Below are 55,738 nucleotides of genomic sequence, written 5' to 3'. Positions count from 1 at the left end.
GTGGGTGGGGCTGTGCTGGATGCTTTTGCGCAGGTCACGCACCGTGTGCCCATGCTCAGCATCCGCACCGAAACCGACACCGAAGCCAGCGGGGCAGAGGCCTTTGACACCCGCATCCGTAAGGAGCTGGGCCTGACCGAAGCCGACCCGGCGGTGGCTTATGTGGGCGAGTTGAAGTTTGACGGCCTGGCGATGAGCCTGCGCTATGAGGGCGGTTTGCTGATGCAAGCGGCCACCCGGGGCGATGGCGAAACGGGCGAAGAGGTCACCGCCAACATTCGCACCATTGGTCAAATCCCTTTGCGTTTACCGCCCGATGCGCCCGACGTGCTGGAGGTACGCGGCGAGGTGTACATGCGCCGGGACGATTTTGAAGCACTCAATGAGCGCCAACGCCAACGCATTGCCGCAGGCACCAAGGGCGAAAAAACCTTTGTCAACCCGCGCAACGCCGCAGCCGGTGCCGTGAGACAGCTGGACTCGGGCATTGCTGCCGAGCGGCCCTTGAGCTTTTTTGCCTATGGTCTGGGCGACATCACCCCGGCAAACGAGGGCGGCCCGGCTTGGGCAACGCACCATGACCTGCTCATGCAGCTCAAGGCTTGGGGTTTCCCGGTGGCCGAGCAAACGGCGTGTGTTCAAGGCGCAACGGGCTTGGTGGCATTTCACCAGCGCATGGCCACTGAGCGCGACGCCTTGCCCTACGACATTGACGGTGTGGTTTACAAGGTCAACGACCTGACTCTGCAGCAGCAGTTGGGTTTTGTGACCCGCGAGCCGCGTTGGGCCGTCGCGCACAAATACCCTGCGCAAGAAGAGATGACCACCGTGCAGGCCATTGATGTGCAGGTGGGCCGTACCGGCAAACTCACGCCTGTGGCCAAGCTCTTTCCAGTTTTTGTGGGCGGTGTCACCGTGACCAACGCCACGCTGCACAACGAACTCGAGGCCCGCCGCAAAGACGTGCGGGTGGGCGACACCGTGATCGTGCGCCGAGCAGGCGATGTCATTCCCGAGGTGGTGTCGGTGGTGCTGGACCGCCGTCCGCCCGATGCGCCGCAATTCACCATGATGAGCCACTGCCCCGTGTGCGGTAGCTTGGCCGAACGCGAAGAGGGCGAAGCCGACCACCGCTGCACGGGCGGGCTGTTTTGCAGCGCCCAGCGCAAGCAAGCCGTCTGGCACTTTGCGCACCGCCGCGCCATGGACGTCGATGGTTTGGGCGACAAACTGGTGGACCAGTTGGTGGATTCCGGTCAGGTGAACACCCTGGCAGACCTGTATCACCTGAAGCTCGAGAACCTGGCCAGCATGGACCGCATGGCTGAGAAATCGGCGGTCAATTTGCTGGACGCGCTTGAAAAATCCAAACAAGCCACACTGGCACGCTTTGTGTTTGCGCTAGGCATCCGCCATGTGGGCGAGGCCACCGCCAAAGAACTGGCGCGTCACTTTGGCCAACTCGACGCCATCATGGTCGCCAGCGAAGACGCGCTCTTGCAAGTGGCCGATGTGGGGCCCATCGTTGCGCACAGCATCCGCACGTTTTTTGACCAGGCCCACAACCGCGAGGTGGTGCAAGCCCTGCGCGATGCGGGCGTCACCTGGGCCGAAGGCGACGCCTTGGCCCCCACCGAAATGCCGCTGGCCGGCCTCACGGTTGTGCTGACTGGCACCTTGCAAAGCATGGGCCGCGACGAAGCCAAAGACAAACTCGAAGCCCTGGGCGCCAAGGTGGCCGGCTCGGTCAGCAAAAAAACCAGCTACGTCGTGGCTGGCACCGAGGCGGGCAGCAAACTCGACAAAGCACAATCGCTCGGTGTCCCGGTGTTGGACGATGCCGGCTTGGCTGTGTTGCTCAACGGAGAAAAACCATGACGGTTCGTGAAATTTTGAAAATGGGCGATGCCCGACTGCTGCGCATGGCCGAGCCTGTGCAGGCGTTTGACACGCCCGAGCTGCAGGCGCTGCTGGCCGACCTGCGCGACACCATGGCCGCGGCCAATGGCGCGGGCATCGCCGCGCCACAAATCGGGGTGAACCTGCAGGTGGTGATTTTTGGCAGCACCACAGTCAACCCGCGTTACCCGGACAGAGAACTGGTGCCGCCCACGGTGCTCATCAACCCGGTCATCACGCCTCTCGTCAGCGATGAAGCGCAAGCCTGGGAAGGTTGCCTGTCGGTGCCAGGGCTGCGTGCCTTGGTGCCCCGCTGTTCTCGCGTGCGCTACACGGGCTTTGACGAAAAAGGCCAGGCCATTGACCGCACCGTGGAAGGCTTTCACGCCTTGGTGGTGCAGCACGAATGCGACCACCTGATTGGCAAGCTCTTCCCGATGCGGGTGCGCGACTTCACGCATTTTGGTTTTACCGAAGTGCTGTTTCCGGGGATCAGCGCGGCTGAAGACGATTGAGGTCGCTCTGGCCATAGGTGTTGGACGGGAGTCCATCGCCGCGAGGGCGCGGCTCCCACAAACTCACAGCACCCCAAAAGTCACAGCTTGGCCAGTTTCTGCAGCGCCATGTTCAACGTTTCGTCCTTTTTGGCGAAGCAGAACCGGATGACTTTCTGGTCAAAGCCATTGCCGTAAAAGGCAGAAAGCGGGATCGCCGCGACACCGATGTCGGTGGTGAGCCATTTGCAAAAGTCGGCATCGCTCAGGTTTTTCTCGGGCACTTGCAGCCCCGAAATATCGACACACTGAAAGTAAGTGCCCTCGCCAGGCAAGAGCTTGAAATGGGTTTGCGCCAGACCTTGGCGAAACAGATCCCGCTTGCGTTGGTAAAACGCGGGCAGTTCCAAATACGGCGCCGGGTTCGCCATGAAGCGCGCCAGGGCATGCTGCATAGGGGTGTTCACGGTGAACACGTTGAATTGGTGCACTTTGCGGAACTCGGAGGTGTAGGCGGCAGGTGCGGCCACGGTGCCAATTTTCCAGCCCGTCACATGAAAGCTTTTGCCAAAACTCGAGACAACGAAGGCGCGTGCGGCCAGTCCGTCAAAGTGGGCGGCACTCCAGTGCTGGTTAGGCGCGTAGACCATGTGCTCGTAAACCTCGTCGCTGATGAGCACGATGTTGGTCGGAGCCAAAATCTCTTGCAAGGTCAACATGTCTTGTTGGGACCAAATCATGCCGCTGGGGTTGTGCGGTGAGTTGATCAAGATGGCACGGGTTTTGGGGCTGATGGCTGCGCGAATTTTGTCGAAGTCAGGGCGGAAGGCACCTGGTGTGAGGGGCACACGCACCACAATGCCGCCCGCCAACTCGATGTTGGGCACATAGCTGTCGTAGCAGGGTTCGAGCACGATGACTTCGTCCCCAGGGTGCACGATGGCCAGCACGATGGTCAAAATCGCTTGGGTGGCGCCTGCGGTGACGGTGATCTCGCTCACCGGGTCATAGTGGCGGCCGTACAGGGTTTCAATTTTGCGAGACACCACTTCGCGCAGCGGCGCCACACCGGTCATGGGCGGGTATTGGTTCAGGCCTTCGCGCATGGCGTCGTTGACCAAATCAAGCAGTTGAGTGTCACAAGGAAAGTCGGGGAAACCTTGGCCCAAGTTGACCGCATTTTTTTCGGTAGCCAAGGCCGACATGACGGTGAAAATCGTGGTGCCCATTTGGGGCGCTTTGGAGACGAGGTGGGGCGTGCGAGCGTTCATGGCGTGTAAAGAGAAGTGAAATCAAAGACAGGGCAAAAACAGAGCAAAGTGTGAGGGGTTTACGCTCAAAGTTCGTAATCGTTGACATGGCCTGTCATGGCCTTGGTGATCAGTGGGGTGGTCAGTCGGTCACTCAGCAATTCGGCGAATTGATAAACAAACTGTCGCAAATAGGCACCCCGTTTGAAGGCGACGCGCGCCACATTGTTGCCCAGCAAGTGACCCAAAGGGCGAATCGCGAGGTCCTTGACGGGGTCGTCCTTGACGGCCATCTCGGCCACGATGCCGATGCCCAATCCCAAGCGGACATAGGTTTTGATGACGTCCGAGTCGATGGCTTCCAGCGCAATGCGTGGGTGCAGTTTTTTGGCGGCAAAAGCCTGATCGATGCGACCCCGACCTGTGAAGGAGGGGTGGTAAGTGATGATCGGCTCTTGGGCGATGTCCTCGAGCGACAGGTGCGCCATTTTGGCCAAGGGGTGATCAAGTGGCAGCACCAACACATGTTGCCACTCATAACAGGGCAGGGTGACCAGCTCTTCGTAGGCCGACAGTGATTCGGTGGCGATGCCGATTTCGGCGGTGTCGTCGAGCAGCATCTTGGCCACTTGGTCGGGTGCGCCCTGGTGCAGGCTGATGTTCACCTTGGGGTATTTTTCGCGCAGTTTGGCCACCGGTAGGGGCAGCACATAACGCGCTTGGGTGTGTGTGGTGGCAATCGACAAAGTGCCGTTGTCTTGTGCGCTGTATTGCTCGCCGATTTTGCGCAGATTGCCCACTTCTCGCAGGATCAGCTCAATGCTTTGCAGCACATGCTGGCCTGGCTCGGTGATGCGTTTCAGGCGTTTCCCGTGGCGCGCAAAAATTTCGATGCCCAGTTCTTCTTCCAGCTCAATGATGGCTTTGGATACGCCCGGTTGTGACGTGTGCAGCGCTTTGGCCGTTTCTGTGAGGTTCAGGTTGCGGCGGGCAGCCTCTTGGACAAAACGAAACTGGTGCAGGTTCATACATTAAATGCCATATTGACTTGCGTCATTATGCTTTAAGTGGTCTATGCAGAGGTCACGGCATTGGCGGCAATTTGGGCCATGAGCTGGGTCATGGCCGTGTGTTCGCCGATGGAGGGCACCAGCTCAAATTGCACCTGGGGATAGGCTTTGACCAAGTCGTTCACCAATTGGGGCAAATCTTCGCGAGCATGCCGCCCAACACCCAAAAACATGGGCACGATGCGCAAATGGGTCTTGCCTTGCATCATCAGCGTCTTCACCGTGGTGGGCAGGTCGGGCGTGGTCAGTTCTAAAAAAGCACAGGCTACGGATAAGCCGGGCCATTGCCTGGTCATTTCTTGGGCCACGGCGTCAATGGGCAATCGCCAAAGCGGATCGCGTGAGCCATGTGCGAACAAAATCACGCCCGTCTCGGGGTTCAAACCAGTTGTCATCGTCGTAACACCATCCACCAAAAACCCAATAAAGAAATCGCGCTGTAGATCAAAGACGGGGCTGCTGCGGTCAACCAGGGTTGCCAGTTTTGTAAATTGCCGGCATGCCCAAACAAGTTGTTCAAGAGCGAAAAACTGATGCCCGCCAACACGCCGCCAAAGACGTAGCCGGCAATTTGTCCTGAGCGAAAGTGCAAATAAGCAAAAGGCAAAGCCATGACCAACATCACCAAGCAGCTCAGGGGGTAAAACACTTTGCGCCAAAATTCGATTTCGTAGCGCTGCACGTTTTGGTTGTTGGCGGACAAATGGCGGATGTATTTCAACAGCTCCCAGGTTCGCATGCGGTCAGGACTGAGCACCGCGGCAGCCACCATGTCGGCACTGATGTCTGTGGACCAATCGAGGGTGGCATGTTGCACAGCTTGGTAGCGCATGGCCTGCGTGGGGCCTGCTATTTGGATCGATTTTTCCTCTGCTTGCCGTAGCTGCCACTTGCCTTGTGTCAACTCTGCCTCGGGCGCCGTGGTGATGGCCAACAATTGCCCCGACTCATTGAACTCGTGAATTCGGATGTTTTGCATCTGACTGATGCCATCAAAACTGCGGACGTTGACGGCAAAGTGGCGTTTATCTTGTGTTTCTTTCAACCAAGCGCCCGTCTGGCCGACCGTTAACTGGCCTTGGAATTTCGCTTTCAGTTGCAAACCTTGTCGGTCGGCCCAAGGCGCGGCATAGTCGCCCACCCAAAAAGTCAAAGCCACAAAGACCATGCCCAATTGAAGCAGCGTCCCCAATGCCGTCAGAGGCTCCAACCCGCCCGTTCGCAAGATGGTGAATTCTGAACTTTGCGCCAACCTGGCCATGATGAAAATGCCGCCAATCAACACCGAAATCGGTAGCAACTCATAAATGTGGGCCGGGGTTTTGAGCAGGGCATACAACAAAGCGTGCTGAAGCGAATAGCCCTGACTGGCCAACCGTGACAGATGTTGCAACTCTTCGACAATGTCAAAGAAAAGGAACAAGGCCAAGAAAGCGAGCGTCACAAAAGCAACACCCCGGATGATTTCGCCGTGTAAGAGTTTGCGCACCGTTTTCATGGTGTGCGCACCCGGTTAGAAAATGTGAACAAGCGCAGCATTTGCAAAGAGCCATTGAAATGCCGAACCGCAAGCCATGCACATGCCAACATAAAGAATCCGCCATGCAGAGCCAGCATGAAGGGTGCAAACGCGACACGTCCCGAGCTGATCCAGCTCTGCCCCACGTTCAACAGGTTGAAATAAGCGACAAATACAAAAAGTGCCATCGCCAAGTGGTAGCTTCGACCCGCCCGTGGGTTAACAGCCGACACGGCCAATGCCATCAAGATCAAATTGAAGCAGGCCAAGCCTTGACCTAAGCGCCATGAAAACTCGCCCAAGTTTTCCTTGGAGGGCAGCTGGAGCAACTTCCATGTGGAGGCGTGGCGGGTTGTCAAATCGGCCAAAGACCGTTGGACATCGTCATCGATCAGCAATTCGTAATGCTCGAATTGCGTCAACCGCATTTCGCCAGTGTCACGGTTGGTCAACCATTGCTGACCTTTGTCGAGGATCAAAAATCGGTCATTGCCCAGCAGGTTGATGCGGCCTGTTTGCGCCGTGGTCACACTTTCCATCGAACCTTCGAGGGTCGAGATAAAAACGTGTTTGCCCACCTGGTTGTCGGGGCTGTCTTTGTCAATGAAAAACACACGTTGGCCACCCGCAGACTCCTGGAATTGACCCGGTGCAATGCGTTCAAAGTCATTCCTTTGCTCGAAACGCTGGGTCAGTTCATGAATTTGCTGGTTGCTCCAAGGCCAGGCAAACAAGGCCAGAAAAAAAACGACCAGCAAGAAAGGCCATGCAAAGCCAAACAAGGGCCGCACAAAGTGCCCCAAACCTTGGCCGCTGGAGAACCAAATCACCATTTCGCTGTCGCTGTACATGCGCGAAAGTGTGGCCACCACCGCAATGAACAGGCACAAAGCCATGATGGTCGTCATTTGACTCATCACGCTGAAACCCATGACCTGCAAAACCTCAGAGGGGTTGACCCTGCCTTTGCTGGCTTGGCCCAAAGTCCGAATCAAGGTGATCGTGATCAAAATCGAGATCAAAACCACCAAGCTTGACCAAAAATTGCGGCCCAGATCTTTGCGTAATGAAGAATGGAATAACATGGATACCAAGGAAAAACTGAATTATGAACCTCGAAATCCAAAAGCGCGCTCTGACCACGGTGATTCGTGACGATCTGGATGCTCTGGTCGTCTTGTGGCCTGCCCAAGACGCCGAGCTGACTCAGAGCAAAGAACCCATTGCGGCCCTGGTCAAGTCGGCCACCCTGCACGGTGACTTTGACCACAAGCCGGGTGCTTTGCTGTCTCTGTATGCACAAGCTGGCGTGAAAACCAGACACTTGGTGATCGTCTCTGTGGCCGATGGCATGCCGGCCCAAGTTCGCACCGCGGTGAACGCGGCTTGGGTGGCTTTGAAGTCCGTCAAAATCAAACGATTGGGGGTGCATGCAGCATTTGACGTGTCGGCCAAAATTCTTCAGGTGGCGGCCACGGCTTTGGCCGATGCCAGCTACAGCTACACGCACACTTTTAGCCAACCCAAACCTCGGGCGCTCAAGTGGGTCACTTTCAGTACCCCAACGGTCAACGCTGAGCAGCGCAGAGCGGTGGTTTACGCGCAGGCCCTTGTGTCGGGTGTTGAGGTGGCCAAAGAGTGGGCCAATCGACCCGCCAACCATGCCACCCCATCCATGCTGGCCGATGCAGCCAAGTCGATCGCCAAAGGCGGCTCTTTCAAATGCGAGGTCATGGGCCCCAAAGAAGTCACCAAGTTGGGCATGGGCGCTTTCCTGGCTGTGGCGCGTGGCTCTGTAGAGCCCTTGCGCTTCATCGTCATGCGCTACAACGGCGCACCTTCATCTCAAGCACCTGTGGTGCTGGTGGGCAAGGGCATCACGTTTGATACCGGTGGCATTTCCATGAAGCCAGCGCCCGAAATGGACGAGATGAAGTTCGACATGTGCGGCGCCGCCAGCGTTTTGGGCGTTTTCAAAGCACTGGGTGAGCTCAAGCCTGCCCTCAATGTGGTGGGTTTGATTCCTGCAACCGAAAACATGCCCGATGCTGCGGCCGTGAAACCGGGCGATGTGGTCACCAGCATGAGTGGTCAAACCATTGAAATTTTGAACACCGATGCCGAAGGGCGTTTGGTGCTGTGTGATGCATTGACCTATGCCGAACGCTTCAAGCCCCAGGCCGTGATTGACATCGCCACCTTGACCGGCGCTTGCGTGATTGCCTTGGGTGGCGTTCGTTCCGGACTTTTCTCGAACGACGATGCCCTGGCCCAGACGATCCAATTGGCCGGTGAAGCTTCTGGTGATACGTGCTGGCGGATGCCTTTGGACGAGGACTATGCGGAAGGTCTGAAGTCCCGTTTTGCCGACGTGGCCAACGTGGCGGGTCGTCAAGCGGGTGCCGTCACTGCGGCCAAATTTTTGCAGCGCTTTGCTTCACGTTTCCCTTGGGCACACCTGGACATCGCTGGCACGGCTTGGCGCAGCGGCGCGGCCAAAGGGGCCACGGGCAGACCTGTGGCCTTGCTGTTGCAATATTTGTTGATCCAGGCGGAACAGAAATCCCTCAAGATGCCTGCCAGCCGGCGAGTGTGATGGGCCCTTATGACCCAGATCGAGTTTCACTTCAACACCCCGGAGCGTCTGCAGTACACCTGCAGACTTTTGCGCAAAGCCCATGCGCGCGCGCTTCGTGTCGGCGTGGTGGGTTCTGAGGCCAGTTTGAGACAACTCGATGCAGCCCTTTGGTCGTTTTCGGAGTCTGATTTTTTGCCGCACAGCAATGCTGCCGATGAAGCGCAAGTGCAGGCTGCATCACCCATTCGCCTGCATGTAGACCCCTTTCAGTTGTCCGGCATGGATGTGCTGGTCAATCTGGGTGATGAGGTGCCCCAAGGTTTTGAGTCTTTCGCTCGCCTCATCGAGATCGTGGCCACCGATGACCACGGCCGCATGACGGCACGCCAGCGCTGGCGTCAATACAGTGCCCAGGGCTACGCCTTGAAACAGCATGATTTGTCCAAGGTGGCAGCGGGATGACCGCCAAGGACGCCTCAACATGGGCTGGGCCTTTGCCCTCAGAAATGCCAGCTGGCGCCATTCCTGTTTTGTCAACGGTTTTGACGGACGACGCGGTTTCCCAAGCCCTGCAGCATGCTCTGGATGGGCGTATGCAAGACAAGCTCGATTGGATGGCTTTGGAGACTCAAATCCTCCAAACCTTGCGCCCTGAAGTGGAGCGCTTGACCACCGAACTGGTGCGCAAAACCCTCCGAGAGGTTTGGCTCCAACGTTCTCAATTGAAGAATTGAGATGTGGCCATGCATGGGCGCATGCCTTGGCTCAAATTTTGGTTTTCCCTAGCTGCAAAATGTCTTGTTTTGCAGTATCTTTGCAGCTTGCTTGATTGAAGCAATTTTTTTTTCGGAGTTTCCATGAAATTTTCTGGTTCGCGCAATTTGACCTTGGTGTCTGTGGCTGTTGCTGCAGTGGTTCTGGCAGCCTGCGGCAAAAAAGACGCCGCCTCTGATGCCCAAGTGATCAAAATCGGTCACGTCGGTCCTGTCAGCGGTGCCATCGCCCACTTGGGCAAGGACAACGAAAACGGCGCCCGCATGGCCATTGAGGAACTCAATGCTGCTGGCCTGAAATTTGGCGACAAAGCCGTGAAATTCGAATTGCTGGCTGAAGACGATGCTGCCGACCCCAAGCAAGGCACTGCGGCTGCGCAAAAGCTGGTCGACGCCAAAGTGAACGGCGTGATCGGTCACCTGAACTCCGGCACCACCATTCCTGCTTCGCAGTTGTACAACGCTGCTGGCATTCCTCAAATTTCCCCATCGGCAACAAACCCGAAGTACACCCGCCAGGGTTACGCTGGCGCGTTCCGCGTGGTGGCTGACGACGTTCACTTGGGCGGCACATTGGGCAAATACGCGGTGGAAACCCTCAAGGGCAAAAATATCGCTGTGATCGACGACCGTACCGCTTACGGCCAAGGCGTGGCTGAAGAGTTCAAGAAGGGCGCAACCGCTGCAGGCGGCACCATCGTGGGCCACGAGTTCACCACCGACAAAGCATCTGACTTCAACGCCATCTTGACCACCTTGAAAGCCAAGAAGCCTGACGTTGTGTTCTTCGGCGGCATGGACGCTGTCGCTGGCCCGATGTTGCGTCAAATGAAATCTTTGGGCATTACCGCCAAATTCATGGGTGGCGACGGTATCTGTACTGCCGAGTTGGCCAAGTTGGCTGGTGACGCCATGAAAGACGAGGCCGTGGTGTGTGCTGAAGCCGGTGGCGTCGAAGGCGAACAAAAAGTCGGCATGGACAAGTTCCGCACCGACTTCAAGGCCAAATACAACGCTGACGTGCAGGTGTATGCCCCTTACGTTTACGACGCGGTCAAAGTCATGGCCACTGCCATGGTGACAGCCGGTTCTGCCGACCCAGCCAAGTACCTGCCTGTATTGAAAGCCATCAACTACAAGGGTGTGACAGGCAACATCGCGTTTGATGAAAAAGGCGACATCAAGAATGGCGCTTTGACTTTGTACACCTACAAAGGTGGCGAGCGTGCACAGATCGCTGTGGTTCGCTGATCTGACGGCCCCCGCATGACGGGGGCTGATTTTCAAAGGGTGTTCTGAACACCTTTTGGAATCACCAGACGAAAAAAAGCCTGCACATGTGCAGGCTTTTTTTGGTTTTGGCGGAGCAGGCGGGATTCGAACCCGCGGTGGGCTATTAACCCACACACGCTTTCCAGGCGTGCGACTTAAACCACTCATCCACCGCTCCGAAGTCAACAATTGTAGCAGGGGAAAAACACAGAACTTGGGCTGCAGCGCAATTCTTGTCACAGGGCTGCCGTATGCTGCCCACCATGGTTTTTTGATGAATTCTGATCCTTGCTGCCTCAGCGTGTCTTTTTGTCCTTAAACTTCGCCTCTGTTTGAATTCCTTTGACCCTTATTTGGCGCACTGCCCGACAAGCCCATGAAATTTCGCTTCCCCATCGTCATCATCGACGAAGACTACCGCTCCGAAAATACTTCGGGTCTGGGCATTCGCGCTTTGGCAGATGCCATCGTCAGCGAGGGACTGGAGGTTTTGGGTGTGACCAGTTACGGGGACTTGTCGCAATTTGCGCAACAGCAAAGCCGCGCCAGTGCGTTCATTCTCTCTATCGATGACGAAGAGTTCACGCCCGGTCCCGATCTGGACCCGGCCGTGATCAACTTGCGTGCTTTCATTGACGAAGTTCGCCGTAAAAACGCCGACGTGCCCATCTATATTTATGGCGAGACCAAAACCTCGCGCCATCTGCCCAACGACATCCTTCGCGAGTTGCACGGCTTTATCCACATGTTTGAAGATACGCCCGAGTTTGTGGCGCGTCACATCATTCGCGAAGCCAAGAGTTACTTGGAGGGCGTGCAGCCGCCATTCTTCAAAGCCTTGCTGGATTACGCCGAAGATGGCTCCTATTCATGGCATTGCCCGGGTCACTCGGGTGGCGTGGCCTTTTTGAAGAGTCCTGTGGGCCAGATGTACCACCAGTTTTATGGTGAAAACATGCTGCGCGCCGACGTGTGCAATGCGGTGGAAGAGTTGGGCCAATTGCTGGACCACAACGGCGCCATTGGCGAGAGCGAGCGCAATGCAGCGCGCATTTTTAATGCCGACCATTGTTTCTTTGTGACCAACGGCACCAGCACTTCCAACAAGATCGTTTGGCACCACACCGTGGCGCCGGGCGATGTGGTGGTGGTGGACCGCAATTGCCACAAGTCCATCTTGCACGCGATCATCATGACCGGCGCTGTGCCCGTGTTCATGAAGCCCACGCGCAACCACTTTGGCATCATCGGCCCCATCCCCAAAAGCGAGTTTGAGCCTGCGGCCATCATGGCCAAGATCAAGGCCAACCCCTTGCTCAAGGGTGTTGACCCCAAGAAGGTCAAACCCCGCGTGATGACGCTCACGCAATCCACCTACGACGGCGTGCTGTACAACACCGAAACCATCAAAAGCATGCTCGATGGTTACGTGGAAAACCTGCACTTTGACGAGGCCTGGTTGCCACATGCGGCATTTCACCCGTTTTATGGTCCTTACCATGCCATGGGGAAAAAGCGCGCACGACCCAAAGAGTCGATGGTGTATGCCACCCAATCCATCCACAAGCTGCTGGCCGGTATCAGCCAAGCCAGCCATGTGTTGGTGCAAGATGCGCAAAGCGTCAAACTCGACAGGCCGCTTTTCAACGAGGCGTATTTGATGCACACCTCCACCTCGCCGCAGTACAGCATCATTGCCAGTTGCGACGTGGCGGCTGCGATGATGGAGCCGCCCGGTGGCACCGCCTTGGTGGAAGAGAGCATTGCCGAAGCCCTGGATTTCCGCCGCGCCATGCGCAAGATCGATGCCGAGTACGGCAAAGACTGGTGGTTCAAGGTTTGGGGCCCAGAGAAGTTTGCCGAAGAAGGCATTGGCCGCGCGGATGACTGGATCTTGCGCAACGACCCGCGCAAAAAAGCCAGCAAGTGGCACGGTTTCGGTCAGCAGTTGGCCGATGGCTTCAATATGCTGGACCCGATCAAGTCGACCATCGTCACGCCGGGACTGGACCTGGATGGCAAGTTCGACAAGACCGGTATTCCCGCATCGATTGTCAGCAAGTTTTTGACCGAGCACGGTGTGGTGGTGGAGAAGACGGGCCTGTACAGTTTCTTCATCATGTTCACCATCGGCATCACCAAGGGCCGCTGGAACAGCTTGCTGACGGCTTTGCAGCAATTCAAAGACGAGTACGCCAAGAACCAGCCGATGTGGAAAATCATGCCGGAGTTCTGCCAGAAGCACCCGCGCTACGAACGCATGGGCCTGCGCGATTTGTGCCAGCATGTGCACGAGATGTACGCCAAGTACGACATCGCCATTTTGACGACTGACATGTATTTGTCCGACTTGGCGCCAGCCATGCGTCCATCTGACGCCTACGCCCACATTGCCCAACGCAAAACCGAGCGTGTAGAAATCGACCACTTGGAAGGCCGCATCACCGTGGGCTTGGTCACGCCTTACCCACCGGGCATTCCTTTGTTGATTCCAGGCGAAGTCTTCAACAAGAAGATCGTGGATTACCTCAAGTTCGCCCGCGAGTTCAATGAGAAGTGCCCTGGCTTTGAAACAGACATCCATGGTTTGGTGGAGATCGTGGACGACGAAGGCAAGAAGCGTTATTTTGCGGATTGCGTGAAGGCTTAACGCTTTTTGCGTGAGTCCTTGTGTTTGGCAGGTGAGGCAGGGCCCTGTGCCGGGGCTCAGAGGCGCTTCGCTTTGCCACATCGCCCCTGCACAGGGCCCTGCCTCACCTGCGGGGGCACATGAAAAAAGCGGCCTTGGCCGCTTTTTTCATGTCTAGACTGGATCAACTCAAGCCGCAGCCGCTGGCTCCGCAATACCGCCTACCACTTGGCTGAAACCACCATCCACATACGTGATCTCGGCGGTCACGCCCGCAGCCAAGTCGCTGAGCAAGAAGGCCGCCACATTGCCCACATCTTCAATGGTCACGTTGCGGCGAATGGGCGAGGCTTCGGCCACCACCGACAAAATTTTGCCGAAGCCTTTGATGCCGCTGGCGGCCAAGGTTTTGATGGGGCCAGCCGAGATGCCGTTGGCACGCAGGCCACGGTTTTGGCTGCCCAGTGATTCGGCCAGGTAACGCACAGAGGCTTCCAAGCTGGCTTTGGCAAGACCCATGGTGTTGTAGTTGGGGACCGTGCGGATCGCGCCCAGATAGGTCAATGTCAGCACAGCCGATTTGTCGTTCAGGTAGGGCAGGGCCGCTTTGGCCATGGCCGGGAAGCTGTAGGCGCTGATGTCGTGGGCAATTTTGAAGCCTTCACGCGATAAGCCATCCAAGAAGTCGCCTGCAATGGCTTCGCGCGGTGCGTAGCCGATGGCATGCACAAAGCCGTCGATCTTGGGCCAAGTGGCTGAAAGGTCGGTGAACAATTTTTCAATCTGCTCGTCGCTGCCCACGTCGCAGTCAAAGATCAGTTTGGAGTCAAAGTCGGCCGCAAACTCCGTGATGCGGTCTTTGAAGCGCTCACCTACATAACTGAAAGCCAGCTCGGCCCCTTGTGCGTGACAGGCCTTGGCAATGCCGTAGGCGATCGAGCGGTTGGACAGCACGCCTGTGATCAGCAGCTTTTTCCCCGACAGAAATCCTGTTTTTGTTGTCATGTCCTCAACTCCTCAAAAATGTGTGCAGAATTGTCGCATGCGAAGACCCATGGCCCGAATCTGGACACTCTGCTTGCTGGCCCTTGGGTTTTGCATCACGGGTCATGTGTGGGCTGCACATGCTTATGCGCAGTTTGGCGACATCCGCTATCCCGCTGGCTTTACTCATTTCGCCTATGTCAACCCTGTTGCCCCCAAAGGCGGCGAAATTGTTTTAGTCCCGCCCACGCGGCAGACCAACTTCGACAAGTACAACCCCTTCACGCTCAAAGGCAGCGCACCACCGTCCATGTTGAACATGTTGTTCGACACCTTGCTGGTGGGCAATATGGACGAGCCGACCACGGCCTATGGCTTGCTGGCCTCCGACATTCAGGTGGCCGCCGACCGCATGTCGGTGGTTTTTCAAATTCACCCACAAGCGCGTTTCCACAACGGTGACCCGGTGTTGGCCGCCGATGTTCGCCACAGCTTTGAACGTCTGACCAGCAAACAGGCCGCTCCTCAGTACCGCACTTATTTCGGCGAGGTCAAAACCGCCACGGTATTGGCCGAGCGCAGCATCCGTTTTGATTTTGTGCGGCCCAACACCGAACTGCCCTTGATTGTGGGGGCCATGCCCGTGTTCAGCCGCAAGTGGGGTTTGCAGGGGAACATGCACAAAGCCTTCGACCAAATGGTCATGGAGATCCCGATCGCATCCGGTCCTTACCGCATCGGCCCAGTGCAGTTTGGCAAAGACATCACCTATGTGCGCGATCCGGCGTACTGGGCCCAAGACCTGAATGTGCGCAAAGGCCAGTTCAACTTTGACCGCATCACCTACAAAATTTACAAGGACAGCACCGCCCAGCTCGAAGCCTTCAAAGCGGGCGAGTTCGATTACATGCAGTCCTTTGTGGCGCGTGAATGGGCCAGGGCTTTTACGGGCAGGGCGTTTGACCGCGGAGCCTTGATCAAGGCCGAGTTGCCGCATGGCAATGCCGGTGACTTTCAGGGCTTTCAGTTCAATCTGAGGCGCGAACAGTTCAAAGATGTTCGGGTGCGCCAAGCGATTGCCTTGGCCATGGATTTTGAATGGCTGAACCGCCAATTGTTCTACAACGCTTACAGCCGGGTGCGCGGTTTTTTTGTGGCCAGCGATTTCGAGGCCAAGGCCTTGCCAGGCCCGAATGAGTTGGCACTGTTGGAGCCCTTGCGCGAGCAACTGCCTGCCGCCGTGTTTGACCAAGCCGTGCCTCAGCCGCCGCAAACCGCGCTCGACCCCACATCGGGCCACACGCTGCGCGAGCATTTGCGCCAAGCGCGCGATTTGCTGCAAGCCGCTGGTTGGACCTACCGCGATGGCGCGTTGCGCAATGCGAAGGGGCAGCCCTTGACCATCGAGTTTTTGGACAGTTCTGGCTCCATGGGGCGCGTGGTCACGCCCTTTGCCAAGAACCTGGAAAAACTGGGCATTCAGGTTCGCTACAAAGTGATTGACTTTGCCTTGCTGCAAAAGCGCATGGACGTGTTTGACTTTGACATCGTGAGCAACCGCACCGTGGGCAGCGAGGCACCGGGCACGGAATTGCTCGAGCGCTTTGGCTCCAAGTCGGCTGATGTGGAGGGCTCCGGCAATATTCTGGGCCTCAAAGATCCTGCGGTGGACGCATTGCTCGACAAGGCTGTGAGCGCCACCACGAGGCCAGAACTGGTCACTCGCCTGCAAGCACTCGACCGGGTGCTGCGGCATGGCCACTATGTGGTACCGCATTGGTACGGTGCGGTTCACAGGGTGTCTTGGCGTGCGGCCGCCTTTGCACGTCCGGCCGATTTGCCGCGTTTTTACCAGCCAGAAAAACTGGTGACCACGGTGTGGTGGTCGCCAGCTGCGGCATCGCCCAAAGTGGCAACTCCAGACGCTCTGAAAGCCCCTTGACCCATGTTGGCCTACATCTTCAAACGTTTGCTGCTGATGGTCCCGACCTTGTTGGGGGTCTTGTTGATGACCTTTGTGGTGATTCAGTTTGTGCCCGGTGGCCCGGTGGAGCAAATGGTGGCGCAGTTGCAGGGGCGCGACACAGGCGGTGAGGGTGCTGCGGCAGCGGGCAGCGGTTACCGCGGCCGTCAAGGCGTGGACGCCGCTCGCATTGCCGAAATCAAAACACTTTACGGCTTTGACAAACCACCCGTTGAGCGGTTTTGGATGATGCTCAAACAGTTTGTGCAATTCGATTTGGGGCAAAGCTTTTTTTACCCCAAGGATGTTTGGAGCCTGATTCAAGAAAAACTGCCCGTGTCCATCAGTTTGGGCTTGTGGACATTTTTTCTGAGTTACCTGATATCGGTGCCCTTGGGCATTGCCAAGGCGGTGCGTGCTGGCACGCGCTTTGACACCCTCACCAGCTTGCTGGTGTTGGTGGGTTATGCCATTCCGGGCTTTGTGCTGGGCGTGGCTTTGCTGGTGGTGTTCGGCGGTCAACTGCAATGGTTCCCCTTGCGCGGCCTGACCTCGTCCAACTGGGAGCAGCTGAGCTGGGGCAGCAAGGTGGTGGACTATTTATGGCACATTGCTTTGCCCGTCACAGCCAGTGTTTTGGGCTCTTTTGCGGTCATCACCATGCTGACCAAAAATGCTTTTCTGGAAGAGATTCGCAAGCAGTACGTGCTGACCGCTCGTGCCAAAGGTTTGAGTGAAAACCGCGTGTTGTACCGCCATGTCATGCGCAATGCCCTGATACCTTTGGTCACGGGATTTCCGGCGGCTTTCATCGGCGCTTTTTTCACCGGCTCTTTGCTGATTGAAACCCTCTTTTCGCTGGATGGTTTGGGCTTGCTCAGTTACGAAGCCGTCATTCGGCGGGACTACCCGGTGGTGCTGGGCACTTTGTATCTGTTCACGCTGATCGGCTTGGTCACCAAATTGATCAGCGATCTTTGTTACTTGTGGGTGGACCCCCGCGTGAAGTTTGACGCATGAACACTCCCTCCTTGAGCCCATCTGGCATGTCCTCTGTGGTGACACCGTCTAAGTCCATCTCACCAGCGCAACTTTCGCCATCGGCGCGAGGCTGGCAGCGTTTTCGGCACAACCGTTTGGGGTTTGGCAGTCTGATCGTTTTTGTCACACTTTTTTTGCTGAGTCTGGGCGCTGAATTTTTGTCCAACGACAAGCCCTTGCTCGTTCGATTTGAAGGGCAGTGGTATTTCCCCGTTGTGCAAACCTTGCCAGAGAAAGTGTTTGGCGGCGACTTTGAAACGCCTGCCGATTACCTCGACCCTTTTATCCAGCAGCAACTGAAAAAAAATGGCAATTGGGCCTTGCAAGCGCCTAACCCTTACCACCACAGCACACTCGATTACTTTGCGCCTTTGCCCAACCCCGCACCTCCCACAAGCCGCAACTGGCTGGGCACCGATGACCGAGGGCGCGATGTCTTGGCGCGTTTGATTTATGGCTTTCGGGTGTCGGTCTTGTTTGCGATGGCGCTGACGCTGTTTGGGGTGTTGCTGGGGGTGCTGACCGGGGCTGTGCAAGGCTTTTTCGTGGGCAAGACCGATTTGGTGTTTCAGCGTTTTATTGAAATTTGGAGTGCCATGCCTGAGCTGTATTTGCTCATCATTTTTTCAGCGGTGTTTGAACCCAGCGTGGGCTTGTTGTTGGTGCTGCTCAGTTTATTTGGCTGGATGGGCTTGTCGGACTATGTCCGTGCCGAGTTTTTACGCAACCGCCAACTCGATTACGTCAAGTCGGCCCGTGCGCTGGGTTTGGGTCATTGGCAAATCATCTGGCGGCATGTCTTGCCCAACAGCATGAACCCCGTGGTCACTTTTTTGCCATTCCGAATGAGCGGTGCTATTTTGGCCTTGACCTCGCTCGATTTTTTGGGTCTGGGCGTACCGCCCGGCACGCCGTCCTTGGGCGAGTTGTTGGCCCAAGGCAAAAACAACATCGATGCGTGGTGGATCTCCCTGTCCACATTCGCCGTGTTGGTGGTGACGTTGCTTTTGTTGACATTCATGGGTGATGCCCTGCGCGATGCGCTGGACCCCCGGAAGGCGCAAACATGAACGCGCCACACGCCTTGTTGGAAATCAAAGGCCTGCGCATCGCTTTTGGCGAACAGCTTGTGGTGCATGGCCTGAACCTTCACATCCACGCTGGCGAACGCTTGGCTTTGGTGGGCGAATCGGGGTCGGGCAAGTCGGTCACGGCTTTGTCCGTGCTGCGTTTGCTGGAGTCGGCGCAATTGACCGGTCAAGTCTTGTGGCAAGGTGAAGACCTGTTGCTTCGCTCGCCTGCACAAATGCAAAGCATCCGGGGTGACGAGATCGCCATGATTTTTCAAGAGCCGATGACGGCGCTCAACCCGCTGATGACCGTGGGTCAGCAAATTTCGGAAGTTTTACAGCTCAAAAAAGGCATGTCTCGTCGCGATGCCGACGCGCGCGCTGTTGAATGGCTGGCTGACACTGGCATCGATGACCCGAAGCGCCGATTTATGGCTTATCCACACCAGTTGTCGGGTGGCCAACGCCAACGCGCCATGATGGCCATGGCCCTTTCATCGGAGCCTCGGTTGTTGCTGGCCGATGAACCGACCACAGCGCTGGACGCCAGTTTGCGACTTCAAATGCTGCAACTTTTGTCCGATTTGCAGCAAAAAACCGGCATGGCGGTGCTTTTGATCACCCACGACTTGGCTTTGGTGCGTCACTTCGCCGACCGTGTGGCGGTGATGGAAAAAGGTCAATTGGTGGAGCAGGGCGCTTTGGCGGATGTTTTTTCTAAGCCTCAGCATGCCTATACCCAGAAGTTACTGGACAGCCGTCCCAGTCGAGAGGGTTTGGCCGAAGCTCAGCTGGACGCAAGGTCTCAAGAGATGACTCTCCTGGAGGCCAAAAACCTGCAGGTGCGCTACCCCATCCACAAGACAGGTTTTCGGTATTGGTTTCAAAAACACCATTTCACCGCTTTGCAGGGTGCCGATTTCAGCATCAGGGCTGGCACCACTTTGGGCGTGATGGGCGAGTCAGGTTCTGGCAAATCGAGTTTGGCCCAAGCCGTTTTGGGCTTGATCCCCCATTCCGGCCAACTGTCCTTTGGCGGTCATACCTGGCAAAACGTGCCGGCCAAAGACAAAGCCTTGAGGCGGCGTGTGCAAGTGGTGTTCCAAGACCCGTATGGCAGTTTGTCTCCCCGCATGACGGTGGGTGAGATCGTTTCGGAGGGCTTGCGTTGGCATGCGCCCCAAACGCCAGAACCTCAAATTGAGGCGCAAGTGCTGAGCACTTTGGCAGAGGTGGGGCTTTCTGTTGCCGACTTTCCGGACTTGCTGAACCGCTACCCCCATGCCTTTTCGGGTGGTCAAAGGCAGCGCATCGCCCTGGCCAGGGCACTGGTGATCCAACCCGATTTGCTCGTTTTAGACGAGCCGACCAGTGCTTTGGATGTCACCGTACAAAAGCAAATCCTCCAATTGCTGCAGAGTTTGCAAGCCAAACGGGGCATGGCTTACCTGCTGATCACCCATGACATCGATGTGTTGAGGGCCATGGCGCATCAGGTGTTGGTGCTGCGGGCAGGGCAGGTCGTGGAGGCCGGTGAGGCCATTCAGGTCTTGAACAATCCGGAGCATGCTTACACCCGCAGTTTGCTCGAAGCCTTTCCATGATTTGGTGCTGCAGCCCTTGAAACGTCACGCCGTTTTCCTTCAAAATCACGCACTTAGCGCGTTTTTCGGCTAGAATACTAGCTTCACGACCAAACGGGCGGGTTTTCACCGCCCGTTTTTTTTGGGTCTTTCTTTTTTAACGTTGAAATTTCGAAGCTCTGTGGCATTGCAGCAAATTGTTCAAGAAACCGTGACCGGCCTGGGCTATGACCTGGTTGAGATTGACCGCACAGCGGGCGGTTTGTTGCGCATCACCATCGATTTTCCCTGGCAGCCAGGCGCTGAGCTGTTCATCAACGTGGAAGACTGCGAAAAAGTCAACCGGCAACTGCAGTTTGCCCTCGAAGTGGATGGCGTCACCTACAACCGGCTGGAGGTTTCTTCTCCCGGCATTGATCGCCCCCTTCGGCATGAAAAAGATTTTGAACGCTTTGCGGGCGAGTTGATCGACATCACGCTCAAAGCGCCTATGGGTGACAACGCTGTGGGTCTGGTCAGTGCCAGCCGCAAAAAATTTCGCGGCACCCTGGAGCGAACAGCCAACAATGATGGCTGGCAAATCGTCTGGAGCGATGAGCCTGTGGGCAAGCCCGGTCAAAGAATCAGTAAAAAACGAGTCCCTGCGCCTTTGAATGCGCTGGGCTTCACATTGGACGAATTGCGCGAGGCCCGTTTGGCCCCCGTGGTGGATTTCAAAGGGCGCAAGCCAAAGGTTGAAGCCTGACCGGGTGTCGGGTTTTGAGCATTTATATCGGGTCTGATCTGCAGGCCCAGTGGAACAGGAGAGTCAAGTCATGAATCGCGAAATGCTGATGCTGGTCGAAGCCATCTCACGTGAAAAGAACGTGGAGCGCGACGTGGTGTTTGGTGCTGTTGAGGCCGCTTTGGCCCAAGCCACCAAAAAGTTGTATTCAGGCGAAGTGGACATCCGCGTGTCTGTTGACCGCGACCATGGCAACTACGAAACCTTCCGCCGCTGGCATGTGGTTCCCGATGAGGCCGGTCTGCAGTTGCCCGAGCAAGAAATTCTCTTGTTCGAAGCCAAAGAGCAAATCCCCGACATCGAAGTCGATGAGTACATCGAAGAGCCGATCGAGTCTTTGCCCATTGGCCGTATTGGTGCCATGGCCGCCAAGCAAGTCATTTTGCAAAAAATCCGTGACGCAGAGCGCGAAATGTTGCTCAACGACTTCATGTCGCGTGGCGAAAAGATTTTTGTCGGCACCGTCAAGCGCATGGACAAGGGCGACATCATCTGTGAGTCGGGCCGCATTGAAGGCCGCCTGCGTCGCAGCGAGATGATCCCCAAGGAAAACCTGCGCAGTGGCGACCGTGTGCGCGCCATGATCATGGAAGTGGACTTGACCTTGCGGGGTGCCCCGATCTTGTTGTCGCGTTCGGCCCCCGAGTTCATGATCGAACTCTTCCGCCAGGAAGTGCCCGAGATTGAGCAAGGCCTGCTCGAAATCAAAACTTGCGCCCGTGACCCCGGTTCGCGCGCCAAGATTGCTGTGCTTTCGCACGACAAGCGCGTCGATCCTATTGGGACTTGCGTTGGTGTGCGTGGCACCCGAGTCAACGCCGTCACCAACGAGTTGGCTGGCGAGCGTGTCGACATCGTGTTGTGGAGCGAAGACCCCGCCCAGTTCGTGATTGGCGCTTTGGCTCCGGCCAACGTGCAGTCCATCGTGGTGGACGAAGAAAAGCACGCCATGGACGTGGTGGTGGACGAAGAAAACCTGGCGATTGCGATTGGCCGTGGTGGCCAAAACGTGCGCTTGGCTTCTGACCTCACCGGCTGGAAGATCAACATCATGGACGCCGCCGAGTCTGCCCAGAAGCAGGCCGAAGAAACCACCGGCATCCGCCAGTTGTTCATGGAAAAACTGGACGTCGACCAAGAAATTGCCGACATCCTGATCGGTGAAGGTTTCACCAGTTTGGAAGAAGTGGCTTACGTCCCGATCCAGGAAATGTTGGAGATCGAAAGCTTCGACGAAGACACCATCAACGAGCTGCGCACGCGCGCCAAAGACGCTTTGTTGACCCTCGAAATTGCACGAGAAGAGAGCGTCGAAGACGTGTCTCAAGATCTGCGTGACCTGCCAGGCTTGACGCCTGAGCTGATTTCCAAGCTGGTTGAAGCGGGTATTCAGACCCGTGACGATTTGGCTGACTTGGCCACCGACGAACTGACTGACATCACTGCTCAGACTGCTGAAGAGGCGACCGCCCTGATCATGAAAGCCCGCGAACATTGGTTCGCAGGCCAGGCCTGAAGCTATGGAGGCTTGAACACAATATGTCCAGTACCACTGTTGCCGAGTTCGCAAACGAACTCAAAAAATCTGCCGATGTCTTGCTCGATCAGTTGCGATCGGCGGGCGTCGCTAAGACCTCGGACAGCGATACGCTGAACGACGCTGACAAGCAAAAATTGCTCAGTTTCCTGCAAGCCAGTCACGGCACGGTGACCGCAGACCGCAAAAAAATCACCCTGGTCAAAAAGTCCACCAGCGAGATCAAGCAAGCCGATGCTTCGGGCAAAGCCCGCACCATCCAGGTGGAAGTTCGCAAAAAACGCACCTTGATCAAGCGTGACGACGAGCCGGTTCAAGAAGCGCCAGTCGAAGAGCCACAAGAGCCCGTGATCGACCATGCTGACTTGGCCCGACGTGAAGAAGAAGCCCGTCGACAAGCCGAGCTGATTCGCCGTCAAGAAGAAGAGTTGGCAGAAAAACGCCGCGTGCGTGAAGAGCACGAGGCCAAGCAGCGCAGTGAGTTGCAAGCCCAAGAAGCGCAAGCGCGCGCCGAGGTCCAATCTCTTGCCGACGCAGCCGCATTGGCTGCAGGCCAAGCCGCGCCCGCCAAACCTCAATTGAGCCGCGACGAGCGTCAGGAGTTGGCCCGCGCAGAAGCGGCCAGCATCAACGCGGCCTCGCAAGCGAAGGCCGCTCCTGCTGCTGCGCCCACCATTTCTGCGGAAAATGTAGCGGCTGCCAAGGCCGCAGAAGCTGCACAAGCCGCTGTAGCCAAAGCCAAATCCGAGCAAGAAGCCCGTGAAGCCCTGGCCTTGAAGGCGGCGGCTGACTCGAAGGCGAAAGCCGACGAGGACACCGCCCGCGCTGCCGATTTGGATTCGCGTCGCCGCAAGGCTTTGGCCGAGGCCGAGGCCATTCGCACCATGATGAACGCCCCTAAAAAGGTGTTGGTCGCCAAGAAAGAAGAGCCCAAGGTCGAGGCCAAAGCCGCGGTCAAAGGCACCTTGCACAAACCTGCTGGCACACCCGCACCAGGTACGCGTGCAGCCGCCGCTCAAGCTGCAGCCCCTGCTGCGCCTGGTGGCAACAAAGAAGTCAAATCCGCCAAGCTGTCTTCCAGCTGGGCTGGAGATCCTGCCAAGAAGAAAGCCATTCCAACCCGCGGCGACAGCAGCGGTGGTGTGGGTCGTAACAACTGGCGCACCGGTCCCCGTGGCCGTCGTGGCAACGAACGCGACCGTGACGATGGCCACAGCCAGCAGGCGCCTGTTGAAGTGCGCGTGCTCGAAGTCCATGTGCCCGAAACCATCACCGTGGCCGAATTGGCCCACAAGATGGCGATCAAGGCCTCAGAGGTCATCAAGCATTTGATGAAGCTCGGCCAAATGGCCACCATGAACCAGCCTTTGGACCAAGACACCGCCATGATCGTGGTGGAAGAAATGGGTCACAAAGCGGTGATCGCTGCTCTGGACGATCCAGAAGCCTTTACCGATGACGAAGTTTTGGATCAGCACGCAGAGTCTTTGCCGCGTGCCCCTGTGGTCACCGTCATGGGCCACGTTGACCACGGTAAAACGTCGCTGCTCGACTACATTCGCCGAGCCAAAGTGGCTTCGGGCGAAGCCGGTGGCATCACCCAGCACATTGGTGCATACCACGTCGAAACGCCTCGCGGCATGATCTCTTTCTTGGACACGCCCGGTCACGAGGCCTTCACGGCCATGCGTGCCCGTGGTGCTCAAGCCACTGACATCGTCATCTTGGTGGTGGCCGGTGACGACGGCGTGATGCCACAGACCAAAGAAGCCATCAAGCACGCCAAAGCAGCCGGTGTGCCGATCGTGGTCGCCATCAACAAGATGGACAAGCCCGACGCCAACATCGAGCGCGTGCGCAGTGAACTGATTGCCGAAGAAGTCGTGCCCGAAGAATTTGGTGGCGATGCGCCTTTTGTGTCCGTTTCCGCCAAAACAGGCATGGGCATCGACGACTTGCTCGAGCAAGTGCTCTTGCAAGCTGAAGTGTTGGAACTCAAAGCCCCGGTGCAAGCCGCTGCCAAGGGTCTGGTCATCGAAGCGCGTCTGGACAAAGGCCGCGGTCCTGTGGCCACGATCCTCGTGCAGTCCGGTACTTTGAATACAGGCGACGTGGTGTTGGCCGGTCAGACTTTTGGCCGCGTGCGTGCCATGCTGGACGAAAACGGCGCGGCCATCAAGTCTGCTGGACCATCGATCCCGGTCGAGATCCAAGGCTTGACCGAAGTGCCTCAAGCTGGTGATGAATTCATGGTCATGGGCGACGAACGCCGTGCCCGCGAAATCGCCACGTACCGTGCAGGCAAGTTCCGTAACACCAAGCTGGCCAAGCAACAAGCGGCCAAGCTCGAGAACATGTTCACCGACATGTCCGCGGGCGAAGTCAAGATGCTGCCGATCATCATCAAGGCCGATGTGCAGGGTTCGCAAGAAGCCTTGGGCGCGTCCTTGCTCAAGCTGTCGACCGAAGAAGTCAAAGTCCAGTTGGTTTACTCCGGCGTGGGCGGCATCAGCGAGTCGGACATCAACCTGGCGATCGCCTCCAAGGCCATCGTGATCGGTTTCAACGTGCGTGCCGATGCCGGTGCGCGCAAATTGGCCGAAGGCAATGGTGTTGACCTTCATTACTACAACATCATTTATGACGCTGTGGATGAACTCAAAGCCGCCATGTCGGGCATGTTGGCGCCCGAGCAGCGCGAAGAAATCATGGGTATGGCCGAAATTCGGACCGTGTTCGTGGCTTCCAAGATCGGTACCGTTGCCGGTTGTATGGTCACTTCGGGTCAAGTCACCCGCAGCGCCAAATTCCGTCTGCTGCGCGAGAACGTCGTCATTTACACCGGCGAGCTCGACTCTCTCAAACGCCTCAAGGACGACGTGCGTGAAGTCAAAGAAGGCTTCGAGTGCGGTATCAAGCTCAAGAACTACAACGACATCAAAGAAGGCGATTACCTCGAATTCTTCGACGTCAAGGAAATTGCGAGAACGCTGTAAATGGCGCGCAAAAAGCAGTCCTCTGTGCCCAACCGCGGTTTCCGCGTGGCCGACCAGATCCAGCGGGATCTGGCCGAGTTGATTGCGCGCGAGTTGAAAGATCCACGGGTGGGCATGGTCACGATCAATGCGATCGAGGTCACGCCCGACTACGCACATGCCAAGGTCTACTTCAGTGTTTTGACGGGTAACCCCGATGAAGCGACAGAAGGCTTGAATGCGGCCGCAGGTTTCTTGCGCAATGGTTTGTTCAAGCGTTTGCACATCCACACCGTGCCGACACTGCATTTCTTGTTTGACCGCACCACCGAACGTGCATCGGACATGAACGCATTGATCGCCAAGGCCGTGTCGTCTCGCGCCCAGGAGGACTGAGCATGAACGCGCCACGCACCAGGGTGCAGCGGCGCCCTGTGCACGGGGTGCTTTTGCTCGACAAACCGCTGGGTCTTTCCAGCAACCAGGCTTTGCAAAAAGCCAAATGGTTGCTTCGTGCTGAAAAAGCAGGGCACACCGGCACTCTGGATCCTTTGGCAACAGGGGTCTTGCCTTTGTGTTTTGGCGCTGCCACCAAGTTCAGCCAGCAGCATCTGGATGCCGACAAGACTTATGAGACCACGGTCCGGTTGGGTTTGAAAACCAGCACGGGCGATGCCGAAGGTGATGTGATCTCTGTCCGAGAAGTGTCATGTTCAGCAGGTATGGTGGTTGAAGTATTGGATCGGTTCATGGGACCGATCAGCCAAGTGCCGCCGATGCACAGTGCCTTGAAAAAGGACGGCAAGGCCTTGTACGAATATGCCCGAGAGGGCGAAACCGTTGAGCGCGAAGCGCGCAACGTGGTGATTCATGATCTGGATTTGCTGGACATGCAACTGCAAGCCGACGCGCCATTTTTGCGTTTGCGTGTGCGTTGCAGCAAAGGCACTTACATCCGCACGCTGGGCGAAGACATTGCCGAAGCATTGGGTTGTGGTGGCCACTTGAGCGCTTTGCGCCGCGTGGTGACAGGTCCTTTTGAAGAAGCCCAGTGCGTGTCGCTGGTGCAACTGGAAGCCATGGACGAAGTCCAGCGCTTGGCTGCTTTGCAGCCGGTGCATGTGCTGCTGCCCGGTTACACCGAGGTGCAGCTGGACAAAGACAGTACGGATCGTTTTTTGAATGGGGTGCGCAGACGCGGCCCCTGGGTTGATTGTGATCAAGTCGCCGTGTATGGAGAACATCCTCGTGCCTTGCTGGGAACAGCGGTTGTGCATGGCGGCGAATTGATTCCGGGTCGATTGTTGAGCCCGATGGAAATTCAACAGATTTTAGAAAGTTCACCTGCCACCGAGCCGTTGCTGGCCGAGCAGGTTTAAAGGAAGAGAAAGCATGACCAAGCAAATTCGCAACATCGCCATCATCGCCCACGTTGACCATGGCAAAACCACCATGGTGGACCAACTGCTGCGTCAGTCGGGCACCTTCGCTGACCACGAGAAAATCGTGGACACCGTGATGGACAACAACGCCATCGAACGCGAGCGTGGCATCACCATTCTGGCCAAGAACTGCGCCGTGAGCTGGGAAGGCACCCACATCAACATCGTTGACACCCCCGGTCACGCGGACTTCGGCGGTGAAGTGGAGCGCGCCTTGTCCATGGTGGACGGTGTGGTTTTGCTGATCGATGCGCAAGAAGGCCCCATGCCTCAAACCCGCTTCGTGACCAAGAAAGCTTTGGCCTTGGGCCTCAAGCCCATCGTGGTGGTCAACAAGGTCGACAAGCCCGGTGCCAACCCCGACAAAGTGGTCAACGCCGCTTTTGACTTGTTTGACAAACTCGGCGCGAACGACGAGCAACTCGACTTCCCCGTGGTGTACGCCTCCGGTATCAACGGTTGGACATCGCTCGAAGAAGGCGCACCCGGTGAGCAGTGGGGCCCCGACATGTCGGCCCTGTTCAACACCGTGCTCAAGCACGTTCCACCTCAAAAGGGTGACCCTGCAGCACCATTGCAGCTGCAAATTTCTGCGCTCGACTTCTCCACATTCGTGGGGCGTATCGGCGTGGGCCGCATCAGCCAAGGCACCATCAAGCCTCAAATGGATGTGGTCGTTATGGAAGGCGCGGACGGCAAAGCCATCAAAGGCCGTGTCAACCAAGTGCTGAAATTCCAAGGCCTGGACCGCGTGCAAGTGACCGAAGCCGGTCCTGGCGACATCGTGTTGATCAACGGCATTGCCGACCTCAACATTGGCGTGACGGTCACCGACAACGCCAACCCAGCGCCTCTGCCCATGCTGAAGGTGGACGAGCCTACGCTGACCATGAACTTCTGCGTGAACACCAGCCCCTTGGCCGGTCGTGAAGGCAAGTTTGTGACCAGCCGCCAAATCTGGGACCGTCTGCAAAAAGAACTGCAACACAACGTCGCCCTGCGCGTGAAAGAAACCGACGAAGAAGGTATCTTTGAAGTCATGGGCCGTGGTGAATTGCACCTGACCATCTTGTTGGAAAACATGCGCCGCGAAGGCTACGAGATGGCGGTTTCCAAGCCACGCGTGGTGTTCCGCGATGTGAATGGCGAGCGCCATGAGCCTATCGAGTTGGTGACCGCCGACATCGAAGAAACCCACCAGGGCGGCGTGATGCAAGCCTTGGGCGAGCGCAAGGGCGAGCTGGTCAACATGGAACCCGATGGCCGTGGCCGTGTCCGTTTGGAATACCGCATTCCCGCCCGTGGCCTGATTGGTTTCACCAACGAATTCCTGAACTTGACCCGTGGTTCTGGCCTGATCTCCAACATCTTTGACAGCTACGAGCTGCACAAGGGTGACATCGGTGGTCGTAAAAACGGTGTGTTGATTTCCATGGATGACGGTGAAATCTTCACCTACGCCTTGGGCAAATTGGACGACCGCGGCCGCATGTTCGTCAAGGCGAACGATCCGGTGTACGAAGGCATGATTGTGGGTATCCACAGCCGTGACAACGACCTGGTGGTCAACGCTACACGTACCAAGCAGCTGACCAACTTCCGCGTGTCCGGCAAGGAAGACGCGATCAAGATCACGCCCCCGATTGACCTGACCCTGGAATACGGCGTTGAGTTCATCGAGGACGACGAGCTGGTCGAAATCACGCCCAAGAGCGTGCGTCTGCGCAAGCGTTTCCTGAAGGAAAGCGATCGCAAGCGCAACAAGTGATCGGTTGACGATCATGCGTTTAACGCACGGTTTGGCTGTATGGACCATGGTGGGTGTTACCGCCCTGTGGTCCATGGCCGGGGTGGTGACACGCCACCTGGAGCAAGCACGCAGCTTTGAAGTCACCTTCTGGCGCAGCTTCTTCACCGTTGTGTCATTGCTGATCATCCTGCCCCTGTGGCAGGGCCGAGGTGTTTGGTCACGGCTGCCTTTGCGCAGCCGTTACTTTTGGTACTCCGGCATTTGCTGGAGTGTCATGTTCACAGCCTTCATGGTGGCGCTCACCCTGACCGCGGTGGCCAACGTGTTGATCACCATGGCGGTGGGGCCTTTGCTCACCGCTTTGATCACTCGGGTGTTTTTGGGGCACCGTTTGCCAACTCGGACCTGGCTGGCGATTGTGCTGGCAGGCATGGGCATTTCCTGGATGTATGGCTCACAACTGAGCTTGGGCGATCCCAATTTCTTGATCGGTTCATTGGTCGCTCTGTGCGTCCCCATTGCAGGCTCTGTGCAGTGGACGCTGACGCAAAAAAGCCAAAGCGAGGGGCAAAACCTCGACCTGGTGCCCAGCGTCATGCTGGGGGCGCTCATGTCGACCTTGCTGACTTTGCCTTTGTCCATGCCGTTTCAGGCTTCGGCGCATGATGTGGGTTTGCTGGCCATGCTGGGCTTGTTCCAATTGGCCATTCCCTGCGCTTTGTCGGTGGTGTGTGCCCGAGTGCTCAAAGCACCCGAGGTGGCTTTGCTGGCATTGCTTGAAATCGTTTTCGGCATCGCTTTGGCTTGGTGGGGCGCAAACGAAGCGCCGCAACTGAGCGTGCTTTTGGGAGGTGCCCTCGTCTTGGGTGCCTTGCTTTTCAATGAATGCTTAGGCTGGAGACAAAACAATGTCTGATGTCATCGCGCAAATCGAAGGCCGCATCGGCTGCATCACCTTGAACCGCCCCAAGGCTCTGAACGCCTTGTCGCTGGAAATGGTGCGTTCATTGACCCAGGCGCTGCTGGCTTGGCGAGACGACCCCCAGGTCTTGGCCGTGGCCGTGCGGGGCACGGGCAAGGAAGGTCCATTTGGCGCATTTTGCGCAGGTGGCGACATTCGGTTTTTTCACCAAGCCGCCCATGCGGGTGACGCCTCTCTGGGGGACTTCTTCACGGAAGAGTACCGTCTCAACCACCTGATTCACACCTACAGCAAGCCCTACATCGCCTTCATGGATGGCATTGTCATGGGCGGTGGCATGGGCATCAGCCAAGGCGCGAGTGTGCGCGTGGTGACCGAGCGCACCAAGATGGCCATGCCCGAAACCCTCATTGGTTTGTTCCCCGACGTTGGCGGTGGTTATTTCTTAAGCCGTTGCCCAGGCCGTTTGGGTGAATATTTGGGCCTGACTGGCCAAATGCTCACGGGTGCACAAGCCGTGGCGGCCAAGTTGGCCGACATCGGTTTGACGAGCGGCATGCTCGAGCCCATCTGGCAAAAACTGATCAGCAGCCCCTTTGAAAATGCGGAGTCTGTGGAGCGTTGGGTGATGGCTCAGGCGGGTGCTTTCACGCCTGAAAAGCTCACGCCCCAGCCCCAAATTGACGAGGTTTTTGGCCTGCCCACGGTGGCCGACATGCTGCAAAAACTGGAGTCTGCCAGCGACGAATGGAGCCAGAAGACTGCCCATGCTTTGCGTCAGCGCTCGCCTTTGATGCTGCAGGTGGTGCTGGAACAAATTCGCCGCGCCCGTCAAATGAGCTTGGCCGACGATTTGCGCATGGAGCGCGACATGGTGCACCACTGTTTCCATTTGCGCGCTGTGGGTGACAGCGACACGGTTGAAGGCATCCGGGCCTTGGCGGTGGACAAAGACCACACACCCAACTGGAAGCCTGCTCGCGTGGAAGAAGTGGACGCTACCGAAGCAGCCCGTTTCTTTGCTAGCCCTTGGCCAACCGAGCACCACCCGCTGCGCGATTTGCTGTAGGAGCGGCGCCCTCTTCGCGATAGGCGTGTGCTCCGCTCAGGTGCTTCATCGCCCCGAGGGCGGGGCTCCCACATTCAATTCAGCGGTGCCGGCTCTTCATGGCGCGTTCCACCTCGCGTTTGCCTTCGCGGTCCTTGATGGTGTCGCGTTTGTCGTGCTCGGCCTTGCCTTTGGCCAGTGCAATGTCGCACTTCACTTTGCCCGCTTTCCAGTGCAGGTTGATGGGTACCAGGGTGTAACCCTTTTGCTCGATCTTGCTGATCAGCCGCTTGATCTCTTCCTTGTTCAGCAGCAACTTGCGCGTGCGTGCGGCTTCGGGGTTGATGTGGGTGGACGCGGTTTTGAGGGGGTTGATCAGGCAGCCAATGATGTAGAGCTCGCCGTTGCGGATCACCACGTAACCGTCGGTCAGTTGCACCTTGCCTTCGCGAATCGCCTTGACCTCCCAACCTTCCAGCACCATACCTGCCTCGTAGCGCTCTTCAAAAAAATAGTCGAAGGACGCTTTTTTGTTCTCGGCGATCTTGGCAAAAACGGGTGCTGTGGATTTCTTGGGAGTGGCCATGGTGAGCAAATGAGGACGGGCTGGCCGTTCACAAGGGCGAGCAAAGTGGCTGCAAGCCCAGAGAAGAAATGAAAAACTACAATCGCACCATTGTATGAAGAATATCCACAAGTCCGTTCTGATCTGGTACACCCCCGAGGAAATGTTTCGCCTCGTGACCGACGTCGCCCGATACCCCGAGTTCTTACCCTGGTGTGACCGCGCCAGCGTGTTGGAAACCGATGCCCAAGGCATGGTGGCCGAAGTCGGCATCAGCTTGGGCGGCATTCAACAAACCTTCATCACCCGCAACGACCACGAAGAGGGCCGATCGATCGCCATGAGCCTGGTCAAAGGTCCGTTTTCCAACCTCAGCGGCGTCTGGCGCTTCTCACCTGTCGGGGATGGGACTCAGCGCGCCTGCAAAGTTGAGCTGGAACTGCAATATGGTTTTTCCAGCAAAACATTGGCCGCCATTGTTGGCCCTGTGTTCGACAAAATTGCAGCCAGTATGGTTGATGCCTTTGTGAAGCGCGCCGAAGTTGTTTATGGCTGAGCTGACGGTTCAGGTCACACTCTGCTGGAGCCTTGGGCCGCGCCACGTTCAAGAGATCAGCCTTGCGGTGCCCGAGCGCAGCACGGTCGAGGCGGCGCTGGAGCAGTGCATGGTGCATTGGGGGCAAAGCCAAGTGGCCGCCGATGCGTCAATTTTGTCATCGCTGAAATTTCATCAGCCCGGCATTTGGGGCCGTCAGGTGCCTTGGACGCAAGAGGTGCAGGCGGGCGACCGCATCGAGCTTTATCGTCCTCTCAAAGTCGATCCCAAAGTGGCCCGCCGCCAGCGCTTCAAGCGCCAAGGCAAGGGGCGCACAGGTTTGTTTGCCAACCGCAAAAGCGGCTCGGCTGCGGGTTATTGAAAGCCGTCATGCAAGACCTTTTGAATGCCATCGCTCAGATGCACATCACCACGGATGCGCAGAGGGTCTTTCACGGACGTGGGGGGCTTTACCCCGTATCTGAGCAATGGTCATTGGACTGGTTTGCCCCCGTCTGGGTGCTGACCAGCTTCAAGCCGGTGACCGAAGAAGAACTGGCCCTTTGCCAAAGTGCGCTGCAAACCCGTTGGCAAACGCTGGCACCCGGTGAGCCCTTGAATTGGGTGTTCCAATGCCGCGCTGCTGGTGAAGCCGAAACGCGCCTGATGTCTGGCGCTGTGCCTGAACCCCATGTGGTGACAGAGCAGGGCGCCAAGTACCTGGTGCATGTTCTGCGTGGTCAGAACCATGGCTTGTTTCTGGACATGGCCAACGGCCGCGAATGGCTGAAGAACCACGCCCAACACGAAAACATCCTCAACCTGTTTGCCTACACCTGCGCGTTTTCGGTGGTCGCCTTGCAAGGCGGCGCGGCGCAAGTGGTGAACTTGGACATGAGCCAGGCCGCTCTGGCCGTAGGGCAGCAAAACCACCGCCTCAACGACCTGCCCGCCAAAGCCCGCTTTCTGGGCCATGACATCTTCAAGACCTGGGGCAAGATCAGCAAGATGGGGCCTTATGGCGTGATCGTGATCGATCCGCCCAGCTACCAAAAGGGCAGTTTCATCGCCACCAAGGACTACATCAAGCTGATCAGGCGCTTGCCCGATTTGCTGGAGCCGCAAGGTCATGTGTTGCTGTGCTTGAACGCGCCCGAATTGGACACGGCTTTTTTGCACGCCCAGGTGGCCGAAGCGGCACCCGGCTTGCGCTTTGTGGAACGCTTGACCAATCCCGCGGCTTTTGCCGACATCGACCCAGAAAAGTCGCTCAAGGTGCTGCATTACCAAAACGCCTGAGCTCGCGAGGGGAGGGCCTTGGTGGGCCCTGTTTTTGCTAAAAAATCAGGGAAATCCCTTGGCATGCACGGGTACAATCCATTTTTTGGAGCCTTAGCTTATGCGCCTACTCGGTAAAGCCCTTACTTTTGACGACGTTCTCCTCGTCCCTGCTTATTCCCAAGTCCTGCCCAAGGACACGTCCCTCGCGACGCAATTCACCCGCAACATCCGCCTGAACCTGCCCCTGGTGTCTGCCGCCATGGACACCGTGACCGAAGCCCGTTTGGCCATCGCCATCGCACAAGAAGGCGGCATCGGCATCGTGCACAAAAACCTGACCCCGCAAGAGCAAGCCGCTCAAGTGGCCAAGGTCAAGCGCTACGAGTCCGGCGTTCTGCGCGACCCGGTGGTCATCACCCCCGACACCACCGTGCGCCAAGTCATGGCCTTGTCAGAGGAATTGGGTGTGTCGGGCTTTCCGGTCTGCGATGGTCGCCAAGTGGTGGGCATCGTCACGGGTCGCGATTTGCGCTTTGAAACCCGCTACGACCAAAAAGTCAGCGAGATCATGACGCCGCGTGAGCGCCTGATCACCGTGCCCGAAGGCACCACCCCCGAGCAAGCCAAGCACCTGCTCAACAAACACAAACTCGAACGCCTGCTGGTCATCAACGACGCCTTTGAACTCAAGGGCTTGATCACCGTCAAGGACATCACCAAACAGCTGAACTTCCCTAATGCCGCACGCGACGCCGCGGGCAAACTGCGCGTGGGCGCGGCTGTGGGCGTGGGCGAGGGCACCGAAGAACGTGTGGAGGCCTTGTCGCGTGCCGGTGTGGACGCCATCGTGGTGGACACCGCGCACGGCCACAGCAAAGGCGTGATCGACCGCGTGCGCTGGGTCAAACAAAACTACCCGCACATTGAAGTCATTGGCGGCAACATCGCCACGGGCGCTGCGGCTTTGGCCTTGGTTGAAGCTGGTGCCGACGGCGTCAAGGTGGGCATCGGCCCTGGATCCATTTGCACCACCCGCATCGTGGCAGGCGTGGGTGTGCCGCAAATCATGGCGGTGGACAGCGTGGCCACGGCCCTCTTGGGTACAGGTGTGCCCTTGATCGCTGACGGCGGCATCCGCTACAGCGGCGACATCGCCAAGGCCATCGCCGCAGGCGCGGGCACTGTGATGATGGGCGGCATGTTTGCGGGCACCGAAGAAGCGCCCGGCGAAATCGTGTTGTTCCAAGGCCGTAGCTACAAGAGCTACCGCGGCATGGGCTCGATTGGCGCCATGCAGCAAGGCAGTGCCGACCGATACTTTCAAGAGTCCAGCACGGGTAACCCGAACGCCGACAAACTGGTGCCCGAAGGCATTGAAGGCCGCGTGCCCTACAAAGGTTCGGTCGTCTCCATCATTTACCAAATGGCAGGCGGCTTGCGCGCTAGCATGGGTTACTGTGGCTGCGCCACCATTGAGGCCATGCACAACGACTCGCAGTTTGTGGAAATCACCGCTGCCGGTATTCGTGAAAGCCACGTCCACGACGTGCAGATCACCAAAGAAGCGCCGAATTACCGGGCCGAATAAAATCTTCAACTGACCTTCAAGGCGTCTGCAACCCAGACGCCTTTTCATTTCTTTAGAACGGCGCCTGCCATGCAGCACTCCAAGATCCTGATTCTCGACTTCGGCTCGCAAGTCACCCAGCTCATCGCCCGTCGTGTGCGTGAGGCCCATGTGTTCTGCGAAGTTCATCCCTGCGATGTGAGCAGCGATTGGGTGCGTGAATACGCCAAGGACGGCAACCTCAAAGGCGTGATCCTGTCGGGCAGCCATGCCAGCGTCTACGAAGTTGACGACCGAGCCCCCGATGCTGTGTTTGAACTGGACATTCCCGTGCTGGGCATTTGCTACGGCATGCAAACCATGGCCCAGCAACTCGGCGGCAAGGTCGAGGCAGGCACCACGCGCGAGTTTGGCTACGCCGAAGTCCGCGCCCACGGCCACACTGAACTGCTCAAAGGCATTGAAGACTTCGCCACGGCCGAAGGCCACGGCATGCTCAAGGTCTGGATGAGCCACGGCGACAAGGTCACCCAGATGCCAGACGGTTTCAAGGTCATGGCCTCGACCCCGGCTTGCCCGATTGCAGGCATGGCCGACGAGGCCCGCCGTTTTTATGCGGTGCAGTTCCACCCCGAAGTCACACACACCGTGCAAGGCCAGGCGCTGCTCAACCGTTTTGTGCTCGACATATGCCAGGCCCGCCAAGACTGGATCATGGGCGACTACATCGAAGAAGCCGTGGCCAAAATCCGAGAGCAAGTGGGTGACGAAGAAGTCATCCTCGGCTTGTCGGGCGGCGTCGATTCGTCGGTGGCTGCTGCTTTGATCCACCGCGCTATCGGCGACAAGCTGACCTGCGTGTTTGTGGACCACGGTCTGCTGCGGCTCAATGAAGGTGACATGGTCATGGAGATGTTCGTGGGCAAGCTGCACGCGAAAGTCATCCGCGTCGATGCCAGCGACTTGTTCCTCGGCAAACTGGCGGGCGTGAGCGAGCCTGAAGCCAAGCGCAAGATCATTGGCGGCTTGTTTGTGGACGTGTTCAAAGAGCAGGCTGCGAAATTGAAAGCAGGCGACGGCGGCCACAAAGGCGCGACATTCCTGGCCCAAGGCACGATTTACCCCGACGTGATCGAGTCGGGCGGCGCCAAGAGCAAGAAAGCCGTCACCATCAAGAGCCACCACAACGTGGGCGGTTTGCCCGAGCAATTGGGCTTGAAACTGCTGGAGCCGCTGCGCGAACTCTTCAAAGACGAAGTGCGCGAACTCGGCGTGGCGCTGGGTTTGCCCCGCGAGATGGTTTACCGCCATCCCTTCCCAGGCCCCGGTTTGGGCGTGCGCATTTTGGGCGAAGTGAAAAAAGAATACGCCGACTTGCTGCGCCGTGCCGACGCGATCTTCATCGAAGAGCTGCGCAACTTCACGGACGAATCGGGCAAGACCTGGTACGACCTGACCAGCCAGGCTTTCACGGTGTTCTTGCCCGTGAAAAGCGTGGGCGTGATGGGCGACGGGCGCACCTACGACTACGTCGTGGCCCTGCGCGCTGTGCAAACCAGCGACTTCATGACCGCCGACTGGGCTGAGTTGCCTTATGCGCTGCTCAAGAAAGTGTCGGGGCGTATCATCAACGAGGTGCGCGGCATCAACCGAGTCACATACGACGTGAGCTCAAAACCACCGGCAACGATCGAGTGGGAGTGACTTTTTTGAGCTAAGTTGTTGATTTATATAGGTTTTCAGCTTACACAAAAGTTTCACGCGACACGCTAAGTCGTTGCTTTTAAACGCTTTTGGGTTTACAGTTACACAAAGAGTCGCACAGCGTTGCGGCTACTCAAAACTGTAGTTACCCAAAGCTTTATGACGCTCAAAAAAAAGCAATTTAGCGACGACGAAATTCCGCTGTTTGACAACGCCGTTCTGTACAAACGAGGCGAGTTTTGGCAGATGCGTATGTGGCTGCCCAACGAACACAAATACGCCCGTTTCAGTCTAAAAACACGAAGCAAAAGCACAGCTATCGACAAAGCTGAGAGCCATTACTACGAGCTTAAGGTGATGGAGAAGCAAGGCAAAAGCTATTTTTCAATCACCACTAAGATGGGTGTTGAGATGTTTTTGGAATACAAAAAGAAAGAAATTGGCACACACATTGTCGTTGGCAGATACAAAACAATCAGCACACATCTAAATCATTGGCTTAACTTTATTGGCAAAGACGTAAAGCTTAAGGAATTAGAGCGAACGGATTGCGAAGATTACGGCTACAAAAGAACAAAGACAAAGAAAAACATAAAGATTAGTCAGACTACTGTTGAGAATGAACAAAGCACCATAAATGCAATGATTGCTTGGCTTCATAAGCACAAAGAAACAAACATTGATGGCTTCGACTTTAAGAAATTAAAGCGTATCGACAAAGGACTTGATGAAAATCGACGTGCAACGTTTACAGACGATGAAGTGCGCGACATTAGTAACGAGCTTGACAAGTACATTGATGAAGCAGAGAAGCAAATCGATGAAAGCGGAAATCTAATAAAGGCAATTACTGGCTACTATTTGATGATTAGCTTACTTAGTGGATTACGCAGAGGCGAGCAATTACAACTACGCTGGAAAGACATTACAGAATTCGAGCACAACGTTGGTGGAAAAGACGGAGTTGACTTCAATTTAGTAAGAATAACTGTACGTGCGGAAACAAGCAAAGTCTTAAAGACACGAAGATTTGTAATTAAAGATTTGGATTACTTTGACAGACTATTTAAGCTTCAATACAAACGCTTTGCAGATGAATACGAAGGCGAGGACAAAAAAGCTAAATTTGCAAACTCTTTAATTTTTAGGCTTAATGGTGAAAGCTGTATTACGCCACGCTCAATTGGCTACCACTTTGACAAAATTATTGAGCTGGCAGAAATTAAACACACAGAAAATAGAGACTTAGTGCCATACAGCTTTAGGCATTACTTCATTACCAAACGTGTCAACAGTAACTTGCCACCTGCGGCAGTAGCAGAGATGTGCGGTACAAGCATCTCGCAAATTGAGAAGACTTATTACCATACAACAGAAGCGAAGATGATTAGCAATGCTTTGGCAGATTATGAGTACAAAGACGGGATGTTGATTCCCAAGTAAACGTCAATCAATGAAAGAGGCAAACAATGACTAATTTTACAAAGTTGATTTTCTTGTTTTTGGTGGTTTATTTGAATTGTACGAATGCTAATTCATTCGACAAAATAAGCTCCTATCAGAACGCCAAACATCCACCTTTTTATTCTGAAACATTTCCTCTTGATTCATGGGGGCGTACTCCATTATTGGCGGAGGCAAGAGCCTTTTTTAAATATGCAGATGGCAATAATGGCTTACTTGCAAATGAGCATGGGTATCAAACGCATAATCACACATTGCAACAAGCAAAATCTGGAATAGTAAATTTTTATGTAATGAATAATTCAGAGTGGGTAAAAGCAGATGTGAAAATAAATTACAAAGCAGAGACATGTATCCATGCTCGAAAAATAGTTTCCGCTGATTTTAATAATGACAATGTAATTGATTTTGCATTTATGTGTCAGGGATATGATGCAATGCCATTTCCAGGTGAAAAGATGAAGATTTTATTGAGTAAATCTTCCAATGAATATGATTTTCAAGTTTTGCACGACGATGTAGATTTTTATCATGGGGGTGCAAGTGAGGATTTTAACGGAGATGGATTTCCTGATTTGCTAGTAGGTACAATGAATAGCCCCAAACTCTATATTAACTTGGGAGATGGAAAGTTCAAATATGACAGGACATTAAGTCAAATTAAACGTGCATTTTCAATTGAACTAATAGATGTGAACAGTGATGGAAAGTTCGACGTTATATCTGGCGCACATGAGTGGGAAACGCCCACAACAATATATTTTAATAATGGTAAAAATGAGTTCGCAAATTTTGGCGGGTTAACTATCCCGCCCGTATCTGGCGCTGGCAATGTTTTGGATTTTATACTGTCGAAAAATGACAACTGTTTGTATGTAATGCGGACTGGCGGAGAAAAAGGCAATAGAGCAATTTGGTACAGAGGTGTTTTCATCCAAAAGATATGTGGTAAAAATTCTGAAGTAATTTACGAGAATAAAGATTGGGTGGACCCAACTCGAAAAAGTTATAAATTTACATCTATGCGATGGATGATTGAGTCTGAAGGCGCGCTCATATCAGACTGGGGTGGTTTCCTTAAAATTCCACTTAAGTAATCGCTTAATGGCACCAATAAACACGTCAAAGCAGCCCTACAGCGGCGTTAAAATAGGCAGACAAACCGTGTCGCAAACGGAAAACAAAACGACAGCTTGTATGGTGCCTACATCAAAGCTTGATTGACTTAAAAGCGAGAGCAGAAACGGTGTCTCTCGCTTTTGCGAGTTTTTGACGTTCTCTCTCTGCCTTTAAGTTTTTAGCTGCCGTATCTTTCGTTCTTTTGAGTGCTTCAATTCGTGCCTTTTCAGGCGACATAGGTCCAATTGGTTTGATACCTTTAAGTTCATTTATAGTCATAAGAAAGCTCCATTCAAAATTACTTATCAGTAATCTCAAATGGAGCTATTTGTAATTTTAAAATCTCTTTATTTGGTGAATCCTGCTTTCAGTTTGTCGCTTGCTTGAGCGATGGCATCATCTAATTCGCCTGCAATAACAGCTTCTTTCAGCGTTGCCAGTGTCGCAAGCAATTCATCACCAGAGTTCAATTCAATAGCGTTCTTGCCTTTAGCCAACTCAAGTGTTTTGCTTCCGTAGCGAACAGACAGATGGATTTTGCCTGTACTGTTCGTCCAGTACCATTCTTTAATACGCTTTGTCGCTTCAACTGTTTTTCGTTCACCAGTTGCTTTGTCAATGACGTTCTTTAGCCGTTTTGGAGCATAAATCTGTCCATCTCGCTGTGCAGTAGCAAACAGCAATTGCTCATCAATTTTTCCTGCAAGTTTGTTTCTGCGAGCTACGACTGGACTAACGTTACGCTCTTTCTTGCTGGATACCAGCTTAAGCTTTGCAATGGCTGTCATATATCACCTTTTTGGTTGTTAAAACTAAACTATATAACCAAAATGTCTATAGGACAACCTGAAAAAACTATCTCCTTTTCTTTGGTTTGTATAAATAAACGTATGAGCAAATTACAGGAACTACAGGAGAGATGCCAGCAAAAGGGCTATGACAGGCTGTCACGCAGGCAGGTGCTTGCAGATTGGCTTGGCAAGGGCTGCGAACAGCGTTTTGATATGGGTTTGACGCTGATGCCCAAAAAGGTGCATCACAAGCAGAAATCAGTTCGCTATGAGATGAAAAACCCGCAGGTACTACGTCACTTAAACAGCAGTGAGCTTGTCAGCGCCAGCAATAGGTTTGTAGAGCTTCTAAACAGGCTCACATTCAAGCAAGCTTACAAGCGTTTTAACAAGCGTTTGGACATTGTGATGGTGACAGAGGGTGAACAAGAATTGATTGATTTACACGCTCACTTTGCCATTCGTAGGCCAGAAAAAGTTCCGCTTAAAGATTTCGTTAGAGCAGTAAAAAAAGCACTTGAATTGAGCGGTGACTTTGAAATTGCAAATCCAAACTATGACGCTGAAGCAAATAGTTTGGCTGAAAAATACAGATACAAACTCGACTTGATTGACGAGGGTTGGCTCACATACATTACAAAAAAACTTGACGGTAAAGATATGAAAAATCTTTACCTACCGTAGTTAAGCATTCCTGTCCAAAGTGACGCTTGCGGTTGATGGTTGAAAGCACAGCAATGTGCTTAATGGCGTAGCTATGTCTAAAACAAACATCAAACAAGCAATCAAACACACAAACAAACAATGAAACTTAACTAAAGTACTATAGTAAACACTCAAATAATGAGCAGTACGCATCATATTTGTTTGGCTACAAAGCAAATCAAAAGCAGTAGGGCAGAACTGATACGCAAAAACAAGCTACAAACGCTTGAAAGCACTGAGCGAAGCATTGGGTAGCTGGCACAGTGAAAAACAGCGTGTAGAGCTTGTATAGCGTAAGCAAGCTTAGTCGCTTAAATCCCACAATATTTTCCATAAATAAAGAACCAAAGCTTTTTACTATTAGCTTTGGTTTTTCGCATTCAAACGCTAAGTCGTTGAAATCATTAAGGAAAACAACTTGAACCAACAAAGCCAAAAACAGGTAGGAATTAAGAAACAAAGAATTTATGCTTTAGACATTGAAAAGCTTACATTTAGGAGAGCATTGATGTCCAAGCAAGCAAAAACACTAACTGCCCAAGAAATTCGTCGTGTGCTGGATTACGTAGCTACACGCAAGCACAGCCTGCGTAATCGTGCGATGTTGTTGACGATGTACTACGCAGGACTTCGTGTTAAGGAGTGCGCGGCTTTGCGTTATGAGGACGTGATTGACGGGGAGGGCAAGATTAGGGCTGAAATACGCTTAACGCCAGAACAGACAAAGGGCAGCAAAGCAGGCACTGTATTTGTCAGCGACAAGCTACGCAAAGAGCTACAAGCTTACGTCAAATCAATACCGCCAAAAGCACTCACAGACAAACTGTTCTATTCACAGAAGCGTCCACAAGATGGCTGGAACAGCAACACGCTTTGCCAATTCTTCCATCACTTGTTTAAGAGCGTAGGTATTGAGGGTGCTTCCAGTCACAGCCCAAGACGTACGCTAATAACCAATTTGGCAGATAAAGGCGTAAGCGTTAGGGTGTTGCAAAGCATCGCGAGGCACGCGAATATCAGTACAACCCAAGCCTACATTGACGTCAATGACGCTATGAAACGCAAGGCAATTGAGTTAGTTTAAATATTATTTAAATGAATTTAAGAAATTAAGCATTTCGCTTCTTACTTTTTTTGTTACTTCAATATCTGAGCAGAAGTCAGCTTTAGGTGCACCAATGCAATTTCTTGTTAATGCATCGCGCCCACCAGATGCTGTACACCAATGTGGATTGTTGCTGTACCAGCAACTGTTAACTGGTTTTTCTGGAGGTGTTTCTGAGTCAAATGCATGAGTGGTTTCTGCTAGTCTTAAATGCTTGTGTGCCCAATTAACGATATTTGGGTTGCAAGAATTAATGTCAGTGGCAGTACCTGGCGGCTCTAGTTCTGCTGAAATCAAAAAAACTGGAGCATAAAATGGACCTAATTTTGGATTTAAATTCTGAGTGGCGTTTTTGCCGTGATTGCCTGGAGTGCGTTGCCAGCTCCAACAAGCAGGATATATTGAAATTCCAGCACGAAATAATTCTTTATAATTTTCTGTAATTGATTTTTCGTCTGTAAATGCTCGTAAAACGCTCCAGCCGCCTTGACTCCCGCCTATTAGAAATATACGATTTGTATCAACTTGCGGTTGCTCCCGTAGCCATCGAGCTGCCGCAAATGCGTCCCTAGCACGAGTATTGGCTCCCAGTGTCGAAAACGCATTACCATGTTCGCTGACACTTGCTTCAATTCTTCGCCAGTTTGCTATAAAACCTCGACTCCAAAAGCTATCAAGAACTAGAACATTAAAACCTTGAGCAAGGAACCATCGCGCATGCCCGTAGTCTGTTGCGCCTGGTCCACCAACACCGCCATGCTGTATAACAAGTGTTGGGTTTTTCCCATTTTGATTATTAGGATTCCAGCTTGCAAGAAGCTTTCCAGATTTTTTTTCACTCCAATCTGGAATTAAAGGTGTATGAATCGCTAACCCAAACCTTATTACTTGTTCATTGAGTGCTTTATTGCCAAATTTCAAATTTTTAATTTCTTGAGCGTTTGGTGGTTCAGTGCGAATTATCGGAGGAGGTTCGTCATAATCACTGCCCCAAAATGCATTGGCAATATGTGAAGCGCATAAAAGATATGTAATAAAAAAACATATTGATGTGATTCGAAAATATTTCATGGCAATACGAAGATAAGGCTGCGTTATAAGTTTTTTGTTATGACTCAAAGGCAAGACAGTTTGGTGTTGTAAATAGGTGATAGCGTTAGAGTGTTACAAAGCATCGCAAGGCACGCGAATATCTCAACTACACAGGCATACATTGACGTCAATGACGCAATGAAACGCAAAGCGATTGAGTTGGCTTAAAGAAATATCATGTAAAACTCTTAAGCATATATATCATAAATGAAGCACCAGCTATTGCTCCAATTAGTGCTCTTGTTGCTGGTGAGAAGTTTTTAAAATTTCCAACTAAATAAATGAAACCAAACGCAAGAATAATTCCAAAAAATACATCAAACATATATTCCCTTGTAAATATTAGAAGCCGCAAGTTTTTTTCTGGGCATTAACAACGGCAGATGAGTATTCGCTAAATTTTCTCGGGTCCGAGTATTTGATTCGCATTTTTTTCATCCATTCACTTGCCTCGTCCATATATTTCCCTAATGATAATTCATCCATTTTTTTATAATTATCTATAACACAAATATAGCTGGCAGTCTTTCTGGCATCTGAATTTATATCATCTCCAAATTGCGTTATTAATAAAATTAATACCGCACAAGATCCAATTAATATTCCTTTTTGATTTCCAGTTAATTTAGACCAGAAAGAAAATGTGAATTTTTTGGTTGTCTCAATCTTCGATTTTGAATCTATATCGTTGACTTCAATTATAGCTGCCTTTCTTGCTTCGTTGATTTTGTTAAAATCTTCTTTAATAGTTTTTGTTTTTTCTGACGCAAAACTCTGAGCTCGATCTGTAAAATTTTTTATCTTTGATTTAGTTTCATCAGATTTTAAGTCTTGGCTTGCTTTAATTGATGCATCTTTGATACTCTTTGCAAAATTAAATAATTTATCTTTTGCCTCATTTATTGAATCATTTTTTGAGCTTTCAGAGTTTACGCTTAGGGGCTTTCCGCAGTTAACACAATTTGCAGAGTTATTTTCTGAAACTGCTGTACCACACTGAGAGCAGAAATTTGACATTTAAAGTCCTTTATTAACTGATTGAAAAGTAAAAAAAGCAACATCAAAATTGAATTGAACTCGATCTAATTTAAATGAATTGGATTGCTTTTTCCGCTGTTGATGATCAAGATTGATGAAAAACCATTCCAAATCTCTCATTTTTCAATATTTGAAATCACATTTCCTGTAAAGTTGTGATCGAATTTTGTGGTTGTTAGATTGATAATTAAAGATAATCCAGTTGAAACCAATCTGTGATTAAACCATCTGCATAAAACATCAATTTTTCCTGATTGATTTAGTGATATGGGAACTAAAACAAAGGGGGAAATTACAAAAGTTCCGCTTACGGTTGAATTTCTATACATCGCGTCTATGACGTGAATTACAGGTACATTTGATACCTGTTCCCAGTCAGAGGGCTTTGCAGTTTTACAGGTGTAAGGCAACTTTACTGATTGTTTATTCCAAACTTGTGCTGAATAGTAGCTTTGCATAATATCCCTCAACAACAACAGTAAATGGAAAAATTCACTTTGTTGACTTCTTAGTCGCAGCCTTCTTAGCCGCACGTGTACCGTTGGGGCTACGTTTAGCACGTGTCAACAAGACACCTTTGAAGTCTGTTGTTTTGAAGCCATACAGCTTGATGTCAGCTTTCATCTTCGCAAGCACGTTTGCACGTTCTGCTTTCATAGCAGAGGTGCGTTCAGCTTCCAGCTTGGCGATTTGTGCGTTGATTTCGTCTACACGTGACATCATTGAGGGGCTCCTTAGGTGCTGAGATTGACAATTGGTAACTCCCTCCATATCATATAAGCAACCAACCTACATGTCAAAACGGCTGCTGTTATGCTCAAATTTAAGTCTCATCTAACCCTTCTCATTGTCTCTCTTTGTACTTTGGCAAGTACCTCCGTACTAGGACAAGATAAAATTTACCTTCGTTGTGAAGGTGCTGCTAAGGTTGGTCCATCTATTAATATAAACATCCCTAAAAATGAGCTTGATAAGTTCGTAAAAATCAAGCCCATGACGTTAGTTGTTACAATAGCTGACGGAATTATCACGGTTAATAATGATTACGAGTTTAAAAACATACCTTCTGTTTATTCTGATCCAAGCAATGACCATTTGTTTGAGTATGGTGGTTTAGAGGTAAAGGATACATATTATCGTGGTAGCTACACTCGTGAACGCTATAAAAATTTCAAAGATGATGAAAAATACCCCATTGAACGAAGCTTATATTCTTATACACGCAGGTTTATAGTGCTCGATAGGGTTGATGGAAGTTTTTCTTGGAGTCATACAATATACGGCTTTAGTAGTTGGCTTAACGATTTGCTGCCTACTAGAGTTCGTGATATGTATGTGAATCTTGAGGTTGAAGGCAAGTGTGTTAAAGACTCAAAGAAAATTTTATTTTGATTTACTATGACACATATTTTAGGTGACGTCACATGGAATAAAGCAATTTTTTATGGTTTTTACATCAGAGACAATGAAATTATCTTGTTGCTTGATGACGGAAGTTACAGGAAAATGAACTTAACTAATTGGGAAAATTCATATCCTCTAACCCTGAAAAATTTATTTTTATTAAAATCAGGTGATACTATCCAGTATGGAACTTGGAATGGTTATGAGTCAAAAATTTGGTTTTGTGATGTGAGGCGAATTTGACTTCTATAATTGCTACACGACGTGTATCCATATTCCTGCTTAAGCAATGATTTTCAACACTTTAAGCATGCCTTGTTGAGTGTCTGATTAACTGCGAAACTCACACAAAACTTACACGCACAAAATCAGTAGATGCAAGTTGTTGATTTTATTAGGGTTTTTGCCTGTGTATGTATTGAGTGGGAATGACAAAAAAGGCACCCTCGGGTGCCTTTGTTTTATTGTGCTTGTGCGGGCTGATATTCCCGAATCCTGTCCAGTGCATCTTGCATCGACTGACGCGCCACGGCCATGTCAAAGTCGGTTTGCAAGCCCATCCAGAATTCGGCGCTGTTGCCAAAAAACTTGGCTAAACGTAAGGCGGTGTCCACGGTGATGGCGCGTTTTTCGCGCACGATGTCGTTGATTCGCGGGGCGGGTATTTGCAGCGCCATTGAGAGGGCATGTGCCGTGAGTTGGTAGGGCGTCAAAAACTCTTCCCGCAGCACTTCGCCAGGATGAATGGGGCGCATGCCGTTGACTGGAACGAGGTAGGCTGGGGTGGCATCTTCAACTTTCATCTCAACTCCTTTCAGTGATAGTCCACTATCTCAACATCGAACGTATGGCCGTTTTCAAATCGGAAGCAAATGCGCCACTGGTCATTGATGCGGATGCTGAATTGACCACTGCGATTGCCTTTGAGCGCTTCGAGCCGGTTGTTCGGGGGTATTCTCAAATCTTCTAGTCGAACCGATCGGTGCAACATGACCAGTTTGCGTTCGGCCACTTTGCCGAAGTTGACGAACCGAGCAACTGTTTGACCTGCAAACAATGCATGGGTGTCTTTGCATCGAAACGACTGGATCATGTTGCGAAGCGTATAACGACATGCGTTAAACGTCAAGTGATTTTCGATCCATTCAACCGTTCGTGTACCAACTCGCACAACCTTGGTTTGGTACATTCATCGCCATGTACTTGCCCCAACAATTCAACCACCCCCAGCACGCTGCTGCCATCATGCGCGAGCACCCGTTTGCCAGCTTGGTGTCTACCGACGGTGATGGTTTTCCGTTTGTCACGCATTTGCCGCTCAAACTGATCGAAGAGGGTGGTCAGCCGTTAGCGTTGCTCGGGCATTGTGCCCGCGCCAACCCTCATGCTGGGTATTTACAGGCGCAGCCACAGGCGCTGGTGACGTTCATGGGGCCGCAGGCCTACATGTCGCCCGCCGTTTACCCCGATTTGCTGCGCGTGCCGACCTGGACTTATCTGGCGGTACATGCCAGGGTTGAGGCCCGCATGTTGGATGGCGACGATGCCAAAGACGCCATGCTCAAGCAGATGATTGCCGACCACGAGCCCGCTTACGCCGACCAGTGGCGAGCACTGCCCGAGAGTTACGCCCACGGCATGTTGAATGGCATTGTGGCGTTTGAGTTGAAGATTCTGGACCTAAAAACCAAGGTCAAGATCAACCAGCACCGCCCCGAGTCGCATGCGGCCATGCACGCCGCTTACGCCCAAGGCGGCGAACAAGAGCAAGCACTCGCCCAGTGGATGCAGCGTCTGGGCATGGTGGCGTGACCGTGGACACGCCAAGCCAAGACGCGCACTGGATGGGCTTGGCCCTGGAGCAAGCCCGCCAGGCCGCCGAAGCGGGTGAAGTGCCCGTGGGCGCAGTGGTCGTGAAAGACGGCCGGGTGATTGCCACGGGCTGCAACGCCCCGATTGCCAGTCACGACCCGACGGCCCATGCCGAAGTGGTGGCGTTGCGCGAAGCGGCCCGGGTCTTGGGCAATTACCGGCTCGACGGCTGCACCTTGTATGTGACGCTGGAGCCCTGCGCCATGTGCAGCGGCGCCATGCTGCACGCGCGGGTGGACCGCGTGGTGTTTGGTGCGCCGGACCCGCGCACCGGTGTGGCGGGATCTGTGCTCAACCTGTTTGGCCACACCCAGTTGAACCACCAGACCCAAGTGATGGGCGGTGTGCTGGCCGAAGAATGTGGCCAGTTGCTCAAGGATTTTTTCAGGCCCAAAAGAATGAACGCCCAACCCCTCAGAGAAGACGCGCTGCGCACCCCCGACGACGCGTTTGCAGCATTGCCCGATTACCCTTGGCAGCCACATTACGTGAACGACCTGCCCAGCATCGCGGGCCTGCGCATGCACTATTTGGACGAGGGCGATGCAAATGCGCCATTGACCTGGCTGTGCCTGCACGGCAACCCGGCTTGGAGTTATCTGTACCGCAAGATGATCCCGGTTTGGCTGGCGGCGGGGCACCGCGTGGTAGCGCCCGACCTGATCGGCTTTGGCAAGAGCGACAAGCCCAAAAAGGACAGTTTTCACCAGTTTGAAACCCATCGCCAGTCCTTGCTGGATTTGATCGAGCGGCTCGATCTGCAGCGCGTGGTGCTGGTAGTTCAGGACTGGGGCGGTATTTTGGGACTGACTTTGCCCATGGTCGCACCCGAGCGTTACAAAGGTCTGCTGGTCATGAACACCACCCTCGCCACTGGCGAGCAGCCGCTGAGTGCGGGATTTTTGGCTTGGCGCGATTGGTGCCAAAGCCAGCCGCTGTTCGATGTGGGCAAGCTGTTCGCTCGCGGCAACCGCAGCATGACGCCTGCCGAGACGGCCGCCTACAACGCACCGTTCCCGGACAAAGGATTTCGCGCCGCGCTTCGGGCCTTTCCCCCCATGGTGCCGGAGTTTGCCGATTCCCCGGGCGCCGCCATCTCGCGCCTAGCGCGTGACTTTTGGCGCAACGATTGGCAAGGCCAGAGTTTCATGGCCATTGGCCAGCAAGACCCGGTGTTGGGCGAGCCGGTGATGCGCCAATTACAAACTCAGATCAAGGGCTGCCACGAGCCGATGCTGTTGCCCGATGCGGGGCATTTTGTGCAGGAACAGGGCGGGGCGATTGCCGAGGCCGCTGTGCGACACTTCAAGCCCTGATCAAGAACACCCGCATGGCCCACATCTACATTTTTTCTCCTTCCAGCGCTGTGCGCGACAAAGCCGCTTTTCGTCGCGGCATCAAACGCCTCAAAGCCCAAGGCCACGAAGTGGAAGTGGACGAATCGGCTTTGGACACCCACATGCGCTTTGCAGGCGACGACGCCACGCGCATCGCTGCCATCACCCGCGCTGCCGCCAGCGGTGCAGATGTGGCCCTCATCTCGCGCGGCGGCTACGGCCTCACGCGCATCCTGCCCGCGCTGCCCTACAAACAGATCGCCAAAGCGATTGATGGCGGCATGCAGTTTGTGGGCTTGAGTGATTTCACCGCCTTCAACCAAGCGGTGTACGCCAAGACTGGCCGCATCAGCTGGCAAGGCCCTGCGCTGGGTGAAGACTTTGGCTCAGAAGAGGAGCCCGACGACATCATGCAAGCCTGTTTTGACGACCTGCTGTTGGAGCAAGGCGAAGGCACAGGCTGGCAACTGCCCAAAGCCGAGGCCGAGCGCCGCGTGCTGGTGAAAGACGCGCCCCTGTGGGGCGGCAACTTGTCGGTGTTGGTGTCCTTGCTGGGCACACCGTACTTTCCGCAAATTAAAGGCGGCGTGCTTTTTTTAGAAGACGTGGGCGAGCACCCTTACCGCGTTGAACGCATGCTCACGCAGCTTTTGCTTGCGGGTGTGTTGGCCCAGCAAAAGGCGGTGTTGATCGGGCAATTCAGCAAATACAAGCTGGTGCCCACGCACGACAAGGGCTTCAAGCTGGCCACCGTGGTCGAGCGGCTGCGCAGCCAGATCAAAGCGCCAGTGCTCACCGGTTTGCCCTTCGGCCATGTCGAAACCAAGGTGCTGCTGCCCGTGGGCGCCAAGGTGGACCTGGTCACCGAAGGGCGTGACGCCTTGATGGTTTGGGGCCACATCTGAGTGGCAGATGTACTCAGAGCCGTCGCTGCGCCACAAAGCCTGACAAATAGGCCGACAGCCACATCGGTGAGAGGTCTTTGTTGAGCACCTGGATGCTCACAGGCGCGCCCGACGTGCTGCTGGGCAAGAGCTCATTTTCTTGGGTCAGAACCAGGGTGTGGGCCACGGTGTGCCGAGAGCTCATGAACTTTTGCAAGATTTCCAAGACTTTTTCTTGCTGCTTCTTCAGACCACTCATCTGTATGACCAAGAGATCGTGCTTGTCGTTCAGAAGTTCCAGCAGGGCTTCGGTCAAGGATTCTTGAAACGCGGCTTGCAAAGGCAGATGCCACTGAGGGATGTCTTTTTTCAGTCGGGCGGTCATCTCGGGCGACTCGATCACCATCATCACCTTGGCTCGGCGATCGGTGCTCTGGCGTGGTACATCCAAAAAATTGTTGGCACTTTGGTAGTTCAGGATGGAAGCGAGCGAGATGCGGCGGTGTCCGCCAAAGGTCTTCCAAGCTTGTAAGACATTGTTGTCGACCAACTTTTGGATCGTTGCCATGGACAAACCCAAACGCTTGGCGGCTTGGGAACTGGTCAAAAATTCAGCGCTGGTGGTGGCGTTGTCGATTTCGCGGTTCAGGGTTTCGGACATCTGATTGATTTTTATATTGATTTTTTTATTTTCGATAAAACCAAATCCCTAGAACACCCCCAATTGGGGATGTTTCAGACGATTTTGATGAAAATCCATAAAAATCCTCGAAATTAAAAGTATTTCTCGATTTTTCGGCGTCTCTGGGGCCGCGAAAGTGACGCATCTTGGCGACACGCACCGTTAACATGCCCCGAACATGTTCAAAGCTTCTTCCGCCACCCTGCAACCCTGGCAAGTCATCGTCGGCGGTATTTGTGGCTTGGTCCTGAGCATCGGACTGGCCCGTTTTGCCTTCACCCCCTTGTTGCCCCAGCTTCAATTGCAAACCGGCCTGAGCGATGCCGCAGCCGGGGGCTTGGCAGCCATCCATTACGCGGGTTACATCTCCGGCGCTTTGGCCGCAGCCTGGATCGACGATGTCCGCTGGCGGCACCGCCTCTACGGTATGGGGCTTTGGCTGTCGCTGCTCACTGTGGCGGGGATGGCGCTGTCCACTTGGATGCCTGCTTGGGCACTGTGGCGCTATCTGGGCGGCTTGTGTGGGGCCACCGGCATGCTGTTGGGCGCCGGTTTGGTCTTGGGTTGGCTGATGCGGCAAGGTCGACGGCCCGAGCTGGGCGTGCATTTCATTGGTCTGGGCTTGGGCATTGTGGTGTCGGCGCTTGGGGCATGGGGCGTGTCGCAAATCTGGACGCTGTGGTCGCAGCAGTGGCTGGCCATGGCGGCGATCGGGCTGGTGTTTTTTGTGCCGGCTTGGTTGTGGCGGCCACCCGTCCCGCCTGCAACGTCTGCAGCAACGGCAGCACAGGCGGTTCACAAAGTCTCTCGCCGCTGGATGCTGACCATGGCGGGCAGCTACTTTGCGGCGGGTTGGGGTTTTGTGATCAGCGCCACCTTCACCGTGGCCATTGTCGAGCGCGAACCGGCTTTGGCCGGGCAGGGCGCACTGGCCTGGGCTTTGGTGGGTTTGGCAGCCATGCCCACCGTTTTTCTGTGGGACAAGGTGGCCCGGCGTGTGGGCGACACACGGGCTTTGTTGTTGGCCTTTGGCTTGCAAACCGTGTCCGTCATCTTGCCCGCGCTGTCGGGCTCTTTGGCCGCTGCTTTGTGCGGTGCCTTGGGCTATGGCGGCACTTTCATTGGCATTGTGAGCTTGACGCTGGCCCTGGTGGGGCGGCGAGCACCGTACAACCCCGGCAAAGCCATGGCCCGATTGACCTTGAGTTATGGCGCAGCGCAGGTGATCGCGCCCGTGGTGGCCGGGGCCATGGCGCAGGCCACCGGCACCTTTAAGGGAGCGCTGTGGTTGACCGCCGGGGTGATGCTGCTGGGCATGGCTTTGTTGGCCACTTTGCCTGAAGAGGCCCCAACGGACGCGCAGGCATGACAACCTTGAACACTGTGCAACGCACATTTGCAGAACACCACATGCACACCATCCTGGCTCGCCTGGCCGGGCCAGGTGCGGTGCCGCGTGCCGACCAGGTAGATGCCGTGCACGCTGTGCTCCAACTGGCGTCGCGCGTGCTGGTGGTGCAGGCCACGGGCTGGGGCAAGTCGGCGTTGTATTGGGCGGCCACGCACGCCATCCGCAGCAAGGGCGCGGGGCCCACGTTGGTCGTGTCGCCGCTGCTGGCACTCATGCGCGATCAGGTCAGTGCGGCCGAGAGGGCGGGGCTGAAGGCGGCCACCGTGAACTCCACCAACATCGACGACTGGGACGAGGTGTTTCAGCGGCTGGACGACGACGCGATTGACGTGCTGCTGGTTTCGCCCGAGCGGCTGGGCAACCCGCGCTTTGCGGCGCGGCTGGGCGCTTTGCTGGCGCGGGTGGGACTGATCGTGATCGACGAGGCGCATTGCATCAGCGACTGGGGTTTTGACTTTCGGCCCGACTACCAGCGGCTGGCGCGGGCGCTCTTGTCCACGCCCACCGCCAGCGTGCTGGCCACCACGGCCACGGCCAACGAGCGGGTGACTTTGGACATTGGCAAGCAACTCGGCGCTGGCACAGTCACTTTTCGCGGCACGCTGGCCCGCACTTCGCTCACGCTGTCGGTGGTACCCGGTTTGTCGCCTTTGCAGCGCTACGCCTGGATTGCCGACGCCTTGGAGCAGTTGCCCGGTTCGGGCATTGTGTATGTGCTGACGGTGGCCGAGGCCGATCGGCTGACGGCTTTTTTGCGCAGTTGCGGTCATGCGGTGGATGCCTACAGCGGGCAGATCGACGCCGACACCCGCCTGAAGGTGGAGGACCGTTTGCGCCACAACCAGGTCAAGGCGGTGGTGGCCACCTCGGCGCTGGGTATGGGTTACGACAAACCGGATTTGGGCTTTTGTGTGCATGTGGGTTCGCCCTCGACCCCGGTGGCCTATTACCAGCAGGTGGGGCGGGCGGGCAGGGCGGTGGCGCATGCCGAAGGGGTGTTGTTGCCGTCGGATGCCGATGAGCGCATTTGGGATTACTTTGCCACTGCGTCGATTCCAGACCCGCAGACCGCTGACAAGGTCTTGCAAAGCCTGGGCAGTGACGAATGCAGCCTGATCGAGATCGAAGCCGACACGGGCGTGCGCCGGGGGCGGCTGGAGGCGCTGCTGAAAATTCTGGCGGTGGAAGGCGTGGTCGAAAAGTCGGGAACGTATTGGCGTTTCACGGGCGTGCCCTATGTGCACGACACCGCCAAATGGACGGCGTTGGCTCAAGTGCGCCAGCAAGAGGCCAGCATCATGCGCCAGTACGCCCATGGCCAAGGTTGCCTAATGGCCTATTTGCAAACCGCGCTGGACGACCCTTCGCCAGCGCCCTGCGGGCGCTGCTCGGTGTGCACCGGGCATGTGCCGTTTCCGGGCCTTGCGCCTTCACCCGAAAAAATGATCGCCGCCCGAGACTTTTTGCGCGGCATGGACGTGGACATCGAGCCACGCAAACGTTGGCCCAGTGGGGTGGGGCGCAAGGGGACGATCCGAGGTTTTGATGTGGGTCGCGCTGTCGCTTTTGCCGACGACCCGGCTTGGGTGGCCGAGCTGCAGGCTTTGCGCACCGCTGCGCCCGGGGATGTGCCTGCTGAAATCTTGGCGGGGGCCGTGGCCTTGCTCGGGCGCTGGGCCAAGACCTGGCCTGGCCGCCCGGTGTGTGTGGTGCCCATGCCTGCACCCGACATGGCTTCTAACCGGCGCTTGGCCGAGTTCATCGCCCAAAAGGGCCGTCTGCCTTTGCACGACGTGTTCAGCTGGTCGGGCGGGCCTACGCCGGACGACGCGGCTTCCACCCCCGTGGTGATGCATCTGGAGTCTGCCATTGGCTTGGCACCCGATGCCGCCATGCCCGCTGGGCCGGTGCTGCTGGTGGTCACCGATGTGCGCACACGCTGGACGGCGACGGTGGCGGCAGCGCTCTTGCGCGAGCAGGGGGCCAGCCAGGTGCTTTTGCTGGCTTTGCACCTGCGACCTTGAGGTCGGCCTTGAGGCATGATTGGCGCTTGATGTGAAGAAAATGATGAACGACAACCCCCCAGACCTGCAAGAGATGCAAGACCAGCCCCTGGTGCAAGAGCCACGCCGTTGGCAAAACGAGAAGTGGACTGCCCAGGTCATCAAAAACGACGATGACGACGGTTGGGCCGTGGCCATGTACAAAGATGGCGAGAGCGAACCAGCGCTCGTGGGGCCTTGGACCATGGGCCGCGACAAAAAGAACCCCAAGCCGCTTGACGGCTCGGCCTTCATCACCTTGGTGAAAACCGCCAGCGAATTTGTGCGCCGCAGCGAGCAGCAGTTGCATGCGCAGCTGAACCAAAGCGTCACCGTCAATGGCCAAGACAGTCGCATCACGGTGTTGTTGCGCATCGTGCCCGACGAGGACAACCCCTACGCCATGCTGAGTGCGCAGGACGAAAGCGGCGATGCTTTGGCCGAGGTCAAGGTCGCCGCCAGCTTCAAACTCAACCGTCAGACCGCCCAAGCCTGGGTGGATGCTGAATTTGCCAAACCATGACCACCGCCAAAGCTTTTTTACCTTCCACTGGACCGCTGGCTGGTCTCAAAGTTCTTGAACTGGGTCAGCTGATTGCCGGTCCCTTTGCCGCCAAAACCTTGGCCGACTTCGGGGCCGATGTGGTCAAGATCGAGCCGCCCGGTGCGGGTGACCCCTTGCGCCAATGGCGTTTGATCAAGGACGGCACATCGGTCTGGTGGCAGGTGCAGTCGCGCAACAAACAGTCTTTGGCGCTGGACTTGAAGCAGTCCGCTGCCCAAGACATCGTGCGCCAACTGGCCGCCGAGAGCGACGTGCTGATTGAGAATTTTCGACCGGGTGCGATGGAAAAATGGGGTTTGGGGCCTGACGATTTGCTGGCCCTCAACCCGCGCTTGATCATGCTGCGAGTGAGCGGCTACGGCCAGACTGGCCCTTACCGCGACCGTCCGGGTTTTGGCGTGGTGGGTGAGGCCATGGGCGGCATTCGCCACCTGACTGCAGAGCCGGGACGCGTGCCAGTGCGTGTGGGCATCAGCTTGGGCGACACGCTGGCGGCTTTGCACGGCGTGATTGGCATTTTGCTGGCGCTGCACGAGCGCAAGACCTCAGGCAGGGGGCAGGTGATCGACGTGGCTTTGTACGAAGCCATGTTCAATTGCATGGAAAGCCTACTGCCCGAGTACAGCGCTTTTGGCGCAGTGCGCGGACCCGCTGGCAGCGCCTTGCCGGGCATTGCGCCGAGCAACGCTTACCTGTGCAAGGACGGCGGTTATGCCCTGATTGCGGGCAATGGTGACAGCATTTTCAAACGCCTGATGGCCGAGATTGGCCGCGACGATTTGGCGCAAGACCCTGGCCTGAAGGACAACACCGGCCGCGTGGCACGGGTTGCTGAAATCGATGGGGTGATTGGACACTGGGCCGCGCAACACACGGTGGACGAGGTATTGGCCGCGCTGGACCGCGCCAGCGTGCCGGCTGGGCGCATCTACACCGTGGCCGACATCGCGCAAGACGCCCACTACCAAGCGCGGGACATGCTGCAAACGGTGCACATGGACGACGGGAGTGATTTGCTGGTGCCGGGCATCGTGCCCAAGCTGTCACGCACCCCGGGTGGTCACCGCCGCAATGCGCCGGCTGTCGGTCAGGACAGCGATGCGGTGCTGGCAGGCATGGGCTTGAGTGCGGCGCAAATCAAGGCGCTGCGAGAGCAAGGCATTGTGGCCTGAGGCGTCTTCTTCAAAGCCCCAAGCTTTGCAGTTGCACCAGGCCTTTGGGGGTTTGCAGCGTGGCCACCAAATTGGCTTCGCCCGCCTCAATGGCGATGCCTTCCAGCCCAATGGATTGGTAAGCGGCTTGCAACTTGGCCGCACTCGGGTGGCTCACGCTCAGGCTTTGCAGCGTCACGCCTGAGCGCGGCAGGCTGTTGCGAGGGTGCAGGCGCAGCGGGTCGGTGGCGTCGGGTTTGCCCCATTGGATCAAGGTGGGCAAGGTGCCGTCGAACAGGCGTTCACCGTCTTCGCGCACGGTGATTTGCCAGTTCAGGGTGCCTTTGCCCGACTTGCGGCTGGCGTGCACGACTTGTCCGCGCTCAATGCCTTGGGTGCGCAGCACATGGCGGGCGGCTTTCACGTCGTCGGTGCTGCTGACAAAGTGGATGAGCCGAGGGCCTTGTGCGATGGCTTTTTGCAAAGCGGCGTTGTCCATGTCGAACCAGCGCGGCACTTGGGAGCGCTTGGGGATCACGGCCGCGGGGTTGATGGCGATGATTTCAAGATAAGCCAATGGGAATTTGGGCGAGGCGATTTTGAACAGGCGGTTGTGGGTGCCGTATTTTTCGTGTTCGCCGCCAGGGCCTGGCGTGATGCCCAGCGTCTCTTCGCACCACTGAACGCCTTCGTCCAAGGAGGAGGCCATCACCACCAGGTGGTCAATTTGTGTTTTCATTTTTTTAGAGGCTGATTGTTGGCGCTGAGCATAACGGATGCCCATCCCTTTGTACCAGTGCGGGCCTGCGACAATCACGGCTACTCTCAATGGAGCCCTTAT

The 55,738-nt window shown here is 55.0% G+C and carries 55 protein-coding genes and 1 tRNA gene (2 of these 56 only partly in view); 38 read left to right on the top strand and 18 right to left on the bottom strand.

Translation table 11 applies throughout. The features are described from left to right. Both ligA and def read left to right on the top strand, forming a co-directional pair. A protein-coding gene (ligA, locus tag B9Z40_RS00785) for an NAD-dependent DNA ligase LigA (protein ID WP_100171439.1) crosses the window boundary here: on the top strand, positions 1-1,878 show its 3' portion. It extends 267 nt beyond the left edge of the window; 1,878 of the gene's 2,145 nt are visible here — the last part of the coding sequence; its start codon lies beyond the left edge, outside the window; the stop codon is at positions 1,876-1,878. Next, on the top strand, positions 1,875-2,414 hold the full coding sequence (def, locus tag B9Z40_RS00780; protein WP_100171438.1) for a peptide deformylase: 540 nt from the start codon (positions 1,875-1,877) through the stop codon (positions 2,412-2,414). Before ligA ends, def begins: the two co-directional genes overlap by 4 nt. Before the next feature lie 80 nt (positions 2,415-2,494). Here def and B9Z40_RS00775 read toward each other — a convergent pair whose 3' ends face one another. The 5 genes from B9Z40_RS00775 to lptF all read right to left on the bottom strand — a co-directional run bounded on the left by B9Z40_RS00775 (position 2,495) and on the right by lptF (position 7,317). After that, complete coding sequence (locus B9Z40_RS00775; RefSeq protein ID WP_100171437.1) at positions 2,495-3,664, bottom strand: pyridoxal phosphate-dependent aminotransferase; 1,170 nt, start codon at positions 3,662-3,664, stop codon at positions 2,495-2,497. A gap of 65 nt (positions 3,665-3,729) precedes the next feature. Further along, positions 3,730-4,671, bottom strand: coding sequence for a CysB family HTH-type transcriptional regulator (locus tag B9Z40_RS00770; RefSeq protein WP_100171436.1), 942 nt, complete (start codon positions 4,669-4,671; stop codon positions 3,730-3,732). 44 nt (positions 4,672-4,715) lie between these two features. Continuing rightward, positions 4,716-5,108 carry a sirohydrochlorin chelatase gene (locus B9Z40_RS00765; RefSeq protein WP_100171435.1) on the bottom strand — a complete coding sequence of 131 codons (393 nt, stop codon included), beginning with the start codon at positions 5,106-5,108 and terminating at the stop codon, positions 4,716-4,718. Then, a complete protein-coding gene (lptG, locus tag B9Z40_RS00760; RefSeq protein ID WP_100171434.1) occupies positions 5,105-6,211 on the bottom strand; it encodes an LPS export ABC transporter permease LptG in 1,107 nt (368 codons plus the stop codon). Before lptG ends, B9Z40_RS00765 begins: the two co-directional genes overlap by 4 nt. Further along, positions 6,208-7,317: an LPS export ABC transporter permease LptF gene (gene lptF / locus B9Z40_RS00755; RefSeq protein ID WP_100171433.1), complete on the bottom strand. Its 1,110-nt coding sequence runs from the start codon at positions 7,315-7,317 to the stop codon at positions 6,208-6,210. The genes lptG and lptF overlap by 4 nt, the downstream gene beginning before the upstream one ends. 23 nt (positions 7,318-7,340) lie before the next feature. Here lptF and B9Z40_RS00750 point away from each other — a divergent pair, with 23 nt between their 5' ends. From B9Z40_RS00750 to B9Z40_RS00735, 4 genes are all read left to right on the top strand, one after another. After that, on the top strand, positions 7,341-8,828 hold the full coding sequence (locus B9Z40_RS00750; protein WP_100171432.1) for a leucyl aminopeptidase: 1,488 nt from the start codon (positions 7,341-7,343) through the stop codon (positions 8,826-8,828). Positions 8,829-8,837: 9 nt separating this feature from the next. After that, positions 8,838-9,272, top strand: coding sequence for a DNA polymerase III subunit chi (locus tag B9Z40_RS00745; RefSeq protein ID WP_100171431.1), 435 nt, complete (start codon positions 8,838-8,840; stop codon positions 9,270-9,272). After that, on the top strand, positions 9,269-9,544 hold the full coding sequence (locus tag B9Z40_RS00740) for a hypothetical protein (RefSeq protein WP_100171430.1): 276 nt from the start codon (positions 9,269-9,271) through the stop codon (positions 9,542-9,544). Before B9Z40_RS00745 ends, B9Z40_RS00740 begins: the two co-directional genes overlap by 4 nt. A 123-nt stretch (positions 9,545-9,667) precedes the next feature. Beyond that, positions 9,668-10,834: a branched-chain amino acid ABC transporter substrate-binding protein gene (locus tag B9Z40_RS00735; RefSeq protein WP_100171429.1), complete on the top strand. Its 1,167-nt coding sequence runs from the start codon at positions 9,668-9,670 to the stop codon at positions 10,832-10,834. A 108-nt stretch (positions 10,835-10,942) separates the two neighbouring features. Here B9Z40_RS00735 and B9Z40_RS00730 read toward each other — a convergent pair. After that, positions 10,943-11,033, bottom strand: a tRNA-Ser gene (locus B9Z40_RS00730). 198 nt (positions 11,034-11,231) lie between these two features. Here B9Z40_RS00730 and B9Z40_RS00725 point away from each other — a divergent pair. Continuing rightward, positions 11,232-13,505, top strand: a complete 2,274-nt coding sequence (locus tag B9Z40_RS00725; protein WP_100171428.1) for an arginine/lysine/ornithine decarboxylase — start codon at positions 11,232-11,234, stop codon at positions 13,503-13,505. Positions 13,506-13,673: 168 nt separating this feature from the next. Here B9Z40_RS00725 and fabI read toward each other — a convergent pair whose 3' ends face one another. Next, positions 13,674-14,489 carry an enoyl-ACP reductase FabI gene (gene fabI / locus B9Z40_RS00720; RefSeq protein ID WP_100171427.1) on the bottom strand — a complete coding sequence of 272 codons (816 nt, stop codon included), beginning with the start codon at positions 14,487-14,489 and terminating at the stop codon, positions 13,674-13,676. A gap of 37 nt (positions 14,490-14,526) precedes the next feature. Between fabI and B9Z40_RS00715 the strand changes: the two genes are divergently transcribed. The 12 genes from B9Z40_RS00715 to B9Z40_RS00660 all read left to right on the top strand — a co-directional run bounded on the left by B9Z40_RS00715 (position 14,527) and on the right by B9Z40_RS00660 (position 30,604). Continuing rightward, entirely contained in the window at positions 14,527-16,410 is a 1,884-nt protein-coding gene (locus B9Z40_RS00715; protein ID WP_199172461.1) for an extracellular solute-binding protein, read from the top strand. Between the two features lie 3 nt (positions 16,411-16,413). Continuing rightward, positions 16,414-17,451: a microcin C ABC transporter permease YejB gene (locus tag B9Z40_RS00710; protein WP_100171425.1), complete on the top strand. Its 1,038-nt coding sequence runs from the start codon at positions 16,414-16,416 to the stop codon at positions 17,449-17,451. Positions 17,452-17,477: 26 nt separating this feature from the next. After that, positions 17,478-18,542, top strand: coding sequence for an ABC transporter permease (locus tag B9Z40_RS00705; protein ID WP_100171424.1), 1,065 nt, complete (start codon positions 17,478-17,480; stop codon positions 18,540-18,542). Next, complete coding sequence (locus B9Z40_RS00700; RefSeq protein WP_100171423.1) at positions 18,539-20,146, top strand: ABC transporter ATP-binding protein; 1,608 nt, start codon at positions 18,539-18,541, stop codon at positions 20,144-20,146. Before B9Z40_RS00705 ends, B9Z40_RS00700 begins: the two co-directional genes overlap by 4 nt. Positions 20,147-20,306: 160 nt before the next feature. Then, complete coding sequence (gene rimP, locus B9Z40_RS00695; RefSeq protein WP_100171422.1) at positions 20,307-20,870, top strand: ribosome maturation factor RimP; 564 nt, start codon at positions 20,307-20,309, stop codon at positions 20,868-20,870. 70 nt (positions 20,871-20,940) lie between these two features. Further along, complete coding sequence (nusA, locus tag B9Z40_RS00690) at positions 20,941-22,425, top strand: transcription termination factor NusA (RefSeq protein ID WP_100171421.1); 1,485 nt, start codon at positions 20,941-20,943, stop codon at positions 22,423-22,425. Between the two features lie 23 nt (positions 22,426-22,448). Next, a complete protein-coding gene (infB, locus tag B9Z40_RS00685) occupies positions 22,449-25,442 on the top strand; it encodes a translation initiation factor IF-2 (RefSeq protein ID WP_100171420.1) in 2,994 nt (997 codons plus the stop codon). After that, a complete protein-coding gene (gene rbfA / locus B9Z40_RS00680) occupies positions 25,443-25,817 on the top strand; it encodes a 30S ribosome-binding factor RbfA (RefSeq protein ID WP_100119784.1) in 375 nt (124 codons plus the stop codon). It abuts the gene before it with no gap. Between the two features lie 2 nt (positions 25,818-25,819). Continuing rightward, positions 25,820-26,800: a tRNA pseudouridine(55) synthase TruB gene (gene truB, locus B9Z40_RS00675; RefSeq protein WP_100171419.1), complete on the top strand. Its 981-nt coding sequence runs from the start codon at positions 25,820-25,822 to the stop codon at positions 26,798-26,800. Positions 26,801-26,813: 13 nt separating this feature from the next. After that, on the top strand, positions 26,814-28,631 hold the full coding sequence (typA, locus tag B9Z40_RS00670; protein WP_100171418.1) for a translational GTPase TypA: 1,818 nt from the start codon (positions 26,814-26,816) through the stop codon (positions 28,629-28,631). Between the two features lie 13 nt (positions 28,632-28,644). Next, the gene (locus B9Z40_RS00665; RefSeq protein WP_100171417.1) at positions 28,645-29,529 is read left to right on the top strand and encodes a DMT family transporter; all 885 of its coding nucleotides are present in this window, start codon (positions 28,645-28,647) and stop codon (positions 29,527-29,529) included. Next, positions 29,522-30,604: an enoyl-CoA hydratase/isomerase family protein gene (locus B9Z40_RS00660; RefSeq protein WP_100171416.1), complete on the top strand. Its 1,083-nt coding sequence runs from the start codon at positions 29,522-29,524 to the stop codon at positions 30,602-30,604. Before B9Z40_RS00665 ends, B9Z40_RS00660 begins: the two co-directional genes overlap by 8 nt. A 79-nt stretch (positions 30,605-30,683) precedes the next feature. Here B9Z40_RS00660 and smpB read toward each other — a convergent pair whose 3' ends face one another. Next, positions 30,684-31,169: an SsrA-binding protein SmpB gene (gene smpB / locus B9Z40_RS00655; protein ID WP_100172833.1), complete on the bottom strand. Its 486-nt coding sequence runs from the start codon at positions 31,167-31,169 to the stop codon at positions 30,684-30,686. A 94-nt stretch (positions 31,170-31,263) separates the two neighbouring features. On the opposite strand from smpB, the gene B9Z40_RS00650 reads away from it, so the two are divergent. From B9Z40_RS00650 to B9Z40_RS00620, 7 genes are all read left to right on the top strand, one after another. After that, positions 31,264-31,704 (top strand): type II toxin-antitoxin system RatA family toxin, encoded by a 441-nt coding sequence (locus B9Z40_RS00650; protein ID WP_100171415.1) that lies wholly within the window; start codon positions 31,264-31,266, stop codon positions 31,702-31,704. Next, the gene (locus B9Z40_RS00645) at positions 31,697-32,065 is read left to right on the top strand and encodes an RnfH family protein (RefSeq protein ID WP_100171414.1); all 369 of its coding nucleotides are present in this window, start codon (positions 31,697-31,699) and stop codon (positions 32,063-32,065) included. The genes B9Z40_RS00650 and B9Z40_RS00645 overlap by 8 nt, the downstream gene beginning before the upstream one ends. A gap of 8 nt (positions 32,066-32,073) precedes the next feature. Then, entirely contained in the window at positions 32,074-32,982 is a 909-nt protein-coding gene (locus B9Z40_RS00640; protein ID WP_100172832.1) for a class I SAM-dependent methyltransferase, read from the top strand. Positions 32,983-33,082: 100 nt separating this feature from the next. Then, positions 33,083-34,552, top strand: coding sequence for an IMP dehydrogenase (gene guaB, locus B9Z40_RS00635; RefSeq protein WP_100171413.1), 1,470 nt, complete (start codon positions 33,083-33,085; stop codon positions 34,550-34,552). Positions 34,553-34,621: 69 nt separating this feature from the next. After that, the gene (gene guaA / locus B9Z40_RS00630) at positions 34,622-36,235 is read left to right on the top strand and encodes a glutamine-hydrolyzing GMP synthase (RefSeq protein ID WP_100171412.1); all 1,614 of its coding nucleotides are present in this window, start codon (positions 34,622-34,624) and stop codon (positions 36,233-36,235) included. Positions 36,236-36,394: 159 nt separating this feature from the next. Further along, on the top strand, positions 36,395-37,678 hold the full coding sequence (locus B9Z40_RS00625; protein ID WP_100172831.1) for a tyrosine-type recombinase/integrase: 1,284 nt from the start codon (positions 36,395-36,397) through the stop codon (positions 37,676-37,678). Positions 37,679-37,704: 26 nt separating this feature from the next. Continuing rightward, a complete protein-coding gene (locus tag B9Z40_RS00620; protein WP_100171411.1) occupies positions 37,705-38,796 on the top strand; it encodes a VCBS repeat-containing protein in 1,092 nt (363 codons plus the stop codon). Positions 38,797-38,908: 112 nt separating this feature from the next. On the opposite strand, the gene B9Z40_RS00615 is transcribed toward B9Z40_RS00620, so the two are convergent. Both B9Z40_RS00615 and B9Z40_RS00610 read right to left on the bottom strand, forming a co-directional pair. Continuing rightward, a complete protein-coding gene (locus tag B9Z40_RS00615; protein WP_100171410.1) occupies positions 38,909-39,097 on the bottom strand; it encodes a hypothetical protein in 189 nt (62 codons plus the stop codon). 68 nt (positions 39,098-39,165) lie between these two features. Beyond that, positions 39,166-39,606, bottom strand: coding sequence for a DUF6641 family protein (locus B9Z40_RS00610; RefSeq protein ID WP_100171409.1), 441 nt, complete (start codon positions 39,604-39,606; stop codon positions 39,166-39,168). A gap of 102 nt (positions 39,607-39,708) precedes the next feature. Between B9Z40_RS00610 and B9Z40_RS00605 the strand changes: the two genes are divergently transcribed. Both B9Z40_RS00605 and B9Z40_RS00600 read left to right on the top strand, forming a co-directional pair. Further along, positions 39,709-40,293, top strand: a complete 585-nt coding sequence (locus B9Z40_RS00605; protein ID WP_100171408.1) for a hypothetical protein — start codon at positions 39,709-39,711, stop codon at positions 40,291-40,293. A 529-nt stretch (positions 40,294-40,822) separates the two neighbouring features. Continuing rightward, positions 40,823-41,398, top strand: a complete 576-nt coding sequence (locus tag B9Z40_RS00600) for a site-specific integrase (RefSeq protein WP_100171407.1) — start codon at positions 40,823-40,825, stop codon at positions 41,396-41,398. A 3-nt stretch (positions 41,399-41,401) separates the two neighbouring features. On the opposite strand, the gene B9Z40_RS17035 is transcribed toward B9Z40_RS00600, so the two are convergent. The 4 genes from B9Z40_RS17035 to B9Z40_RS00590 form a co-directional block, all read right to left on the bottom strand. After that, a complete protein-coding gene (locus B9Z40_RS17035) occupies positions 41,402-42,538 on the bottom strand; it encodes a S9 family peptidase (RefSeq protein WP_233204742.1) in 1,137 nt (378 codons plus the stop codon). Positions 42,539-42,853: 315 nt separating this feature from the next. Further along, positions 42,854-43,528 (bottom strand): zinc ribbon domain-containing protein, encoded by a 675-nt coding sequence (locus B9Z40_RS17030; RefSeq protein ID WP_143473909.1) that lies wholly within the window; start codon positions 43,526-43,528, stop codon positions 42,854-42,856. Between the two features lie 137 nt (positions 43,529-43,665). Continuing rightward, positions 43,666-44,007, bottom strand: a complete 342-nt coding sequence (locus tag B9Z40_RS17025) for a hypothetical protein (RefSeq protein ID WP_143473908.1) — start codon at positions 44,005-44,007, stop codon at positions 43,666-43,668. A 34-nt stretch (positions 44,008-44,041) separates the two neighbouring features. Next, positions 44,042-44,272: an H-NS histone family protein gene (locus tag B9Z40_RS00590; protein WP_158238043.1), complete on the bottom strand. Its 231-nt coding sequence runs from the start codon at positions 44,270-44,272 to the stop codon at positions 44,042-44,044. A gap of 90 nt (positions 44,273-44,362) precedes the next feature. On the opposite strand from B9Z40_RS00590, the gene B9Z40_RS17020 reads away from it, so the two are divergent. Next, entirely contained in the window at positions 44,363-44,941 is a 579-nt protein-coding gene (locus B9Z40_RS17020) for a hypothetical protein (RefSeq protein ID WP_143473907.1), read from the top strand. A 6-nt stretch (positions 44,942-44,947) separates the two neighbouring features. Then, positions 44,948-45,196 carry a hypothetical protein gene (locus B9Z40_RS17015; protein WP_143473906.1) on the top strand — a complete coding sequence of 83 codons (249 nt, stop codon included), beginning with the start codon at positions 44,948-44,950 and terminating at the stop codon, positions 45,194-45,196. 218 nt (positions 45,197-45,414) lie between these two features. On the opposite strand, the gene B9Z40_RS00585 is transcribed toward B9Z40_RS17015, so the two are convergent. Together B9Z40_RS00585 and B9Z40_RS00580 are read right to left on the bottom strand one after the other, a co-directional pair. Beyond that, on the bottom strand, positions 45,415-45,756 hold the full coding sequence (locus B9Z40_RS00585) for a HigA family addiction module antitoxin (RefSeq protein WP_100171405.1): 342 nt from the start codon (positions 45,754-45,756) through the stop codon (positions 45,415-45,417). An 11-nt stretch (positions 45,757-45,767) separates the two neighbouring features. After that, positions 45,768-46,046 carry a type II toxin-antitoxin system RelE/ParE family toxin gene (locus tag B9Z40_RS00580; RefSeq protein WP_100171404.1) on the bottom strand — a complete coding sequence of 93 codons (279 nt, stop codon included), beginning with the start codon at positions 46,044-46,046 and terminating at the stop codon, positions 45,768-45,770. A 104-nt stretch (positions 46,047-46,150) separates the two neighbouring features. Here B9Z40_RS00580 and B9Z40_RS00575 point away from each other — a divergent pair, with 104 nt between their 5' ends. From B9Z40_RS00575 to B9Z40_RS00565, 3 genes are read left to right on the top strand one after another with little or no spacing between them, the layout of a single operon-like run. Continuing rightward, positions 46,151-46,765: an FMN-binding negative transcriptional regulator gene (locus B9Z40_RS00575; protein WP_100172830.1), complete on the top strand. Its 615-nt coding sequence runs from the start codon at positions 46,151-46,153 to the stop codon at positions 46,763-46,765. A 2-nt stretch (positions 46,766-46,767) separates the two neighbouring features. Continuing rightward, on the top strand, positions 46,768-48,141 hold the full coding sequence (tadA, locus tag B9Z40_RS00570; protein ID WP_369823376.1) for a tRNA adenosine(34) deaminase TadA: 1,374 nt from the start codon (positions 46,768-46,770) through the stop codon (positions 48,139-48,141). A 14-nt stretch (positions 48,142-48,155) separates the two neighbouring features. Beyond that, on the top strand, positions 48,156-49,067 hold the full coding sequence (locus B9Z40_RS00565; protein WP_100171402.1) for an LD-carboxypeptidase: 912 nt from the start codon (positions 48,156-48,158) through the stop codon (positions 49,065-49,067). A gap of 13 nt (positions 49,068-49,080) precedes the next feature. Here B9Z40_RS00565 and B9Z40_RS00560 read toward each other — a convergent pair whose 3' ends face one another. Beyond that, positions 49,081-49,707: a helix-turn-helix domain-containing protein gene (locus B9Z40_RS00560; protein ID WP_100171401.1), complete on the bottom strand. Its 627-nt coding sequence runs from the start codon at positions 49,705-49,707 to the stop codon at positions 49,081-49,083. 199 nt (positions 49,708-49,906) lie between these two features. Here B9Z40_RS00560 and B9Z40_RS00555 point away from each other — a divergent pair, with 199 nt between their 5' ends. From B9Z40_RS00555 to B9Z40_RS00540, 4 genes are read left to right on the top strand one after another with little or no spacing between them, the layout of a single operon-like run. After that, a complete protein-coding gene (locus tag B9Z40_RS00555; RefSeq protein ID WP_100171400.1) occupies positions 49,907-51,097 on the top strand; it encodes a YbfB/YjiJ family MFS transporter in 1,191 nt (396 codons plus the stop codon). Continuing rightward, the gene (locus B9Z40_RS00550; RefSeq protein ID WP_199172460.1) at positions 51,094-53,163 is read left to right on the top strand and encodes an ATP-dependent DNA helicase RecQ; all 2,070 of its coding nucleotides are present in this window, start codon (positions 51,094-51,096) and stop codon (positions 53,161-53,163) included. The genes B9Z40_RS00555 and B9Z40_RS00550 overlap by 4 nt, the downstream gene beginning before the upstream one ends. Before the next feature lie 43 nt (positions 53,164-53,206). Further along, complete coding sequence (locus B9Z40_RS00545; protein ID WP_100172828.1) at positions 53,207-53,704, top strand: hypothetical protein; 498 nt, start codon at positions 53,207-53,209, stop codon at positions 53,702-53,704. Then, entirely contained in the window at positions 53,701-54,918 is a 1,218-nt protein-coding gene (locus B9Z40_RS00540; RefSeq protein ID WP_100171399.1) for a CaiB/BaiF CoA-transferase family protein, read from the top strand. Before B9Z40_RS00545 ends, B9Z40_RS00540 begins: the two co-directional genes overlap by 4 nt. Positions 54,919-54,928: 10 nt before the next feature. Here B9Z40_RS00540 and B9Z40_RS00535 read toward each other — a convergent pair whose 3' ends face one another. Continuing rightward, positions 54,929-55,636, bottom strand: coding sequence for a VOC family protein (locus B9Z40_RS00535; protein ID WP_100172827.1), 708 nt, complete (start codon positions 55,634-55,636; stop codon positions 54,929-54,931). A gap of 100 nt (positions 55,637-55,736) precedes the next feature. Here B9Z40_RS00535 and B9Z40_RS00530 point away from each other — a divergent pair, with 100 nt between their 5' ends. Then, on the top strand, positions 55,737-55,738 hold a 2-nt sliver of the coding sequence (locus B9Z40_RS00530; protein ID WP_100171398.1) for an isochorismatase family protein. 604 nt of this gene lie beyond the right edge of the window; only 2 of the gene's 606 nt are visible here; its start codon straddles the right edge of the window (only 2 of its three bases are visible, at positions 55,737-55,738); its stop codon lies off the right edge, out of view.

The sequence above is a fragment of the Limnohabitans sp. 15K genome, from assembly GCF_002778285.1.
GTDB lineage: Bacteria > Pseudomonadota > Gammaproteobacteria > Burkholderiales > Burkholderiaceae_C > Limnohabitans_A.
The sequence above is the reverse complement of the archived record's forward strand: the minus strand, read 5'-3'. Positions and strand labels throughout refer to the sequence as shown.

Excerpts from the sequence above, each read along its gene's own strand:
- B9Z40_RS00565 (WP_100171402.1), top strand. The coding sequence starts at position 48,156 with ATGGCCCACATCTACATTTTTTCTCCTTCCAGCGCTGTGCGCGACAAA.
- B9Z40_RS00650 (WP_100171415.1), top strand. The coding sequence starts at position 31,264 with ATGAAGAATATCCACAAGTCCGTTCTGATCTGGTACACCCCCGAGGAA.
- B9Z40_RS00715 (WP_199172461.1), top strand. The coding sequence starts at position 14,527 with ATGCGAAGACCCATGGCCCGAATCTGGACACTCTGCTTGCTGGCCCTT.
- B9Z40_RS00610 (WP_100171409.1), bottom strand. The coding sequence starts at position 39,606 with ATGACAGCCATTGCAAAGCTTAAGCTGGTATCCAGCAAGAAAGAGCGT.
- fabI (WP_100171427.1), bottom strand. The coding sequence starts at position 14,489 with ATGACAACAAAAACAGGATTTCTGTCGGGGAAAAAGCTGCTGATCACA.
- B9Z40_RS00740 (WP_100171430.1), top strand. The coding sequence starts at position 9,269 with ATGACCGCCAAGGACGCCTCAACATGGGCTGGGCCTTTGCCCTCAGAA.
- B9Z40_RS00575 (WP_100172830.1), top strand. The coding sequence starts at position 46,151 with ATGTACTTGCCCCAACAATTCAACCACCCCCAGCACGCTGCTGCCATC.
- B9Z40_RS00735 (WP_100171429.1), top strand. The coding sequence starts at position 9,668 with ATGAAATTTTCTGGTTCGCGCAATTTGACCTTGGTGTCTGTGGCTGTT.
- lptF (WP_100171433.1), bottom strand. The coding sequence starts at position 7,317 with ATGTTATTCCATTCTTCATTACGCAAAGATCTGGGCCGCAATTTTTGG.
- infB (WP_100171420.1), top strand. The coding sequence starts at position 22,449 with ATGTCCAGTACCACTGTTGCCGAGTTCGCAAACGAACTCAAAAAATCT.
- smpB (WP_100172833.1), bottom strand. The coding sequence starts at position 31,169 with ATGGCCACTCCCAAGAAATCCACAGCACCCGTTTTTGCCAAGATCGCC.
- guaB (WP_100171413.1), top strand. The coding sequence starts at position 33,083 with ATGCGCCTACTCGGTAAAGCCCTTACTTTTGACGACGTTCTCCTCGTC.
- guaA (WP_100171412.1), top strand. The coding sequence starts at position 34,622 with ATGCAGCACTCCAAGATCCTGATTCTCGACTTCGGCTCGCAAGTCACC.
- B9Z40_RS00535 (WP_100172827.1), bottom strand. The coding sequence starts at position 55,636 with ATGAAAACACAAATTGACCACCTGGTGGTGATGGCCTCCTCCTTGGAC.
- B9Z40_RS00580 (WP_100171404.1), bottom strand. The coding sequence starts at position 46,046 with ATGATCCAGTCGTTTCGATGCAAAGACACCCATGCATTGTTTGCAGGT.
- B9Z40_RS17015 (WP_143473906.1), top strand. The coding sequence starts at position 44,948 with ATGACACATATTTTAGGTGACGTCACATGGAATAAAGCAATTTTTTAT.
- B9Z40_RS00770 (WP_100171436.1), bottom strand. The coding sequence starts at position 4,671 with ATGAACCTGCACCAGTTTCGTTTTGTCCAAGAGGCTGCCCGCCGCAAC.
- lptG (WP_100171434.1), bottom strand. The coding sequence starts at position 6,211 with ATGAAAACGGTGCGCAAACTCTTACACGGCGAAATCATCCGGGGTGTT.
- B9Z40_RS00600 (WP_100171407.1), top strand. The coding sequence starts at position 40,823 with ATGTCCAAGCAAGCAAAAACACTAACTGCCCAAGAAATTCGTCGTGTG.
- B9Z40_RS00750 (WP_100171432.1), top strand. The coding sequence starts at position 7,341 with ATGAACCTCGAAATCCAAAAGCGCGCTCTGACCACGGTGATTCGTGAC.
- B9Z40_RS00660 (WP_100171416.1), top strand. The coding sequence starts at position 29,522 with ATGTCTGATGTCATCGCGCAAATCGAAGGCCGCATCGGCTGCATCACC.
- B9Z40_RS00550 (WP_199172460.1), top strand. The coding sequence starts at position 51,094 with ATGACAACCTTGAACACTGTGCAACGCACATTTGCAGAACACCACATG.
- B9Z40_RS00585 (WP_100171405.1), bottom strand. The coding sequence starts at position 45,756 with ATGAAAGTTGAAGATGCCACCCCAGCCTACCTCGTTCCAGTCAACGGC.
- B9Z40_RS00560 (WP_100171401.1), bottom strand. The coding sequence starts at position 49,707 with ATGTCCGAAACCCTGAACCGCGAAATCGACAACGCCACCACCAGCGCT.
- B9Z40_RS17030 (WP_143473909.1), bottom strand. The coding sequence starts at position 43,528 with ATGTCAAATTTCTGCTCTCAGTGTGGTACAGCAGTTTCAGAAAATAAC.
- B9Z40_RS17025 (WP_143473908.1), bottom strand. The coding sequence starts at position 44,007 with ATGCAAAGCTACTATTCAGCACAAGTTTGGAATAAACAATCAGTAAAG.
- typA (WP_100171418.1), top strand. The coding sequence starts at position 26,814 with ATGACCAAGCAAATTCGCAACATCGCCATCATCGCCCACGTTGACCAT.
- truB (WP_100171419.1), top strand. The coding sequence starts at position 25,820 with ATGAACGCGCCACGCACCAGGGTGCAGCGGCGCCCTGTGCACGGGGTG.
- B9Z40_RS00605 (WP_100171408.1), top strand. The coding sequence starts at position 39,709 with ATGAGCAAATTACAGGAACTACAGGAGAGATGCCAGCAAAAGGGCTAT.
- def (WP_100171438.1), top strand. The coding sequence starts at position 1,875 with ATGACGGTTCGTGAAATTTTGAAAATGGGCGATGCCCGACTGCTGCGC.
- B9Z40_RS00620 (WP_100171411.1), top strand. The coding sequence starts at position 37,705 with ATGACTAATTTTACAAAGTTGATTTTCTTGTTTTTGGTGGTTTATTTG.
- B9Z40_RS00545 (WP_100172828.1), top strand. The coding sequence starts at position 53,207 with ATGAACGACAACCCCCCAGACCTGCAAGAGATGCAAGACCAGCCCCTG.
- B9Z40_RS00710 (WP_100171425.1), top strand. The coding sequence starts at position 16,414 with ATGTTGGCCTACATCTTCAAACGTTTGCTGCTGATGGTCCCGACCTTG.
- B9Z40_RS00665 (WP_100171417.1), top strand. The coding sequence starts at position 28,645 with ATGCGTTTAACGCACGGTTTGGCTGTATGGACCATGGTGGGTGTTACC.
- B9Z40_RS00590 (WP_158238043.1), bottom strand. The coding sequence starts at position 44,272 with ATGATGTCACGTGTAGACGAAATCAACGCACAAATCGCCAAGCTGGAA.
- B9Z40_RS00725 (WP_100171428.1), top strand. The coding sequence starts at position 11,232 with ATGAAATTTCGCTTCCCCATCGTCATCATCGACGAAGACTACCGCTCC.
- B9Z40_RS00640 (WP_100172832.1), top strand. The coding sequence starts at position 32,074 with ATGCAAGACCTTTTGAATGCCATCGCTCAGATGCACATCACCACGGAT.
- B9Z40_RS00765 (WP_100171435.1), bottom strand. The coding sequence starts at position 5,108 with ATGACAACTGGTTTGAACCCCGAGACGGGCGTGATTTTGTTCGCACAT.
- rbfA (WP_100119784.1), top strand. The coding sequence starts at position 25,443 with ATGGCGCGCAAAAAGCAGTCCTCTGTGCCCAACCGCGGTTTCCGCGTG.
- B9Z40_RS00555 (WP_100171400.1), top strand. The coding sequence starts at position 49,907 with ATGTTCAAAGCTTCTTCCGCCACCCTGCAACCCTGGCAAGTCATCGTC.
- B9Z40_RS00745 (WP_100171431.1), top strand. The coding sequence starts at position 8,838 with ATGACCCAGATCGAGTTTCACTTCAACACCCCGGAGCGTCTGCAGTAC.
- B9Z40_RS00775 (WP_100171437.1), bottom strand. The coding sequence starts at position 3,664 with ATGAACGCTCGCACGCCCCACCTCGTCTCCAAAGCGCCCCAAATGGGC.
- B9Z40_RS00705 (WP_100171424.1), top strand. The coding sequence starts at position 17,478 with ATGTCCTCTGTGGTGACACCGTCTAAGTCCATCTCACCAGCGCAACTT.
- B9Z40_RS00540 (WP_100171399.1), top strand. The coding sequence starts at position 53,701 with ATGACCACCGCCAAAGCTTTTTTACCTTCCACTGGACCGCTGGCTGGT.
- B9Z40_RS00645 (WP_100171414.1), top strand. The coding sequence starts at position 31,697 with ATGGCTGAGCTGACGGTTCAGGTCACACTCTGCTGGAGCCTTGGGCCG.
- B9Z40_RS00615 (WP_100171410.1), bottom strand. The coding sequence starts at position 39,097 with ATGACTATAAATGAACTTAAAGGTATCAAACCAATTGGACCTATGTCG.
- B9Z40_RS17020 (WP_143473907.1), top strand. The coding sequence starts at position 44,363 with ATGCTCAAATTTAAGTCTCATCTAACCCTTCTCATTGTCTCTCTTTGT.
- nusA (WP_100171421.1), top strand. The coding sequence starts at position 20,941 with ATGAATCGCGAAATGCTGATGCTGGTCGAAGCCATCTCACGTGAAAAG.
- B9Z40_RS00625 (WP_100172831.1), top strand. The coding sequence starts at position 36,395 with ATGACGCTCAAAAAAAAGCAATTTAGCGACGACGAAATTCCGCTGTTT.
- B9Z40_RS00700 (WP_100171423.1), top strand. The coding sequence starts at position 18,539 with ATGAACGCGCCACACGCCTTGTTGGAAATCAAAGGCCTGCGCATCGCT.